The sequence below is a fragment of the Shinella sp. genome, from assembly GCF_052438155.1.
Lineage (GTDB): Bacteria > Pseudomonadota > Alphaproteobacteria > Rhizobiales > Rhizobiaceae > Shinella.
On sequence record NZ_JBQVPI010000001.1, the window covers coordinates 227,963 to 283,172 of the forward strand.

The following is a 55,210-nucleotide window of genomic DNA, read 5'->3' on the forward strand; positions in this document are numbered from 1 at the left end:
GGCGTCTTATGTCGTCAAGACGATGATTCCACGCAAAACGCCCCGGAGGATTATCCGGGGCGTTACGAATCAGGGAATTTCTGCGCCATTCAGGCGATGCGGAGCTTCTTTTCCGCGTGGCCATGGCTGGCGGCAGCGTTGTAGATGTGATCGAGCGAATCGAGGATGGTCAAAACGGCGTCCGATTTGCTCGAATAGTAGATCGTCTGGGCATCGCGACGGGTGGTCACGAGGTTTTGCGCGCGCAGTTTCGACAGGTGCTGCGACAGGGCCGACTGGCTGAGGCCGACCTGGTTTGCCAGCGCTCCGACGGCGATCTCGCCATCGATCAGCACCTTCAGAATGAGCAGGCGTTTCGGGTTTGCCATGGCGGAGAGAAAGTTCGATGCAACTTCGGCCTGCGCATGTTCTGCGTCTGAAATCTTGTCCATCTGAAACTCCTTCGGGCGCTTCCGCTTCAAATCATATGATTTTATGTTAATCCACTTGTTAGCATATAAACAAAACCCCCTTCATCAAGAGCCAGAAATGGGGGTATGCTGCACGCATAGCGGTAAAAACATGCCGCGATCGCGGAAAGCGTCCAGGCGGACGGTTGCGGAAACGCCGGTTATTCAGCCGGTCGCCCTTGTTTCTTTAAGTAAACGCGCAAGCTCGCTGCGAAGTTCCGCGGCCTGATCAAGTTCGCGTGAAAACTCCAATCGCTTCAATTTGTCACCGCTTGCGAGGTCGATACCGGCGGCATCGAGGCCGACAATGGTCCACTCGCCGTCTTTTGCACCGCAATAGTGGCGGGCATAGATGCCGGCGGCTTCCGCATGGTCGCTGTTCATGTGTTCGATGGCGCCGGTTTCCATGTCAGCGAGCGCGCCGCGGGCGGCCGAGTGAATCAGCAGGTCGTCGGCGGTGAGCACGAAAGCCTTGCCGAAGCCGCCGTTGAGATGGGCGCGCAGCGGCATGAGCCGGAAGAAGGCGAAATCGGGGAAATCGACATAGAGCTTTGCCTTGGGATGACGGCGGACGAATCGCTCGCGCAACGCCGTATGTGCGTCGCTGTCGCGCGCGACCTCTTCGGCCTCGCAGATGACCGTCAGGCGCGGATGGGCAAGTGGATCGCCCTTGCCGGGCTCGCCGGCGAGCAGCGAGGCGCGGGGATCGCGGCGCAACGCCTGGGTGTGGACGGAAAGCGCCGAGACGAGGATGAACGGTGTGCCGTCCGTATCGGTGCCGGTCAGCGTGCGGCTGGCGAAGGGCGCGCCGCTTTCTGGCTCGATGACTGCGAGTGCGCAGCTCCGGGCCGAGCGCAGCAGGGTGCGGGCGAGGCGACGCGCGTCGTCGTCGGTTTCGCGCAGAACGCTTGGTTTATCCTTCTCGGCCATCATGCTTGCTCCGGTCGTCTTTCCAAATGAAAAAGGCAGCGCCCGTTTTAGGCGCTGCCTTATCTAGTCCGATCAGAGCGGTCTGTCAGCCGCGACGACGGTGCCGCGTCAATCCGGTCACGACATCCTGTGCGCTGATTGTGCCGATCACCGTGCCGTTTTCGACGACACCGACATTGCCGGGCGTGCGCGACATGGCGTCCAGGATGTCGACGAGCGGGGTCTCCCGTGTCGCGGTTGCCGTTACGCCGCCATTGGCGGAGGCGCCCTGCTGCATGACGTCCTGCGCCGTCAGCATGGTGATCGGGTTCATGTTCTGCACGAAATCCGCGACATACTGGTTTGCCGGGTTTTTCACGATATCCTGCGGCGTGCCGCACTGGATGATCCGCCCGCCCTCCATGATGGCGATGCGGTTGCCGATGCGGAAGGCCTCGTCGAGATCGTGGCTGACGAAGAGGATGGTCTTTTTCAGCCGGCGCTGGAATTCCAGCAACTCGTCCTGCAGGCGCGTGCGGATCAGCGGGTCGAGGGCCGAGAACGGCTCGTCCATGAGCAGGATCGGCGCGCCCGTTGCAAAGGCGCGGGCGAGGCCGACGCGCTGCTGCATGCCGCCCGACAGCTCGTTCACCTTGCGGTCCGCCCACTTGGCGAGGTTGACGAGTTCGAGCTGTTCGGCAACGCGGGCTTTGCGCTCGGCATCCGGCACGCCGGCAAGCTCGAGGCCGAAGCCGACATTGTCGGCGACGGTGCGCCAGGGCAGCAGCGCGAACTGCTGGAACACCATGGAGACGGTGTGCATGCGGAAGTCGCGCAGCGCCTTGGGCGTCGATGCATAGGGGTTCACGCTGCCGCTGCCGGCCTTCACCTGCACATCGCCGCGCACCACGGGGGCAAGCCCGTTGACGGCGCGAAGAAGCGTCGACTTGCCGGAGCCGGACAGGCCCATCAGCACGAGGATCTCGCCCTCGGTGATCGACAGCGTGGCATCGGCGACGCCGAGCACGAGGCCGGTTTCCGCGCCGATCTCATCGCGCGATTTGCCCGCATCGGCCATCGCCAGTGCCTTCTGCGGGCTGTCGCCGAAGATGATGGAGACGTTCTTGAAGACGACGGATTCAGTCATCATGCGTCTCCATCGTCGGAGGAGCGGAAGAGGCGGTCGAGGATGATCGCCAGGATCACGATACAGAGACCGGCCTCGAAGCCCATGGAGATGTTCACGGTGTTGAGCGCGCGCACCACCGGAACGCCAAGACCCTTGGCGCCGACGAGGGCGGCGATGACCACCATCGACAGCGAGAGCATGATGGTCTGGGTGAGGCCGGCCATGATCTGCGGCGTGGCAAAGGGCAGTTCCACCTTGCGCAGCACCTGGCTTGGCGTTGCGCCGAAGGCCTGGGCCGCTTCGACCAGCGAAGGCGGCGTCGAAATGATGCCGAGGCGGGTGAGGCGGATCGGCGCCGGGATCGCGAAGATCACCGTTGCGATCAGGCCGGGCACCATGCCGAGGCCGAAGAGAATGAGCGCGGGGATCAGGTACACGAAGGTCGGGATCGTCTGCATGAGATCGAGGATCGGTCGCAGGATCGAGTAGAACCACGGCCGGCGCGCGGCGGCGATGCCGAGCGGCACGCCGACGACCATGCTGACGCCGGTCGCTGCCAGCACGAGCGCCAGCGTCTCCGTCGTTTCCTTCCAGTAGCCCTGGTTCACGATGAGCAGCAGGCCGAGGAAGGTGAAGACCGCGACGCCCACCGACCGGCGGAAATGCCAGCTAGCGGCCGTGACGAGCAGGATGAACGCTATCGCATACCCGAACTTGCCGCCGGCGCTGGAGAAGGGGCCTTGCAGCACGAAGAGCACGGCATCGATGCCGGCCTGCAGGAAGACCTTGAGGAAATCGAACAGTCCCTTGCCATTCGTCGTCAGCCAGCTGACGGCTTCCTTGGCGATCGGGCCGATCGGAATTTTTGAGACGGTAAGCCAATCCACGAGAGTATGTCCCTGGCTGGAGTTCGACGATGCACGACTAGGCTCTGCAATTTGCGGCAAGCGAAAGCGTTGCACACTTTTACTGGACTTGCAGTATCCGGAGGCAAGAAGGGCGGGAAAGTTTCCTCCCCGCCCTATTTTGGCCTATTAGAGACCGAGTGCCGTTTTCACGGCCGGCAGGGCCTCGCCGCTGCCGTCCTTGGTGGTTACGCCCGCAAGCCACGGTTCGATGGCTGCAGGGTTCGCCTTGATCCATTCGGTCGCTGCCGTTTCCGGATCCTTGCCGTCGTTCAGGATCTTGCCCATGACCTGGTTTTCCATCTCCAGCGAGAACTTGAGGTTCTGCAGGAATTTGCCGACGTTCGGGCATTCGGCGGTGTAGCCCTTGCGCACGTTGGTGTAGATCGTCGCGCCGCCGAAGTTCGGGCCGAACACGTCGTCGCCGCCGGTCAGGTAGGTGAGCTTGAAGTTGGCGTTCATCGGGTGCGGCTCCCAGCCGAGGAAGACGACCGGGGTGCCTTCCTGCTCGGCGCGGGCGACTTCCGCCAGCATGCCCTGTTCGGACGATTCGACGACTTCGAAGCCGGTGAGGCCGAACTTGTCGCCGGAAACCATGTCGATGATCAGGCGGTTGCCGTCATTGCCCGGCTCGATGCCGTAGATCTTGTTGCCGAGCGCTTCCTTCTGCTTGGCGATGTCGGCGAAGTCCTTGATGCCGAGTTCGGCGCCCTTGGCATTGGTCGCGAGCGTGTACTTCGCGCCCTCAAGGTTTTCGCGTACGGTCTCGACCGAGCCGTCCTCGCGGAATGGCTTGATGTCGGCTTCCATGGTCGGCATCCAGTTGCCGAGGAAGACGTCGATATCCTTGTTGCTGAGCGAGGTGTAGGTGACCGGAACGGAGAGCACGGTGATGTCCGTTTCGTAGCCGAGGTTCTTCAGGACGACGGTCGCGGTTGCGGTCGTGGCGGTAATGTCCGTCCAGCCGACATCCGAGAAACGAACCTTGCCACAGCTCTCCGCTTCGGCGGCCGAAACGTTGGCGGCGCCAAGTGCGAGGACGGATACGGCGGCGGCAAGAAAGGTCTTCAGTGGTGATGCAGTCTTCATTATATTGCTCCCCTTATAATTGGTTGTTTAGCCAATCATCAAAACGATATGCTTTCAAGCGTCTTGGCGTAGCCGGAAGCTGCTGAATCGTCCAATTAATTTCACGGCTGTTCGCAATTGTGCACGTGAATGTCGCAATGGATGGGCCGCGCTGTTTTCTGTGGTTTTCCGCTCTTTCCGGCTGGAAAATTGCGCCTTCCCGCGTCATGAGGCGGAGACGGAGAAAATCATGGCCAAGCTCTATTTCAGTTACGCGACGATGAATGCCGGCAAGTCCACATTGCTGTTGCAGGCGTCCTACAACTATCGTGAGCGCGGCATGCGCACGGCGATCTTCATCGCCTCCTTCGATGATCGCGCCGGCCAGGGCCGCATCTCCTCGCGCATCGGGCTGACGTCGGATGCCATCGCGTTCGACAACACGGACGATCTCTACCGCCACATCGAAGAACTGAAGGGCAACGGCGAGGGAGACATCGCCTGCGTCTTCGTCGACGAGGCGCAGTTCCTCTCCGAAGAGCAGGTCTGGCAGCTTGCCCGCGTCGCCGACCGGCTGCACATTCCCGTCATGGCCTATGGCCTGCGCACGGATTTTCAGGGCAAGCTCTTCCCCGGCTCGCAGGCGCTGCTCGCCATCGCCGATGAAATGCGCGAGGTGCGCACCATCTGCCATTGCGGCCGCAAGGCGACGATGGTCGTCAGGCTCGGCGCGGACGGCAAGGTGGTGAAAGAAGGCGCGCAGGTGGAAATCGGCGGCAACGACAAGTACGTTTCCTTTTGCCGTCGCCACTGGGACGACATCATGACCGCCGATTGACGGCGGTGTTGGGCGGCGAAAGGACGGACGATGAAACATCCTCTTGCACTGACGGCCGCCTTCCTCTGTCTTGCCGCCCCCGCGCTTGCGGAGGGTGATGCCATTGCGGGCAAGACGGTCTTCAAGAAATGTGCGCCCTGCCATTCGACGGAACAGGTCAACCGTGTCGGGCCGACGCTCGCCGGTATCATCGGCCGTCCGGTCGCGACCATCGAGGACTACAACTATTCTCCGGCGATGCGGGCCTTTACCGAAGGCGGCAGGGTGTGGAGCGAGGCGCAGATCGCGGAATATCTGATGGCGCCCAAGGCCATGGTGCCCGGCACCCGCATGACCTTCGCGGGGCTGCGGAAGATCGAGGATATCGCCAATCTTATCGCCTACCTGAAGAATCCGGCTTCGGAGTAGCTCCACCGGGAAAATTTCACGGGTGACCTTGCGAGTGGTCCGGTTCGTCCCACATGTTGTTCGGCAACGACGCCGGGCAGGTTCCTATCTGTCTGAAATCGTATAGTGTTGCTGCGATGGAATAAATCGGACGGCGCAGACGTCTGCCGTGGAGAGTTTTAAGGGGACAAGGCATGGCCACACTTCAGAACTTCGATGCGGAAATCGAGAAGACGCGCAGCGTCGTGAACCAGATGCGCAGCAAGATGGATCAGTCGAGCACCGTACTCGACCAGTTCGCCAAGGCGGACACCAAGCTCGGCGACGTCAATTTCGACATCGAGAACGCCCGTATCTCGGATGTCATCAACCAGCAGAAGGTGATGGAAGGCAACATCGCCGACCTCATCATCGGCCTCGAAGACGCGACCAACATTTTTGGTACCGAATTCGAGAGCATGAAGAGCTATACGGGTTACGAAAAGTTCATCGGCATCTTCTCCAAGCAGAAGATGCAGCGCATGCGCACCGACCGCGTGCGCAACATGTCGCTCGCCGGCAATCTCCAGGAACTGCTCTCCAAGTCCGACACGATCGTCGGCATCCTGAAAGAGCAGAAGTCGATCCTCGACCAGCGCTACAAGACCTCCGAGGCGAGCCTCATTCAGGTCATCGAGCGCCGCAAGGGCACGATGGTGAACCTTGAGGCGACGCAGAAGCGCATCGAGGAATTGAACCCGCTCCTCATGGACCTTGAAAACCGCATCGCCGCCTCGACCGACCAGAAGAGCCGCACGGACCTTGAGGGCGAGCGTTCGGCGCTGGCGACCGAATACAACATGATGCAGGCGAAGGAGCAGGAGCTTCTGGCCGAAAGCCAGACGCTGGAGCGCTACACCTCGATGTTCCAGACCTTCGTCGATTCGCTGAACAACCAGATCGCCGCGCAGAACACGCTGATCAACAAGCTGACGATCGATACCGAGCAGCGCATCGTGCTCTACAAGGCGCTGGAGGATTCGTTGAAGACGGCCGCCCAGCAGGACGTCGCGCACAAGATCAACACGCTCGGTTCGCAGGTCGATACCGCCGCGGAAGAAACCATGGCCGGCATCGGCTCGGCGGCGCAGCGCCATATCGGCGACCTTCTCGAAATGCACGAGAAGAACATGCTGTCGACCCAGGACATCCAGCGCCGCAAGAAGCTCGCCGACGACGCCTTTGCTCGGAGATTCCAGGCGGTCATGGACAAGCACAACACTGCGAACTATGTGAAGCAGTGATAGTCTGCATGCCGAGGTCGCGTATCGTGTCACCCCCCTCTGCCCTGCCGGGCATCTCCCCCACAAGGGGAGAGATCGGCAAGCGGTGCAGACACTGCATCCAGCGCGACGTCAATCATCGGCGAGGCGTTCGCCCCATCCAATCTCCCCCCGTGTGGGGGAGATGCCCGGCAGGGCAGAGGGGGGTATTGCCCGCATACACGGGTAATGGGGTATCTGCCCAATGAACGTCCCCGCCGACAGCGCCATCGCGCAGTATTTCTCGACCATCCGCTCCGCCCTCGGCGGTCTTGAAATCTTCCTGGCAGATCGCAATTCGCCGCTCTACCGCAACAGCGTGGTGGGTGAGGTCGTCGTGCCCTATCTGGCGCGGCTGAAGGCCTCGTTTGCCTGCTGGGAAAACCGCATCGGCTTCGTCCAGCAGTTCCGCGTCTCGCGGGCGGAAAGCGGATTTCCGGTGTTCCAGAACGTGCTGGAGCTGGAAAATGACCGGCAGAGCGCGGAAAAACGCCTCGCGGCCATTCCGAATGCCGATCAGCTTCGCGGCGAGATGGCGGATTTCATCCTGCGCCAGAAGGCCTTCCCGACCGATCTCCAGTCACGCATGGCCGAGCGGCTCTATCTCGAGCAGATCGGCAAGGGCGACATTTTTTCACCCTTCGTACTGCCGGAGACCATCCGGGTGGCGGTCAACCCGAAGACCATGCGGCCCTACTATGTCGTCTGCTGGGGTGCCTTCGATGGCACGGCGACGCTGCCGATGGTCTATATGGCGACGATCGAGGATTCGAGCGAGAGTGTCGTCAAGATGCTGGTCGGGCGGGACGGCAAGCTCAATCCGGAGGTGGATATTCCGCTGCCGGTCGGCGGCCTGCTCAACCCGGAGCTTGCCAGCCGCTTCGACGATTTCACGCTGAAGAACAGCGCCTATTCGCTGACGCCGGTGACGATCGCCACCAATCTCGACAAGGATTTCCCGACGTTGCATCCCAAGCAGTTGCGCCGCATTGTGCTCGGGCCGTTCTATTCGGCGGGCATCACCGAGAACAACGAGCGGGTCAACGAAATCCTCTCCAAGGTGCGCAAGCCGGAGAATGCCTGGCTGCTCACCTGGACGGTGCAGGAGGTGTTCTCCAAGGCCGAGCGTCCGGCGCAGAAGGGTTTCTGGAGTTCCACCCCGGCGCAGGAGGAATTCCACATCGAGACCGACGACCTCGAAGCCGCCCGCATGGGCGTCAGCGCGTATGAAAAACATGCGCTTGTGCCGCATGATGCCTATCAGGCGCTGTACGCGGCCGGCGAGACCGCCGGCATCTTCGGCGCCTACAAGGTGCATGTGATTTCCGGAAACCAGGTGATCAGCGAGGGCTAATTCATGAGCCTCAATGCCGGACTGACGACGATCCACGAAGACGATATCGCCAAGCATCAGGCCATGGCGCAGAGCCTCGTCACCAAGCTCGTCATCCTCGAAAGCGAGGACGGCAAGAGCGGTACGGCGCTCGCCGGCACCGGGCGACGCTTCGTCTCCACTGTCTCCACCGCTGGCACCCGGCGCACGCGCGAAGTGGAGCTGGCAAAGACCATCCAGTCGGTGCGTGCCGCCGATCCGCTGCTTTCGCCGCAGCAGCATGCCGTGCTTTTCCGCGCGCGGCGTGGCGTGCAGGTGGCGCTGGCGGTGACGGACGCGTTTTCCCGCCAGACCAATCTCGAAGGCCTGCAATCGCGCAACCTCGCTTCGCCGTTGGCTGGCGACGAGGCAAATCAGTTCAAGGCGCTGCTCGCCGCATCCGCCTACATCGCCGCCTTCACATTCGCCGCCTATCTCGGCGCGACGCTGCCGGGCGAGGGCGAACCGGTGGAGGATGGCGGTGAGCCGGACTATCTGTTCGACACGCCGCAGGATGCGCTGAAGAGCATGGTCGCCGGTCTCGACCGCACCATCGCCGGCGCGCCGGACGATGCGGCGCTCATCAGCCGGGCGCGCGCCTTTTCGCGGGTTGCCATCGAGGGCCTGATCGGCCGCAGGGCGCGCTTCACCGGCCTCGCCGGTTTCGAGAACGCCCATATCCGCATCGAGCAGGACGATTTTACGCTGTCCGGCTTCGACGTGGCGCCGGGGCAGAAGCGCAAGCCGCTCGTCATGACCTTCAAGAAGCCGGAAGAGATCATCGGCAACCATATCGCCAAATACCAGGCGATGAAGCTTGCAAAGATGCTCGTCGCCTACGATTTCGACCGGCAGCTCAACCCGTTCGTCGAACTTGGCGGCTTCCTCTTCACCTTCATCGGCGACGGTATGCCGGGCACCGGCAAGACGATCCTCATCCAGATGCTTGCCGGGCTCGTCAACGATTACTGCGAGATCGCCGGCTACGCCTTCCACTACGAGAATTTCGGCGTCGATCAGATTTCCTCCTATCAGGGCAAGTCCGGCCAGAACTGCAAGGAATTCGTCAACAACGTCATCAACCCTAAGGCGATCGGCTTCGGTACGATCGACGACGTGGACCAAGTGGCCGCCAAGCGCTCCGACGACCGGGCATCGGCCGGCCAGCACGAAGTGACGGCGGTGCTGATGGAGAGCTTCGCCGGCGCATCCACGGTCATCCGCGGCAACTGCACCTTCGGGATGTTCTCCAACTATCCGGAGAATGTCGACGATGCGCTGCGCCAGCGCGCCGGCGCCCGCTGGCTGGTGGACGGGCCGCAAACAGAAGACGATTACATCGACATTTTTGCCATGCTGGTCGGCAAGAACCATTCGATCCCGCTCGGCGAGCACAAGCTATTCGAAGGGCAGGAAATCAAGCGCGCTGTTTCCACCTCTTATGAGCAGCATGCCAGGCCGCAGGAAGACGGTCTTCTCGCCGTCTGGGAAGCGCATGAGAAGGAGCACGGCGCGGTCAAGTCGCTCGCCGATGTCGGCGCGTACCTCCACCGCATCAAGATCGCCGAGCCGCGCTTCACCGGCCGCGCCATCAAGAACATCACCGACGCGATCAAGATGCGCGCCATGGACGTGGACCTGCCGGACGACTGGTTCGCCACGCCGCAAGCCTTCATGCACAAGGGCTACGACGAGAAGAAGGCGATGATCGAGGAGCTGCGCGGGCCGATCTCGATGGAGATGGTTCTCCAGGAGATCAACCGCTACGCCGACTCGGAATTCCGCTACACCGACAAATCCGACGACGCTGCCGTCACCGACATCATCCGCCGCGAACGCCAGCGCGAAAAGGCGATCCGCGAGATGGAGACGATGAAAGCGGAGGGGCGGTGGTAAAAGGGAAGAATTAGCTGACAGCGAATTCTGTTGCCTGTTCCGGTGGCGAGGCTTAGTGTCTATGAAACAGGTTGTCTTCCATGCCCCTGCCTTGCGGACGCTCGCACGGATACCGAGAAACGAGGCCGATAGGATCAGACGGAAAATTTATCAGTATGCGACTGATCCAGAAACGTTGAAGGCCAACGTAAAGAAGCTCCAGGGACGGATTGGTTTCAGATTGCGAGTCGGAAACTGGCGCGTGATCTTTGACGAAAACGGCAACGTACTCGATGTACTCGAAGTCGACAGCCGTGGAAGCATTTACTGAGGGAGCGTGTGATGAACAAGGTAACCAAGTTTACCACGCCAAGCGGTGACGAGATGGTCGTGCTCGCGCGCGCCGAATATGACGCGCTCGTCGAAATGGCGGAAATGCTTGAAGACGTGGCCGCCTATGACGAAGCCAAGCGGCGCATTGCGGAAGGCGACGACCTTCGGGTTCCCTCCGAGTTCGTCGACCGACTGATCGACGGGGAAAGTCCGATCCGTGTCTGGCGCGACTTCCGCGGCATGACGAGCAAGGATCTGGCGAAGGCGATCGGAGTCAGCGCAGGCTATCTTTCCGAGATCGAGACCGGGAAGAAGGAAGGCAGCATTTCGGTTTTCAGGAGCATCGCCAAGACGCTTCGCGTCGATCTCGACGACCTCTTCTGGGGCGAAGACAGCAAACGGCCGGTAAACGAATGATCTACGACGCATGAAACGCCTCCTCGAAGCCGAATTGATTTATGGCCGGTTGCTGCCGGTCGATGAGCCGCATCTGGTCGAGCGCTACAACAAGGCGCTGGACGGGTTCGGCATGCGGCGCACCGCGCTCACCAGCTTCCGCATCGACATGACCGGGTTTTCGCCGGAAATCGCGGATGAACTGGGGGACCGGGATTATCTCGATCCGAACCGGGTCAACCGGCGCTTCGTCATCATGACGCCGGAGCAGGTGAACCTGCCGGTGGTGCATACGAGCTTTTCCAACACCGCCGCGCTGATGCACGAGTTCTTCTCGGCCAATGCGCGGGCGATCAATGCGATCACCATCCGCGATGCGCTCTATGGCGAGATCGAGGACTCGGTGTCTGTCGTCAACGACATCGACGACCTGCTGTCGATCAACGAGGTGCGCTTCAAGGTGCTGTCGGCCGAGGACATGCTTGGCAAGGCGGGTGAACTGCGCAGTCTGGTCGATCGGCTGAAGACGGTGCCGAATGCCTGGTCGGACGATGTGATGCTCAATCGCATGGTCGAGCTTGCCAAGCAGACCGGCGACATCCGGCAGAACGCATTGGTGCCCGACCAACTGGTTTTCCGGCACGAGGCCTACTGGGCGAACCATTTCGGTGGCGTCTATGTTTTCCTCGACGACAAGACGACGACGGTGATCTGCGATCCGACCGTGCCCGGTTTCCGGCGCTCGCGGCCGTGGCAGGTGAGCTATATCGCGCTCGACGATCACAAGCGCATCTTCGAATTCCTCGCCTCGACCAAGCGGCTCGAGCTGCCGCGTGCCTCCTGGGTGGATCAGTCCGGCCTGTTCCAGCACCGTGCGGAGATGACCATCCTCAACCTCGTCAATCAGGGTGACCCGACGACGGACCTCGAGAAGGCCGACCGCATCTGGCTGCAGACATGGATGCATCGCAACGCCGCGCTTGTTGCGCGCGACGGCACCTATCCTTTCCTGCAGGAAGCGATCCGCACGGTGGCCGCTACAGGCGAGATCAAAATCAACGAGGCAGCGCCGGAGCGGCGCTTTCAGCTTGTACGCGCCGCCCCCGACCATCCGGACCAGTGGCTGGTCAACCGGCTGATTTCACAGATGGTTCCCTATGACTTCGTTTCCCGCTTCGTCTTCGACAAGCAGGGTTTTTACGCGGCTTACGAGCAATACAGCGAAAAGTTCCGCGCCTATGTTGTTGCGACGTTGACGCGGACCTATCTGCAAGACAAGGCTGGCTTCCGCCGCAAACTTTACGGCATCAGAGAGGACGACACCAATGCTTGACCCGATCGTCGCGTTTTTCCAACGCATCTTCGCGGCCATTGGCCGAGGCATCGGTCTGGTGATCGCCTGGATTCTGTGGCCGTTCATCACGGTGGCGAACTGGTATCGCGCGCGCAGCTGGATCATCAAGGGGCCGATCGGTATCGGGCTTCTCGTCCTCTTCGGGCTTTACGCCTATTTCATCTGGCAGACCCAGATGTGGACCGGTTTCGACCCGGATTATGCGAACCGCTACAATCTCGCCCAGCGCAAGCAGGAAACAGCCTCCACCGACACTGCGACGACCACAACCACGACAACGCCCGCGACGGGCGAAGTCGTGGAGCCGGAGCCGAAAACCTGCGTTCGCTCGGCGATCGTCGATGTCACGGCGGATCTGATCAACTTCAACGTCAACCAGAATGCCTGGATTTCGTCGATGCTGCTCTACAAGCTCGGGCTGTTCGGACTGGATTGGGACAGCACGCCGTGGTTCGACAACAAGGCCTCGTTCCAGCGCGGCGTCAACCAGGCGATCCGGCGCACGTCCGTGGAACTCGTCGATTCGCTCGGCCGCGTGCGCGGCACGTCCGGCATCAATGCGGATCTCCAGCGCGCCCGCGGCAATATCCAGTTCGATGAGGAGACCTGGTATTTCGGCTCGGATTCGCTGCTACCGAAGACGCCGACGCCGAACTATTATCGCACGGCGATGGTGGACCTGCGCAAGTTCAACACCTCGCTCGAGTCCTGCGACGCGATCTTCGATAGCCGCTCGGACAACCTGATCGAGTTCCTCGACCGCATCGCCAACGATATCGGCTCCACCTCGGCGATCATCCGCGAGCGCTCGGAGTTCCACAATGGCGGCTGGTTCGACACGCGGGCAGACGATCGCTTCTGGTTCGCCTACGGCCAGCTCTACGGCTACTATGGCATTCTGTCGGCCGCCGGTACGGATTTCGATGCGGTGATCAAAGCACGCGGAATTGAGCCGCTCTGGGTGGAGACCATCAAGCAGCTCCGGTCTGCGTTGAACATCCAGCCGGCCATCATCTCGAACGGTCGCGAGGACGGCTGGATCATGCCGACGCATCTGGCCACGATGGGCTTCTATATCCTGCGCGTGCGCTCGAACCTCGTCGAGATGCGCGACGTGCTGGCGCGGTAATTCAGGAAAGGCTTTTAAACCGGCGCGCGTACACGAAACGCGCGCCGGTTTCATTTTGGACGCAAATTTGTATCCGCATGTCGTTTTTGATCTAGCAGGCGGCAAATTCCAGCGTGGCGCGGCGTCCGGCTTCACGTTGAAATGGCGTGCCAACACATAAGGCAAAGCACCGTATCCGGGAGAGGAGACCCGGCGCGGTAGCGATGTCAAAAGGGAGCGACACTGCATGGCCGACGTGAAATCCGATATCGAAATTGCCCGCGCTGCAAAGAAGAAACCGATCCTGGAGATCGGCGCGAAACTCGGCATTCCCGCCGAGCATCTGCTGCCCTACGGCCATGACAAGGCGAAAATCAGCGCCGAGTTCATTGCCGAGCAGAAGGGCAAGAAGAACGGCAAGCTGATCCTCGTCACGGCGATCAACCCGACGCCGGCCGGCGAGGGTAAGACAACGACGACCGTTGGGCTCGGCGATGGCCTGAACCGCATTGGCAAGAAGGCGGTGACGTGCATCCGCGAAGCCTCGCTTGGGCCGTGCTTCGGCGTGAAGGGCGGGGCGGCCGGCGGCGGTTATGCGCAGGTCGTGCCGATGGAGGACATGAACCTCCACTTCACCGGCGATTTCCACGCCATCACCTCGGCACACAACCTTCTGTCGGCGCTGATCGACAACCACATCTACTGGGGCAACGAGCAGAATATCGACATCCGCCGCATCGCCTGGCGGCGCGTGATGGACATGAACGACCGGGCGCTGCGCCATATCGTCGGTTCGCTCGGCGGTGTCGCCAACGGTTATCCGCGCGAGACGGGCTTCGACATTACCGTGGCCTCCGAGGTCATGGCGATCCTCTGTCTTTCGATGGACCTCAAGGACCTCGAAAAGCGCCTGGGCAACATCATCATCGGCTATCGCCGCGACAAGTCGCCGGTCTTTGCCCGCGACATCAAGGCGGACGGCGCGATGACGGTTCTGTTGAAGGACGCCATGCAGCCGAACCTCGTGCAGACGCTGGAGAACAACCCGGCCTTCGTGCATGGCGGGCCGTTTGCCAACATTGCGCATGGCTGCAACTCGGTGGTCGCCACCACCACGGCGCTGAAACTCGCCGATTACGTGGTGACGGAAGCCGGCTTCGGGGCCGATCTCGGTGCGGAGAAGTTCTTCGACATCAAGTGCCGCAAGGCCGGGCTGAAGCCGGATGCGGCGGTCATCGTCGCCACCGTGCGCGCCATGAAGATGAATGGTGGCATCAAGAAGGACGAACTCGGCAAGGAGAACATCGACGCGGTCAGGAAGGGCTGCGCCAATCTTGGCCGGCATGTGCAGAACGTCAAGAAATTCGGCGTACCCGTCGTTGTCGCCATCAACCATTTCATCTCGGATACCGACGCGGAAATCCAGGCGGTGAAGGACTATGTCGCGACGCTTGGCGCCGAGGCCATCCTTTGCAGGCATTGGGCTCAGGGTTCGGCCGGCATCGAGGAACTGGCGCACAAGATCGTCGAACTCGCCGAATCCGGCCTGTCGCAGTTTTCGCCGCTCTACCCGGACGAGATGCCGCTGTTCCAGAAGATCGAGACGATCGCCAAGGACATCTACCATGCCGGCGAGGTCATCGCCGACAAGTCGGTGCGTGACCAGTTGCGCGTCTGGGAAGAGCAGGGCTACGGCAACCTGCCGGTCTGCATGGCCAAGACGCAATATTCCTTCTCGACCGACCCGAACCTGCGCGGTGCGCCGTCCGGCCATACCGTGCCCGTGCGCGAGGTCAGGCTTTCGGCCGGTGCCGGCTTCGTCGTCGTCATCACCGGCGAGATCATGACCATGCCGGGCCTGCCGAAGGTGCCGTCGTCGGAGAAGATTTTCCTCAACGAGCAAGGCTATATCGAGGGACTGTTCTGAGAACGTAAAAAGGGGCGCTTCGGCGCCCCTTATCGTTTGGCTTACGTCCGGCCGAGGAAATCCAGCTTGCCGACGGGAACGCCGTTATGGCGCAGGATCGCGTAGGCGGTCGTCAGGTGGAAATAGAAGTTGGGCAGTGCGAAGGTCAGGAGATAGTCCTTACCCGTGAAGTGGACTTCCTGCCCGCGCGTCTTCAGGACGACCGCGCGCTCCGCAGCGCCCTCATAGGCGGCCTCCGGCACGGAGGCGAGGTAGGTGGTCGTCTTGTCGATGCGGGCGCGCAGGTCGGCAAGCGTCGTTTCGTCATCCGGGAAGCTCGGGGCCTCCGTGCCGGTGAGGCGGGAGGCGGCGCCCTTGGCGGTGTCGCTCAGACGCTGGATCTGGCCGGCGAGCGAGAGCATGTCGGGCGACAGGCGTGCGTTCACCAGAATTTCCGGCTTGATCTTCTTTTCTTCCGCAAAGGCCTCGGCTTTGTCGAGCAGTTTTGACAAAACGGCGAAGCCACGCTGGAAGGTGGGTATCGAGAGTTCGTAAGGGGAGATCGACATGGTGGGGGACCTTTGGAATGGAATGATTGGGCCGCAACGGGCCGCCTTACAGATAGGTGTCGCCGTGCCGCCTTTTGAGGCGTGGTTCGAAATAAACGGCGTCTACCAGCAGTAGCGGTAGCCGCCACGTCGTTCCTTGACGTCGAGATGCAGATGGTTCTGATGCGCCGCGTCGCTGCCGGGATCGAGCACGGTGGTGAAATAGAGGCAGGCGCTTTCGGTGATGGCGCGTTGGAAGGCGCCTTCGAGGCTTGAATCCTTGTCCGCTGGTCGAACGGTGATCGTCTTGCCGCTCTTCAGCGAGAAGCCGGCAATGTCGATGGCATTCCCGAAAGCGTGCTCGGAAATCCTGCCTTCCTCGGCGCCGTTGCGGTTCTTGCAGACATAGGCAGAGGCCTGCGCCACACCGGTGATCACGTCGCCCGGTATGGCAGCCTCAAGCGAGGGTTTCACCGCACCTTCCATCCAGCGCGCAAGCTGCAGCGCCGTATCGCAGCGGATGGTCGCTTGCGGTTCGAGCTTGATATCGCCTGCCAGCCCCTTGAGCAGAACCGGCCTGTCGATGCCGCAGGCCTTGCCGTCATTGACGGCGGCGGCTTCCTCGAAGGTTGCGCCGATGGCTTTCAGTTCCGTGCGGCAGGCGGCCTGTTCCTTGCCATCCTCGTGGGGGCGTTCCTTGGCCTTGGCTTCCTCTTCCTTTGCCTTGCGCTCGGCCTCGGCTTTCGCACTTTCAGCAGCGGATTTCGTGGTCTCCTCGGGCGATTTGCCGGCGTCCTCCTCGACCTGCTGCTCCGGCCGGGCGCCGGGAAGGGGGCCTTCTTTCGGAAGGTCGGCGGCACCCGCCAGAACGAGCATGGCGGCAAAGGGGGCTATGCGGCGGATCGTGGCGATGGGTTCGTCTCCCGACTGACAAAATCGGTGAGGAAACGCCGGGGAACGAATTTGGTTGCCGACGAGGCTTTAGATACCGGCGCCGGCGGTGATTTCCATGTCCGGGGGGCGTTGCGCCGTGGAGCCGTCGATGAGCGTGCGCACGCGCGCGATGAGATGGACGTTGTCACCGGCATCATTGCCTTCGATGATGTCGAGAAAGAAGCCGGCCATCATGCGTGCCTCTTCGGCATTTCTCGGGGCATGCCGGTATATGGCGTTGAAAACACTCGCGATCCGGCCGTCCAGTACTTTGAATTCCGGGGTGTCGTGTTGTTCAAGCTTCTCCGCGATCCGAAGCTGCATTTCGCGGAACTCTTCCACCATGAAGTCGACCATGGGTATTTGCCTTGATATCAATCGTTTACGAGGGCTGCCATTAGCACATGCTCAAAAAGCGGGCAAATATCCGGGCATGGCGAAAATTCGCGATCTTGACAGATTGTTTCGCCGCCCTATTGCTTAGCGAAGCAAGAGAGGCGATGGCCAGTGCCACCGCGCAACATTCGGAAAGCCGAGCCGCCGGTCTTGCGCGCGCTCGCACTTCACGCTAACACTCCGTTCCATGAAAAAGATGATCAACATTGCTGGCTGGTGGTGGGTTCGCTGAGGCGGCCTTGACCAGTCATGCGTGATTGAGACGACAAGCCGCCCGGAACCTTCGAGGCGGCTTTTTTGTGTTTGGCCGCCTTGTGGAGACCGGGCCTGAAACGGAGTTGGGGAATGGCCACGAGAATTCTGGAAGACGGCGGCGAAGCCTATGAGACGAGGGGCGGGGTGACCGTCATGCGTCGCCGCCGCGCGGCAGACTATGGAAACGCGATTTCCGCCTATATCGACAAGCTCGACGAGCGGCGCGGCGCAGTCTTTTCTTCGAACTATGAATATCCGGGCCGCTACACCCGCTGGGATACCGCCGTCGTCGATCCGCCACTCGGCATCTCCTCGTTCGGCCGCTCGGTCTGGATCGAAGCCTACAACGCGCGCGGCGAGGTGCTGTTGTCCTTGATCGCCGACCGCCTTGCCAACGTGCCGGAACTGGCGCTTGGCGCCCATACGGCCAATCGCCTCGATCTCGACGTGAAGCTGCCTGACCGGGTCTTCACCGAGGAAGAGCGCTCGAAAATGCCGACGGTCTTCACGGTGCTGCGCATCATCACGGACCTCTTTCATTCGGCCGAAGATGCAAATCTCGGCCTCTACGGCGCCTTCGGCTACGACCTCGCCTTCCAGTTCGACGCGATCGACCTGAAGCTGGTGCGGCCGGACGACCAGCGCGACATGGTGCTCTTCCTGCCGGACGAGATTCTCGTCGTCGACCACCATGCCGCCAAGGCCTGGATTGATCGCTACGATTTTGCGAAGGGCGGACTTTCGACGGAAGGCAAGGGCGAGGCGATTGCTCCCGAACCCTTCGAGACCATCGACGTCATTCCGCCGCACGGCGATCATCGTCCGGGCGAATATGCCGAACTCGTCGTCAAGGCGAAGGAGAGTTTTCGGCGCGGCGACCTCTTTGAGGTGGTTCCCGGCCAGAAATTCTTCGAGCGCTGCGAAAGCAAGCCCTCCGAAATCTCCCGCCGTCTCAAGGCGATCAATCCGTCGCCCTATTCGTTCTTCATCAATCTCGGCAACCAGGAATATCTCGTCGGCGCCTCGCCGGAAATGTTCGTGCGCGTATCGGGCCGCCGTATCGAGACCTGCCCGATCTCCGGCACGATCAAGCGCGGCGAGGATCCGATTGCCGACTCGGAACAGATCCTGAAGCTGCTCAATTCGAAGAAGGACGAGTCCGAACTCACCATGTGCTCGGACGTCGACCGCAACGACAAGAGCCGAGTCTGCGAGCCGGGTTCGGTCAAGGTCATCGGCCGCCGGCAGATCGAGATGTATTCGCGCCTCATCCATACGGTCGACCACATCGAAGGACGCCTGCGCGACGACATGGACGCCTTCGACGGCTTTCTGTCGCATGCCTGGGCGGTCACCGTCACCGGTGCGCCGAAGCTTTGGGCGATGCGCTTCATCGAGGCGCATGAGAAGAGCCCGCGCGCATGGTATGGTGGGGCGATCGGCATGGTCGGCTTCAACGGCGACATGAACACGGGCCTGACGCTGCGCACGATCCGCATCAAGGACGGTATCGCAGAAGTCCGCGCCGGCGCCACGCTGCTCTACGATTCGAACCCCGAAGAAGAAGAAGCCGAAACCGAACTGAAGGCATCTGCCATGATTGCAGCCATTCGTGACGCGAAGTCCGGCAACGCCGCCAAGGTGCAGCGCGATGTCGCGGCGGTGGGGGCAGGGGTGAACATCCTGCTCGTCGACCACGAGGACAGCTTTGTCCACACGCTCGCCAACTATTTCCGCCAGACGGGCGCGACTGTCACGACCGTGCGCACGCCGGTGCCGGAAGAGGTGTTCGACCGTATCAAGCCGGATCTCGTCGTGCTGTCGCCCGGCCCGGGCACGCCGAAGGATTTCGACTGCAAGGCGACGATCAAGAAGGCGCGCGCCCGCAACCTGCCGATCTTCGGCGTCTGCCTGGGGCTCCAGGCGCTGGCCGAAGCCTATGGTGGTGACCTGCGCCAGCTCGCCGTTCCCATGCACGGCAAGCCCTCGCGCATCCGCGTGCTGGAGCCGGGCATCGTCTTCTCCGGCCTTGGCCGCGAGGTGACGGTTGGCCGCTACCATTCGATCTTCGCCGATCCCTCGACCCTGCCGCGCGATTTCATCATCACGGCAGAAAGCGAGGACGGCACGATCATGGGCATCGAGCATGCCAGTGAGCCGGTGGCCGCCGTGCAGTTCCACCCGGAATCGATCATGACGCTCGGGCAGGACGCCGGCATGCGGATGATCGAGAACGTGGTGGCGCACCTTGCCAAGAAAGCCAAGATAAAAGCCGCCTGACGCTTTGACAAAGCGGCCGAACTGGCCGATAGGAACGCCAAGAGAAAACCGCGTGCACGTCCCCCGTGCGCGCGGTTTTGCGTTGATGGGCCAGGTTTTTGCAACTCGTTTGCATGCGCATGGAGAGCGGTATGGAAAATTCGGACAGCAACACGGTCAAGCGGCTCGCCTTGTGGGGCATTCCGCTGTCGCTGGGTGTGATGGGCCTCAAGCTCGTCGCCTGGTGGGTGACGGGGTCGGTGGCGCTGCTTTCGGACGGCATGGAATCGAGCGTCAACGTTGTTGCCGCAATCGTCGCCTTTGCGGCGATCAGTTACGCGGCAAAACCCGCCGACAAGACGCATCCCTTCGGCCACCATAAGGCGGAATATCTGTCGGCGGTTATCGAGGGCGTGCTGATCGTCGTGGCGGCGCTGCTGATCGTCAAGGAGGCGGTGCCGGCGGTGCTGGCGCCGACACCGATTGAAGCGCCGGTGCTCGGCCTTGCGATCAACTTCCTCGCCGGTGTAATCAATGCGATCTGGGCCTTCGTGCTCATCCGTGCCGGCCGGCGTTACCGCTCGCCCGCGCTTTCGGCGGACGGCCAGCATATTCTTTCCGACGTTGTCACCTCCATCGGCGTGCTTGTCGGCCTCGTGCTGGCGATTGCGACCGGTTATGCGGTGCTCGATCCGCTGCTCGCCGTGCTCGTTGCGCTCAACATTCTCTATCAGGGCTGGAAGGTCATCGCGCATTCGGTCGATGGGCTGATGGACCACGCGGTGGAGCCGGGGGAGGCGGACGCCATTCAGGCGGCGATCGCCGCCCATGGCACAGGCTCGCTCGGTGTACATGACCTCAAGACGCGGCGGGCCGGGTCGGCGACCTTCGTCGACTTCCATCTTGTCGTACCGGCATCCATGCCCGTCGGTCAGGCGCATGACATCTGCGACCGGCTGGAGGATGCGATCCGCACCGTGCAGCCCGGCGCGCAGATCGCCATCCATGTTGAGCCCGAGACGGAAAAGGCGCATGGCATCCGGGTCAAGATCGAGGAGGCGTGACGATGAGCAAAACTGACGTATCGGGACTGTCGCAACTGGGGCAGGCGGTCGATCTGCCCGTCAATCCGGAAACTGCCGTGCTGGAGAAGGTGCCGAGCAATCATGCGGGCACGGATTTCGTCGTGCGCTTCACGGCGCCGGAATTCACCTCGCTGTGCCCGATGACGGGCCAGCCGGACTTCGCGCATATCGTCATCGACTACATTCCGGACGGATGGCTGGTCGAATCGAAGTCGCTGAAGCTCTACCTGCATTCCTTCCGCAACCACGGCGCCTTCCACGAGGATTGCACCATCGACATCGCCAAGCGGCTGGTCGATCTGTTGCAGCCGAAGTGGCTGCGGATCGGCGCCTACTGGTATCCGCGCGGCGGCATTCCGATCGACGTGTTCTGGCAAACGGGCGAAGCGCCGCAGGGTGTGTGGATTCCGGACCAGGGCGTGCAGCCCTATCGCGGTCGCGGATAAAAGGAGGCGGGTGATGCCCGCCACCTTCAAGGCGCGGGATCTCAGCCGAAAGCGAGGACCAGGCCGGTAAGCGCGGTCAAACCGCCGATGATGCGCGCCGCGAGCGCGCCGCCGGAAAGCCGGGCAATGCCGAGACCGAGGCCGATGCCGGCGCCATGCAGGAGCGTCGTTGCAACGACGAAGCCGATGCCGAACTGCCAGGCCCCGGCCGCTCCGAGTTCGCCGCCATGCGCATGGCCGTGGAACAGGGCGAAGACGGCGACGATTGCGGCCGACATGACGGTGTCCAGCTTCACCGCCATGGCGACGAGCAGGCCAAGTGCCACGACCGAGGCAAGGATCGCCGGTTCGACGAAGGGCAGGGCGATGCCCGCAAGCGCGAGGCCGAAACCGATGGCCATGGTGGTGACGAAGGCAGCCGGCACGGCCCACAGCGCCCTGCCGCCGATCTGCGCAGCCCACAGGCCGACGGCGATCATCACCAGAATATGATCGAGGCCGAACAGCGGATGCGAGAAGCCGGCCATGAAGGAGCCATGCTCTTGCGGATTGAGATGGGCGAAGGCCGGCGAGGTCGTGGTGACAAGTGCGCCGAGCGCCAGCGTCATGCGTCTGATCATGGTATCCCCTGTTCCGCTGGCTCCGGGAGCGAACCAGCGTATTCCGTCAATGAGAACCGCATCCTACGGACGGGACTGCGGCCACGTCCATACGCAAATTGCGTATGGACAGGCTCTGGTTTCGCGCGGCAGTAAGTGCATTTACCCTGTTTTCCGGTGTCTGGGACAGGCTCTATCGCCCGGTATCGGTTTTGTTGCATTGTCTTGGCCAGTGAGTCGCATTATCTGACAGCGACAAGATTATTCTGACGAGCAATCGGAGACTTTGGATGAGCGACGAGGACGACAAGAAGACGGAACTGCCCCTGGGCAAGGAAACGGAGGCGAATCTTTTCAAGTCGCGTTCGATCTTCATCTACGGGCCGATCAATCAGGAGCTGGCGCAGAAGGTCTGCTCGCAGCTCGTGGCGCTTGCCGCCGCCGGCGACGAAGACATCCGCATCTACGTCAATTCGCCGGGCGGCCATGTCGAATCGGGCGATTCGATCCATGACATGATCAAGTTCATCAAGCCGAAGGTCTGGATGATCGGTACGGGCTGGGTCGCCTCCGCCGGTGCGCTGATCTATGTCGCCGCTCCCAAGGAGCGCCGCATCTGCCTGCCGAACACCCGCTTCCTGCTGCACCAACCGTCGGGCGGCACGCGCGGCATGGCATCGGACATCGAGATCCAGGCGCGTGAAATCATCAAGATGAACGAGCGCCTGAACAGGATCTTCGCCGAAGCCACCGGTCAGTCGATCGAGAAGATCGCCAAGGATACGGACCGCGATTACTGGCTTTCTGCCGAAGAAGCCAAGGGCTACGGCCTCGTCTCGCGCATCGTGACGTCGCAGGGCGATATCTAAGGCTTTTGCCTTTCTGAACAGGATGAAGCCCTTCCGTTGCGGAGGGCTTTTTCTTTGCGCACGGGCCATCTCGTGGGCAATTGCCGCAGTTTTGTGCCTCGGGTGCTTGCGCTTTCGCCACCCCGCCGGTATAGACGGCCTTATGTTGAAGACCAGCGCACAGATCATCGAACAAGTTTCCCGCGGCAGCGCAGCTGTTCGCGAGCGTTCGCGCGGCTTCTCCTCGCTTCTTCTTCTCGGCCTTATGCGCGGTTGCCGGGTTCGTTGAGGAGCGCCCGGCGGCCGACAAAGCCCGCCCGGCAATAGCTCCTCGTTTCACCCTACGCATTAATTCCGGTTTGGCCGCCCACGGCCAGCATTCGCCGTCGCAAAATGCGCCTGCTTGCGCTAAGACGCTTTCGCGAATGCCGGGACGACGAAGAGACGAAAACGATGATTTTGAAGACCCACACCCCCAAGCAGGGCATGCCCGACGCGGCCGTCAAGTACCAGGCCTATCCGACGATCAACATTCCCGACCGCACCTGGCCCGGCAAGACGATCACCGAAGCGCCGATCTGGTGTTCGGTGGACCTGCGCGACGGTAACCAGTCGCTGATCAACCCGATGGGCCACGACCGCAAGGCCCGCATGTTCCAGCTGTTGCTCGACATGGGTTTCAAGGAAATCGAGATCGGTTTCCCCTCCGCATCGCAGACCGACTTCGACTTCGCGCGCTGGTGCGTGGAAGAGGGCAACGTGCCGCGGGATGTCTCCTTGCAGGTTCTGGTGCAGTGCCGCCCGGAGTTGATCACCCGCACCTTCGAGGCGCTGGAAGGCGCCCATAACCCGATCATCCACTTCTACAATTCGACGAGCGAATTGCAGCGCCGCGTGGTGTTCGCCAAGGACGTTCACGGCATCAAGCAGATCGCCACCGATGCGGCCAAGATGATCACCGACATGGCCGCCAAGGCCGGCGGTGGCTACCGCTTCGAATATTCGCCGGAAAGCTTTACGGGCACCGAACTGGAAGTGGCGCTGGAAATCTGCAACGCGGTCGTCGAGATCGTGAAGCCGACGCCCGACAACAAGCTGATCCTCAACCTGCCTTCGACGGTCGAGATGGCGACGCCAAACATCTACGCCGACCAGATCGAGTGGATGTGCCGCAACATCGACAACCGCGAAAACGTCATCATCTCGCTGCATCCCCACAACGACCGCGGCACCGGCATCGCCGCGACGGAACTGGCCCTGATGGCCGGCGCCGACCGTGTCGAAGGTACGCTGTTCGGCAATGGCGAGCGCACCGGCAATGTCGACGTCGTGACGCTGGCGCTCAACATGTACACGCAGGGCATCGATCCCAAGCTGGACTGCTCGGATATCGAGCGCGTCAAGGCGGTCTACGAATACTCTAACGAGATGGCCATTCCGGAGCGCCATCCCTATGTCGGCGAGCTGGTCTATACGGCCTTCTCCGGCTCGCACCAGGATGCGATCAACAAGGGCATGAAGGCCATCAAGAAGGCCAACAAGCCGTTGTGGGAGGTGCCATACCTGCCGATCGACCCGCAGGATGTCGGCCGCTCGTACGAGGCGATCATCCGCATCAACTCGCAGTCCGGCAAGGGCGGCATCGCCTACATCCTGCAGGCAGATTACGGCATCAACCTGCCGCGCAACCTGCAGGTCGAATTCCGCGAGGAGATCCAGCGCATCACCGACGAGGAGGGCGTGGAGCTGCCCTCGAAGCGTATCCATGAGAGCTTCTTGGAGCGCTACGTCACGCAGCCGGGCACGCGGATCCGTTTCGTCGATCACCACACCTATCCCGATGACGCCGGGCAGAAGGGCACGCGCATCGTTGCGGCGGAAGTCACCGATGGCGGCGAGACCAAGCGCATCGAAGGCAAGGGAACCGGTCCGATCGACGGCTTCATCAACGCGCTGTCGATCTATCTCGGTATTCCGATGTCTGTTGCGGATTATTCCGAGCACTCGCTCCAGCACGGTTCCAACGCGGCCGCCATCGCCTATGTCGAGGTCGAGCATCCGGGCGGAAAGATCTTCGGCGTCGGCATCAACACGAACATCGTGACGGCCTCGCTCGAAGCGATCGTTTCTGCCGCCAATCGGGTGCTGGCTGCTCGCGGCTGATCGAGTACAGACTGAATGAAAAAGCCCGGCGATAATATTGCCGGGCTTTTTTGTTTCAGGGCGTGTCGGACTGGAGAGGGTTGGTTCGTCTTCTACACATTGAAGCGAAACCACAGTCGAAAGGATCACGTCATGGAAAAGAACACCATCTGCGTTTGGTACTATAAGGACGCCGAGGCCGCCGCCCGCTTTTACGCGGAAACCTTTCCCGACAGTTCCGTCGGTGCCGTCATCCGTACCCCCGGCGACTATCCGGAGGGCAAGCAGGGAGATGTCCTGGTCGTTGAATTCACCGTTGCAGGCATTCCATGCATCGGGCTGAATGGCGGCCCTACATTCAAGCAGTCGGAAGCTTTTTCCTTCCAGATCTCGACGGAAGACCAGGAGGAAACCGACCGTTACTGGAACGCGATCGTTGGAAACGGCGGGCAGGAAAGCGAATGCGGCTGGTGCAAGGACAAGTGGGGCGTATCCTGGCAGATCACGCCACGTGTCGCGATGGAAGCACTCAGGGCAGGCGGCAGCGAGGCGAAGCGCGCCTTCGACGCCCTGATGACGATGCAGAAGATCGACGTCGCCGCGATCGAGGCGGCGCGGCGCGGCTGAAATCTTTCCGGCGCGAATGGGCGCATGCGTCCGTTCGTAGCCTCCCGGCGGGCTAGATGCTTGCGGAAACCGTTTCCGCAATGCGCTCCAGGTTCGGATCTGCCGAAGGCCCGACCACGACGAAGGAGGCGTTGCCCCTCTGCCAGGAGACGAGGCCGATATCGTTGCGCATGCTCTCTGTCAGATCCGTCCTGCCCTCGACCGGGGTGCTATTCTGGAGGAAACAGATGGCGAAGATCTCGTTTTCGGCATCCCGGTAGAGCAGCTGCGCGGTCGGCTTGCCGCCGGCAACGAGCAGGCGGGCGCCTTCGAAGGTGAGGTTCTGGGCCGAAAGGTCTGGAAGCGCGAAGGTCACGCCGGTGCTGGCGGAGAGCCATTCGACGATATGGTCCTGTTCGCTTGCCGGTACCTCGACGAGATGGCGCGTCTGGCGCGAATAGATGCGGTGATAGTCGGCGATGTCGTCGAGCCAGGTGCGGGCGGCGGTGATCTGGAGCGGTGCTTCCGCGGCACCCTGTTGCTCGGAGACGAGATATCCGGCGGCGCCGCCGGCGATGAAGATCGCGATCGATGCGGCCAGTGCCTTTGGCCAGAACGCCGACGGACGGCGTGGCGCCGCGGCGGCGACCGGAATGGCGGCGAAACCCGATTTGGGCTGTTCGTCCTCGCTCTTGCCGACGTCCTTGATCGTGCGAACGAGATCCAGCGGGATAGGATCCTGCAGCATCCTGTCGAAGGCGCGCGCGCCGAATTCGCTGCCGAGCTTCAGCTTTTCGAAGACGACGCGCGCGTCGTCATCTTCGGCGAGGATGGCATCGATTTCGTCTACTTCCGTCTGTGGCAGCTGGCCATCCAGATAGGCGGACAATCGAATTTCGAGCGGAAGACCCTGTGTACTCTCCACCATCAGGCCCTCCTTTCGGTCTGTTCAGCGATCATGGCCGCGAGCCTGATGCGGGCCGCCGAAAGCCGGCTCATCACGGTGCCGATCGGTATCCCGAGGATATCCGCCGCCTCCCGGTAGCTGTGGCCTTCAACGTTCACCAGCAGGAAGACGCTCGAAAGCCCCTCCGGCATGGTCATGATCAACTTGTGCAACTGCTTGGCATAGACGGCCTTGTCGGCCGACGCTTCGATGTGCAGGCTATCCTGCTCGGCAACATCTACAGTGCCGGACCCTGTGCGGACCTTTCGCTTGCGGATTTCGTCCACCCAGAGATTGCGTGTCATGGCATAAACCCAGCTTTCCAGCCGGCCTTCCCCGTTCCAGAGATGGCTTCGCGTGATAGCCCTCTCGCATGCTTCCTGAACGAGGTCGTCCGCATCGCTGCCATTGCGCGTCAGCGTCATCGCAAAACGGCGCAACTTCGGCAGCAAATTGACCAAATCTCGCCGGAACTCATTCGATTCTGCCGTCGGACGCATTGCTTTTCCAAGGAAACGTTCGGGATCAAAACTCTATTCGCTCCCGGGCGGGTAGCGACCGTCTGATATGAAACATTCTTCCTAATGCCTGCAAGCATGAACGGCAACCCGGAGCGCAGTTTCCCGCGTTCCCTCAACGATTGTTCTTGTGTTGGCCGGCATCGTCCCGTTTTTGGACGATGCCGGCAGCGATGTCAGTAGGTTGTGCGCTCACCGCCGAGCGACTGGAGCAGAGCGCGGTAGGCCCAGGTGTTCTCGCCGCCGCGATCGCGGATTTCGACGAGCTGGACGCGGGCTCCCTCGATGTCGCCCTGTTCGATCAGGGCCTGGCCCATATAGGAGCGGGCGAGGATGTAGTTCTCATCCTTCTGCAGGGCCCGCTTGTAGAAGCTCATGCCGAGTTCCATGTTGCCGAGCTTGCGCGTGTTGTAGCCGAGATAGTTGAGGATGCGCGGGTCTTCCTGGTCGGAAGCGGCGTGCAGTGCCCGCAGCGCGTTCTCATACTGGCCGGCATAGGCGAATTCGCGGGCCGCCTCATAGAGCTTGTCGTCGATCTCGCGCTCGGTCTTCTTCTGCTCTTCCGTCTTGGCCTTGTCGTCTGCCGGTGTGCCTTCGACCGGCTTGCCCTCAGTCGGCGTCACTTCGGCCGGCTTCAGATCCTCAGGCGCGACGCATTCCTTCTTTTCCTCGTTCCAGATCTTGCCGTCGGTGCAGGTCGTCGTCGTTTCGGTCGCAACCGGCGGCGTCGTGGTATCGGAATCCGCGGCGCGGGCGGCTGAGAACGCCGTCAGCGAGACAGCGGCGCAGAATGAAAGCAGCATGGTGTGGCGGAGCATGGTCATGGGATTCCCTCTCGTCGGGTCGTCTGCGGGGCGCTGGCCGTCTCAGAGCGGACCCGCTGTTCAGGCATTCCCAAGGCAGGCCGCTCTGAGGACTAGTTACGGATGGCGAGAGGGATTTATTCGGCCGTTTTAGAAACGCGTCGTTTCCGCCAGTGTCAGCGCAAGCCCGTCCGGCGTCAGCGCGAAACGCTCGCGCATGACGTTCCAGTTGCCCGGTGCACCGGAAATCGAAAAGAGGTTGTAGCCGGCCGGCGGCTTGTGGCCACCCGGTCCCTGCGACGCCGAGGCGATGCCGACGACCGGGATCTGCTTTATCTGGCCAGGCAGCCAGTGCACGGTGTTGAGATGGGTGTGGCCGTGCAGCACGAGGTCCGCCCCGCCGGTCGAGACGGTGGCAGCGAAGCGGCGCATGCCGATCATGCGCTTGTGGAAGGACGCGGCACCCCGGATTGGCGGATGATGGATCATCACCACACGGAAAAGGCCGGCCTCGCCGGCGGCGCGTAGCATGTTGACCGTCTCGCGGGCCTGCCGGGAGCCGAAGTAACCGGAGGCCGAGAAGGGTGGCGTGGCGACGGCCGTCGAGCAGCCGATGATCGCCACCTGGCCGCGCACCCGCAGATAGGGGAAGACATGCATGTCCTCTTGCCATTCTGCCGGGGCCGCATCGCCGCGCATGTAGGGATACCAGGCGCGCGTGGATTTTTCGTAGGCGCCGCGCACATAGGCGTCGTGGTTGCCCGGCACGACCGAAACATGCTCCGGCGTGCCAGCTTCCGGCAGCCATTTCTTCACGGCCGCGATTTCCAGCGAAGAAGCGAGGTTCACGAGGTCGCCGGTAATCGCCAGATGGTCCGGGTCGCGCCGCTCGATATCCTCAAGCACGATGTCGAGTGTGTTGGTGAACAGGTGCCGGCGGCGGTTGCGATGCCAGTTGACGAAACCGGTGATGCGCTTCGAAAACAGTTCCAGGAAGGTGAGGGCAGGCAAGGGGCCGAGATGGACGTCCGATATATGGGCAAGTCTGAACATAGCTTTCCATAGAGCATATACCGGGCAAGGGAAACGCAAGGCGTGTATATTCCCAGGCCTTTGGCCCCCAAGGCTTGATTTGCGGGAAAGGTTCCGGCGAAGTGCCGCAATGAAACAGGACACGCCGACCACCCCGCCGCCGACCCGCAGCCTGCTGGCAAAGCTCGCCACACGCGTGGTGCACAGCTATTTCGCGCTTGCCCGCGGCATGACGATGGGCGTGCGCGCCGCCTGTTTCGACGAAGCCGGCCGCATCTTCCTCGTGCGCCACAGCTATGTGCCGGGCTGGCATATGCCGGGTGGCGGCATCGAGCGTGGGGAAACGGCGCTGGAGGCGCTCGCCAAGGAAATCCGGGAAGAGGGCAACCTCGTCGTCGGCACGCCGCCGACGCTCGTCCATGTCTACTTCAACCGCCAGACCAGCAAGCGCGACCATGTGCTGCTCTACCGGTGTGACGGTGTCGTGCAGACGGCGCCGCGCCTGAAGGATCGTGAGATCGTCGAGGCCGCCTTCTTCGCGCTCGACGCCCTGCCGGTCGCGACGACTGCGGCAACCCGGCGCCGGCTGGAGGAACTCGCCGGCCGGGCGCCTTTTGCTGATTTCTGGTAGTTCAGGCTGCTTTCAACCGATCCCGACCGTGCGCGGCGGTGAGATCGAGCGCCGGGCCGACAGGCACGATGCCCGTCGGGTTGATCGTCGTGTGGCTGCGATAATAGTGCTCCTTGATGTGGCGCATGTTCACCGTCTCGGCGATGCCCGGCACCTGATAGAGTTCGCGCAGGTAGCCCGAGAGATTCGGATAGTCGGCGATGCGACGGATGTTGCACTTGAAGTGGCCGACATAGACCGGGTCGAAGCGCACCAGCGTCGTGAAGAGCCGCCAGTCGGCCTCGGTGAGGCGGTCGCCCGTAAGGTAGCGCTTCGTCGACAGGCGGTCTTCCAGACTGTCGAGCATTTCGAAGAGTTTCGTGACGCTCTCCTCATAGGCCTCCTGCTCCGTCGCGAAGCCGGCCTTGTAGACGCCGTTGTTGACGGTGTCGTAGATCGCATCGTTCAGGGCATCGATCTCGGCACGCAGGATTTCCGGATAGTAATCGTCCCGCGAACCGGTGATGCCGTCGAAGGCAGAGTTGAACATGCGGATGATCTCGGCCGATTCGTTGGAGACCATGCGGCTCTGTTTCTTGTCCCAGAGCACCGGCACGGTGACGCGGCCGGAATAGGTGGGATCGGCCTTCTGGTAGACCTCGTAGAGGGCGGAAGCGCCGAACAGCTGATCGAGCGTGCCGCCGTTCTCGCCCTTGAACTCCCAGCCCTTCGCCAGCATCAGGGGATCGACGACGGAAACGGTGATCAGGTCTTCCAGTTTCTTCAGCTTGCGGAAGATCAGCGTGCGGTGCGCCCAGGGGCAGGCGTAGGAGACATAGAGATGGTAGCGTCCGGCTTCCGCGGCAAAGCCGCCTTCGCCCGAAGGACCCGGCGCGCCATCCGGCGTGATCCAGTTGCGGAACTGCGAGGCGGCGCGCTTGAAATGGCCCTTCGTCGCGCTCGTGTCGTACCAGACGTCGTGCCAGACGCCGTCAACAAGCATGCCCATGATGGTCTCCTTCTGCCGCACGTCGCGGCTCAAACGTGAGGTCTTAGATAGCCCATGGGCGGGATGTGGATAGGCGCATTTTGATGAACAGTGCGTTTTGCTCTTTGACAGAGGCAAAATTTCTGCTATCCGCGCAGATCAGGACCGGCGCTCAAGCCGGCGAGGAAGACGATAGGCATGTTCTACCCGGGAAGCCCACGACGACGCTGATGCCCCTGCTGCGCCCCTCGCGGTGGCGCGATAACCCGCATCCCCAGCTTCGTATCCGGTTCCCAGATCCATGAACATGCTCAAGCACGATATCGTCTACCTGACGGAAGACACCTCCCACGACGCCGCCATCGAACATATCAACGAAGAAGCCTTTGGCCCCGGCCGGCATGTCCGCGCGGCTGCGCGCATCCGTGAGCAGGGGCCGCACGACCTGTCGCTGTCCTTCGTCTGCACGGATGACGGCGAAACGGTGGCCTCCGTGCGCATGACGCCGGTGACGGCCGGCGGCGTGAAGGGCCATCTGCTCGGCCCGCTCGCCGTGCGCCCATCGCACAAGAACAAGGGCATCGGCCGCGAGCTGCTGCGCATCGCCTGCGCCGCCGCCAAACGCAAGGGCTCCGAAGCCGTCATCCTCGTCGGCGACCCGCCCTATTACGGCCCACTCGGCTTCGAAAAGGTCGCGTGGAATGCGCTGGCCTTCCCCGGTCCGGTCGATCCCGCGCGCGTGCTGGTGATGCCCTTTGTCGAGGACACGCACGAGCGGCTGAAGGGTGTTATTGCCTGGCGCAATGACGGCGTTTCTCCGTAGGCGGCAGCGCGACCGAGCTTCCAGCCGTGACAAGGTAAACCTGCCACGGGCCGGAGCCGGGGCATTTCAGAGGAACATGAAATCGTCGGCTACCAGCGATGCCTTGGTGGTGTTCTCGAGGATGATCGTACCGAGATCGTCGCCGCGGTCATTCAGCGTGATCACGACGTTCTTACCGCTTTGGACCGTTACCTTCATTATGTCGTGGAAAGAGTCGAACCCGGGGTTATCCAGGCGCAAGACGATCACATCGCCGAGGCCCTCGCCGGCCTTGAAATCCTTTATCCGGTCCACCCCGACGGCGTTGCGCCCGTATCCGAAGAAGACGAAAGTGTCGAAGCCCGCGCTGCCTCGCAGCGTGTCGTTGCCCGCGCCGCCCGCCAACACGTCGTCACCCTCACCGCCGTTGAGCGTGTCGTTGCCGGCATCGCCGGCGAGCACGTCGTTGCCTTCCATGCCGAAGAGAGTGTCATTGCCGGCGCCGCCGTTCATCAGGTCGAGGGCGGTGCCGCCGAACTTCTTGTCGTCGTTGGCGCTGCCATTGTAACTGAAGAAGGGCGATGCAAGGCTAAGATTAAAGGCCGCATCTCCGAACTCGATCGCCTCGATGGATTTCATCGACAGCTTGCCACCATATTCCTTGTGGGTCAGTTCGTAGCCGGTGGCGGTCTTCACGAGGCGGTAGTCGGTGACCGTTCTTTCGATCGTCACCGCGTCGTCACCAGTGCCGCCATTGACGACGGATTTACCGATGAAGACTTCCGCACTGAACCTGTCGTTGCCAGCCCCGCCTGTTGCAGTCGTCCCGTCGAGAAATCGGATACGGTCGTCGCCATTGCCGCCGTGAATCGTTCCCGGACCCCTGATATACAGGTCATCGTCGCCATCGCCGCCTTCAACCGTCACAAACTTAGTCTCGCCAACGCCGGCGATCGTGATTTTATCATCGCCGTTGCCACCCCTGAAGACGACCGGTCCGGTCGGATAACGCCAATCGATGATGTCGTTGCCATCGCCGCCATCGACGAGCTTGATCGAGCCTTCGCCGATCACATGATCGTGGCCGGCCTTCAGGGAAAGGGTCTGTGGTGCCAGGCCGGATGCGTTCTCCGTGACCACGTAGAAATCGTGCGTCGAGGTGCCTCGCGTGGCCAACGCATTGTTCTTCAGGATGGCAAAGTTGTAGATCGTGTCATCGCCGGAGCCGGGGCCGCCCAGGAACTTGATTTTCTCGACATCGGCCGCGATCATGACGGCGCTTTTGTCCAATTTATTGTCGAGACGCGCGCCCGTGAAGTCAATCCTGGTTCTGACAAGGCTTCCCTCGAACACCATATCGTTGGTGTACAGGTTGGAATGGCCTGAGAGGATGACGGTGTCGGTTCCCGCGCCACCCGTGAAGTAATCAAAGCCGCCTTTGCCATTCAGCGTATCGTTGCCGGCGGTGCCGATGATTTTTTCACTCAGCGCCGTTCCTGTCAGGCTTTCCGTCTGTCGCTTGTAACTGTTGGTGGCTTTCGTCCAGACGATGTCGCGGTCCAGATCGACGATCTGCTCTACGCCGGTGAACTCCGCCCATCGGCTCTTGAGGCCATTGTCGCTAATCGCCCAAATTTCCTTGCCTCCGGCAATCGTCCACCCCGCAACGCCCGCCATGTTGTCCGTGATGTAGAAGACATCCGTGCCGGTTCCGCCATCCACCTTGTAGTAATCGAAGGCGTTCCAATATTCCTTGTCGGCTTCGTAGTCGTGGTAGACGTGCAAGCTTATGAAAAGCCTATCGTTTCCTTCGCCGAGCGAGAAATCGTTTATTTGGCGGGTGTCCCGGTAGGCCGGGAGGAATTTAATATTTCCGATCATCCTGAAGCTGTCATCGATGACATCGTCGCCGGCACCAGTGTCAACGCGGTCGCCGCCATCGCCGCTGCTGATGAGGTCGTTTCCGGCTCCGGTATTGATGGTGTCGTTTCCATCCAGCCCTTTGATGAAATCGATGCCGGATCCGCCGTTAATGGCGTTGGCGGCGTCATTGCCATATTTGAACGTATAGGTCGCCGATCCGACCTGGACGACTTCGACGTCCCTGAGTGAAACTGTCTGGCCAGTGGCAAGATTGATGATCAGCGCCGACTCGTCGTAGTAGGTCGGCAGGCCAACGGCCCACGAGCCTGCCGAAACGGTGACCTTGTCCTGACCTTCCCCGCCATTGACCAAGGTGAAGCCGTTTCCGATCGTGAACGTGTCGTCCCCGAAGCCGCCGCTGAAATAGTCGGGGCCGGTCGAGCCCGTAAATGTGTCGTTTCCCAACAGCCCGAGGTAAAAATCCCCAAGCTTCGTGTCCTTCAGTACGTCTTTTCCGACGGTGCCAAACTTTATCGCCATCCCAGTCCCCATTGTCCTGCTTGTCATCTACAAAAAACAAGGAATAGTTGCAATGGGTGACGCCGAATACCGGCATTGGAAGACGCAACGAATTGAGGAAATCTCTGAACCCTGAGAAATGTGGAGAGGGACTTTCCCTCTCCATATACATGGGCGCTGGCTAGTCCTTCAGTTCCATGAAGCGGATGCGGTTCTGGAAGGGGTCGATGACCGTCACCTCCAGCCGCGAGCCTTCGTCCTCCAGGCCCGGCTTCATGTAGCGGTAGTTCTTGCCGATCAGCTCCTTCTGGAAGGCGCGGATGCCCTTCATGTAGACGACCATGTTGCCGCCCGGCGTGGCATCGCCGGCATGTTCTGACAGGTGCAGGCGCAGCCCGGCGCGGGAGACCTGCGTATAGAGCGGGAAGTTGTCGCCGTAGCGGTGTTCCCAGTCGACCGAAAACCCCAGGAAGCCGAGGTAGAATTCGTGTGCCTTCGCCACGTCGAAGATGCGCACGATCGGCACCGCCTGCTCGAACTCGATGCCGGCAGACGGCGGCTTTGCCTCGATCTTGGCGGACAGGATGTTCCAGGTCTCGACGCCGAACTGGCGGGCGACGATTTCCAGGGATTCGCTGTGGGTGATCTCGATATTGCGGGTGGCAAGCGTTTCCCGCATGGCTTTCGCCATGGCCTTTGCATCGCGATAGTCGCGCATGTCCGTTCCTCATCTCCGGCGAAGTCTTCGTCAGTGCCCGCATTGCCGACGCCTTCGCCCAACGATGAACGGTGGAGAAAGGTTTTTGGGGAGGCGTTCGCCATGCCTTCGGAAAGGCGCGGGTCTGCCGGCCGCCTCCGGCCGTAGGGCTAGACTAGCCGAACGGCGGAGGCGGCGCCAGATCGAAAACTATGGTCAGCGGCCTTCGCGGTACCACGTTGCGGAGAAGGCGAGCAACAGCAGGCCGACCCCGGCAAAGCCGGCAAACAGCGGCAGCGAGTTGATGCCCTTCAGCACCGTCTCGTCCGTCATGCGCAGCGAAAGGCGGTTCTCATCGACGGTGCGGACCTGGCCGGAGACCGGCAGCACCTGCGGCAGTGAGACTGTCTGGCCTTCCGCGTCGACGAGGCGGCGCACGGTGCCCTTCGTGGCGTCGGCAAGCGGTTTCAGCGTTTCCGTCGTCGAGATCGTCGCCTTGAACTCCGGCGCATCGACCGCGCCGACATGCACGAGTGCACTCAGGTCGTCGTTGGTGATTTCGTAGAGGCCGGTTTCCGTCGTCGGGATTTCGGCGCGGTAGAGGCCGGGTTCGGCTTCCGTGAGCGTCACCTGATGCGTTGCGCCGGAGGGCAGCTTGATCGTTGCTTCGCCGGGCGCATCGCCGATCGTCTGGCGGTTGATCTGCAGGGTGCGGCCGAAGGTGCGCGCGGTCAGCGCCTCTTCCTCCAGCGCCGGCTCCTGCATCAGCCAGTGCGCGGTGCGGCGATAGAGCGAGACATGCGGCCCGCCGCCCTCGAAGCCGCGCGCCCACAGCCAGCCCTGGTCGGAGAGCAGCATGGCGACGCGGCCCTTGCCGGCGCGGTTGAGCACGAGCAGCGGCTTGCCGTCATTGGCTTCCATCACGACATTGCCCTGCGGGCGCTGCACATCGACGGTGCGGAACCAGCGGCCCCAGCGTGGCGGTTCTTCACCGGCACCTTCGAGCCCGCGCGTGACGGGATGTTTTTTGCCCTGGTCCGAGAGGCGAGGGTAGAAGGCCGCCTCGTTCATCGCGCCGGTCGGTGTTGCCGGCAGCACGACAGAGAGCGGTGTGCTGGCGATCGAATCGTTGCCCGCATGCTCGGGACCGGCTGCAATGAGCAGCGCGCCGCCATTTTCGACATATTGCGCGATGTTGTCGTAGTAGAGGATCGGCAGCACGCCGCGGTGCTGGTAGCGGTCGAAGATGATCAGGTCGAACTCGTTGATCTTGTCGACGAAAAGCTCGCGGGTCGGGAAGGCGATCAGCGACAGCTCGTTGATCGGTGTGCCATCCTGCTTTTCCGGCGGGCGCAGAATGGTGAAGTGCACGAGGTCGATCGCGGTATCGGACTTCAGCAGGTTGCGCCAGGCGCGCTCCCCCGCATGCGGCTCGCCGGAGACGAGCAGCACGCGCAGGTTCTCGCGGATGCCTTCGATGACATGGACGGCGCGGTTGTTGGCGGTGGTGATCTCGCCTTGGACCGGGTCCACCTCGAATTCGAGGATGTTGTTGCCGCCGCGCGGCACGGTGAAGCCGAGCGGCTGTTCGGTGCCGGGCTGGGCGATCTCCGAGGCGATCTCGTTGCCGTTGAGGCGGACAGTGACGCGCGCCGCCGTCTCGGGGCCGGTGCCGTCGTCCACGACGCGGAATTTCAGCTCCTGCGGCTCGCCGACAATGCCGAAGCGCGGTGCGCTGACGACCTCGATGCGGCGGTCGAACTCATCCTGTCGGCCGGTGACCAGCCCGTGGATCGGGGCTTCGAAGCCGGAGAACGCAGCGGCGTCCGGGATATCGTGCACCTGGCCATCGGTGATGAGGATCGCGCCGCCGACACGCGAGCGCGGCACATCGGCGATCGCGGAATTCAGGGCATCGAAGAGGCGGGTGGACGGCGTGTCGGATGTGCCGTCGTCGCCGGCTTCCACGATGCGGGGCTCGATGCGCGGGTAGCGCGCCAAACGTTCCTTGATGCCTTCCAGTGCTGCATTGGTCTGGGCGGTGCGTTCCTCGTTGTCCTGGCTCTGGCTGCGGTCGACAATGACCGGCACGATGGTCGACAGCGCCTCGCGATCCTCTTGCAGGAAGACCGGATTGGCGAGCGCCAGCACCAGCAGGGCCAAGGCGAGCGCGCGGACGAACGACCCGCGCAGGCCCCGCCAGAAGCCAAGGGCTGCGAGTAGCAGGCCGACGAGACCGATCGCGCCGATGGCGATCCAGGGCAGGAAGGGGGAGAACTGGATGGTCATGTCATTGCCCCAGCCGTTCGAGGAGAGCGGGCACGTGCACCTGGTCCGCCTTGTAGTTGCCGGTGAGCATGTACATCATGATGTTGACGCCGGCGCGGAAGGCGTGGTCGCGCTGCACTTCGTCCGGCGGCACGGTCGGCAAGAGCGCCATGCCGTTCGCATCGACCGCCCAGGCGCCGGCAAAGTCGTTGCCGGTGATCATGATCGGCGAGACGCCATCGCCGGCGCGCGCGGGGCGCGACGGATCTTCCGCGCGGTCAAGCTCCGCCTCGACCCACAGCGGGCTTCCGGCATAGCGACCGGGGAAATTTGCGAGCAGATAGAACGCCTTGGTCAGCACGTGATCGGCCGGCACGGGTTCCAGCGGCGGAATGTCGAGACTGGCGAGGATCGCCTGAAGCCGCTCGGTGTTCGGGCTCGTCGCCGTGTCATTGAGCGAGACGAACTGGTCGCGCGTATCGAAGAGAACGGTGCCGCCGCTGCGCATATAGGCGTCGATGCGGCTGATCGCGGCGCTGGACGGCATGGCGGCGGTCGCGCTCACCGGCCAGTAGATGATCGGGTAGAGCGCGAGTTCGTCCTTGGAGATGTCGACGCCAACCGGCTGGCCGGGCTCCAGCGTGGTGCGATAGGTGAGGAACTCCGTCAGGCCGGCAAGGCCGCGCTCGGAGATATTGTCGACCTCGCTCTCGCCGGTGACGACATAGGCGATGTGCGTCGTGTCGAGCCGGGACAGGATCGTCTCGTCGCCGGGTTTTGCGTCGTCCGCGCGGCTTTCCGATGGCAGCGCCACAAGCGCGCCGGCGAAGAGCGCCAGCAGCACGGCGGCGGTCGCACCACGCTTCGGCATGCCGCGGGCGGCGGCGGCGAAGGCACCGCCGATGAACAGCACGATGGCGCAGTCGGCGATGAGCAGCAGGGCCGCCAGTGTGAAGAGATGCGGTTTCAGCGACCAGGTCTCCCTGCCGGCGAGCGGTTCACGTGAGATCGCGGCGCCCTCGGCCACTGCGAGCGGTCGGATTTCATGGCCCGGCGGGAAAAGGTTATGGGCGACATAGCCGTCTTCCGTTCCGTAGAGGCCGGGTGGGTTGTCGAAGCTGGCGATCTTGCGCGTGCCATCGCCGCTGGCGAGCGGCTTTGCCTCGCCGGTTGCGGCGGCGAGCGTGCCGTTCGCGGTCATCAGGCGGTAGGGCGGCAGGCCCTGGCTCTGTTCGCCATCGCTGGTGGAAACACCGCCGCCGCGCGAGAGCTGCACGGTGCGGCGGAGCATTTCCACGAAATCGCCTGAGAGTGGCAGGTTGGACCAGCCGGTTTCCGCGCTGATATGGAAGAGTACGATGCGGCCGGAGCCGAGCGGGCCGGTCGTCACCAGCGGCGTGCCGTCGGCAAGGCCGGCCCAGGTGCGCTCGGCGAGATCCGGCGTCGGCTCGGCAAGCACCTGGCGCTTGATGAGGATGTTTTCCGGCGCGCGCATGCCGAAGAACGGGCTGTTTTGCGGATAGGCCGCGAGCGGTTGCGGCTCGGACCAGGAAAGCGCGCCGCCAAGCGCGCGTTCGCCCTTGCGCAGGAGCACCGGCACGAGCGGATCATCGGCGGGTGCCGCGGCAAGGCGCGGGCCGGCAAAGCGGATCAGCATGCCGCCGGCTTCGACCCAGCGCTGAACCGCACTCTGCACGTCTTCCGGCAGGCGACCGATATCGGCCATGATCAGCACGGACGGATTCTGTTCGAGAAGTTCGGGCACGGCGACGGAAAGGTCGGCGACGCTCGGCTCGATCAGGTCGGCATAGGGCGCCAGTGCCCGGTTGATATAGTGCAGCGGCGAGAGCAGCGGCTGGCTCGCATCCACCACCTCGCCGGAGAGGAAGGCGACGCGGCGGCGGCGGAATCCGTCGTCGAGCAGGTAGGTGCCGCCGGCATTGGCGAGACCATCGATGGTGATGCGGGCGAAATCGTTGCGCAGTTCGAAGGGGGCGGTGATCGTGCCCGTCGTGGTCGTGCTACCGGCCGCAAAATCCGCCGTGCCGGATGCGATCGGCCGGCCGCGGGAATCGTGGGCGGTGAGCGGCAGGCTGCGTGCCGGGCCGCCATCGAGGCGGGTCAGCGTGACGGAGAGGGCGTCGGCGCCGTTCGTCGCATTGGTGATGGCGACGGCGGAGGCGCCGTCGCTCTGGATCATGCGGAACTCGGCGGGCGAGAGCGCTTGAAGCGCGCCGACCGTATCGTCGGTCTCGCCGCCCGCGATGCCATCGCTGATGAAGGCGATCGTGCCGGGTGCGGTGCCGTCCAGCGCGGTGCGCAGCGACGCGACGGCGGCCGCGCGGTCTGCCGGTAGGGGCCGGGCCTCGGCGGCGGCAAGGCGCGTGCGGGCGGTTGCGGCGTCGACCGGCACGGCATCATGCTGGCGGTCGGCGGTGAGCACGAGCGCAATCGGCACATCGCGGCTTTCGGCATCGTCGATCAGCGTGGAGGCCGTGTCGATGCGGCGCTGCCAGTCGGCGGCGGATGCCCAGCTGTTGTCGATGACAAGCGCCAGCGGACCGCTCGACGCCAGCGTGTTGGTGCGCGGGTTGAACACCGGATCGGCGATGGCGAAGATGACGGCGGCAGCCATCAGCATGCGCAGCAGGGTCAGCCACCAGGGGCTCTGCGCTGGTGTTTCCTCGCGCTTCATGATCGAGGCGAGGATGGCGAAGGGTGGGAAGACCTCGGTGAGTGGCTTCGGCGGCGTCAGGCGCAGCAGCCACCAGATGACCGGCAGCAGCACGAGCGTGGCCAGGACGGCGGGAAAGGCAAAGGCAAACGCGCTCATCGGCCACGGCCTTCCGTCTTCATCGCCGGCATGCCGGAAAGGTACATATGGACCGAAACGAGGGCTTCGGAGGCGAGCCTGTCGGTGCGGTGCGTCACGAAACTCCAGCCGAGATGGCGCAGGCTGTCGGCAAGGTTTTCGCGGCGCGCGATATAGGCGCGGGTATAGTCGTCCTTCAGTGTCTCGGCGCGGCCGGCGGTAAGCTTCAGGCCACTTTCCGGGTCGGTGAACTCGGTACGCCCGCTATAGGGGAAGGTTTCCTCCGCCGGATCGGCGACCTCGACGACGTGGCCGCGCAGGCCCCGACGGGCCAGCGGCCCGAGCCGGTCCATTACGTCTTCGACCGGATCGAGAAAATCGCCGATCAGCACGATATCGCTGTTGCCACGGATCATGCTGGTATCCGGCAGGCCGCCGGTGGTGCCATTGTGCATGAGGGCGGTGGCGAGGCGTTCGGCGGCGTTGCGCGCGGCGATCGGCTCCATGATGCCGGGGCAGCCGATGCGCTCGCCGGAGCGGGCGAGGATTTCGGCGAGCGCCAGCATGAGGACCAATGCGCGGCTTTCCTTCGAGACGGCGCCGAAGGTCGACTTGTACATCATCGAGGGCGAGAGATCGGCCCAGATCCAGACGGTGTGCGCGGCTTCCCATTCGCGATCGCGCACATAGGTGTGGTCGTCGCGGGCGGAGCGGCGCCAGTCGATGCGCGACAGGCTTTCGCCGTCGACATAGGGGCGGAACTGCCAGAAATTCTCGCCAATGCCGCGCTTGCGGCGGCCGTGCCAGCCGGCAATCACCGTGTTGGCGAGGCGCTGCGCCTCCACCATGCAGTCGGGAATGAGGGCCGCACGCGCCTGTGCCCGCGAGAGCACCTCGCGGGTCGAGGTCGGTTGGACGATCTGGCCGACGGACGCCATACGCTTTTCTCCGCTCAGCCGCCCGCCTGCCGGACGAGGCTTGCGATGACGTCACGCACCGACATGCCTTCCGCGCGGGCGCCGAAGGTGAGCGCCATGCGGTGTTGCAGAACGGGTTCGGCGAGCGCCAGCACATCATCGACGGAGGGTGCCAGACGGCCTTCATAGAGCGCACGGGCGCGGGTGCAGAGCATCAGCGCCTGGCCGGCGCGCGGGCCGGGGCCCCAGGCGACATGTTTGTCGGTGTCCTTGACACCATTGCCGGGGCGGGCGGAGCGCACGAGCGACAGGATCGCGTCGAGCACCTTTTCGCTCACCGGCATCTGGCGGATGAGGGTCTGGATTTCGACGAGGCGTTCGGCGGAAATCGCAGCACTTGCATGTGCCTCATGGACGCCGGTGGTTTCCAGCAGGATCTGCCGCTCGGCGGCAAGCTCCGGATAGTCGACATCGACCTGCAAAAGGAAGCGGTCGAGCTGGGCTTCCGGCAGCGGATAGGTACCTTCCTGCTCCAGCGGATTCTGGGTGGCAAGCACGTGGAACGGCTTCGGCAGGTCGTTGGTCTTGCCGGCGACCGTTACGTGATATTCCTGCATGGCCTGAAGGAGGGCGGACTGGGTGCGCGGCGAGGCGCGGTTGATCTCGTCGGCCATCAGGAGCTGGGTGAAGATCGGGCCGGGCACGAAGCGGAAGGAACGCTTGCCGTTTTCGTCCTGGTCCATCACCTCGGAGCCGAGAATATCGGAGGGCATGAGGTCGGGCGTGAACTGGATGCGGCTTGCGGATAGCCCAAGCACGGTGCCCAGCGTGGCGACCAGCTTGGTCTTGGCAAGGCCCGGCACGCCGACGAGCAGCGCATGGCCGCCGGAGAGCACGGCGAGCATGGTCTGCTCGACCACGCTTTCCTGACCGAAGATGACCTTGGCGACTTCGTTGCGGATGATGGCGATATCGGAGAGTGCGCGTTCGGCAGCCGCGATCACCGCTTTTTCGTCCAGGCCTGCCTCGGGGGAATTCTGAACGCCCATGGTCATCTCCAGTACCGGTTTAACTCTTGGCGAATCGTGGCCGTGCCGCATCCGCGCTCTACATAGAAAGCTTATTAGCTCACCCGTGGCTGACAAGCGGCCACGAAATGACTATCTCGTGAGAAAAGGCTGTATCCACCCTTTCTTCTTGAAAAGCAGGGCCTCATGAAAAAACAAAGGCCTCTCGCGGAGATAGGGTTCAACCGGGACGGAACAATGGCAACGGGCGAAATTCGCGAAAGCACCGATGCGGCGGGACTGGCCGCCTTGATATCGCGGGCAGCCGCTGAAACCGGCGGGCGCGGACTGCCGCCGGTCGAGCGCTGGAATCCGCCGTTCTGCGGCGATATCGACATGGAAATCCGCGCCGACGGCACCTGGTTCTATATGGGCACGCCGATCGGCCGCGCACCGCTGGTACGGCTGTTTTCGACGGTGCTGCGCAAGGACGAGGATGGCAAGACCTATCTGGTGACGCCGGTCGAGCGCGTCGGCATCCGCATCGTCGACGCGCCGTTCCTGGCGGTCGAGATGAATGCGAGCGGGGAAGGTAGTGCGCAGACGCTGACCTTCCGCACCAATGTCGGCGATGTGGTGGAGGCAGGGCCTGAGCATCCGCTGCGCTTCGTCATCGCGGGCGAAAACAACGAGCTGAAACCCTATCTTCTTGTGCGCGGCCGGCTGGAGGCGTTGGTTTCGCGGGCGATGATGTATGAACTGGTCGATCTTGGCGAAACCATCGAGATCAATGGTGTGGAGATGTTTGCGGTGCGCTCCGGCGGCATGGTTTTCCCGGTCATGCCGGCTGCCGAGCTGGATGCACTGTCCCGATGAGTTTTCCACCCTATAGTGCTGCAGAATTCCGTCGCCGGGCTATCGCACAGGCGCTGACGCTCGGCGACGAGGCCTGGCGCGAGCATGGCGACAGCCTGCTCAACCCTTCGGTCATTCCCCATATAGAAGGCATGACGCTTCGCGATGCGGCCGTGCTCATCCCGGTCGTCGATGATGGTGAGGAGGCGCGCGTGATCTTCACGCAGCGCACCGCGACCATGCGCAAGCATTCCGGCCAGATTGCCTTTCCGGGCGGGGCAGTGGATGACGAGGACGCGGACGTCGAGACGGCGGCGATGCGCGAGGCGGAGGAGGAGATCAGTCTCGACCGACGCTTCGTCGAGCCGGTCGGCCGTCTGCCGCAGTACAAGGCACTGTCCGGCTTTTCCATCACGCCCGTGCTCGCGGTGGTGCAGCCGGGTTTTGAACTGATCCCGAACCCGGTTGAGGTGGAGACGGTTTTCGACGTGCCGCTGTCCTTCCTCATGGACCCGCGCAATCACGAGCGGGGCAGCGGCGTCTGGCTCGGATCCGAGCGGCACTATTATCGCATGCCCTATGAGGGGCATAACATCTGGGGCATCACCGCCGGCATCGTGCGGGTGATCTATGAAAGGCTTTATGCATGACGTCTGTTTCGGGCGAGGCGTGGTTTTCCGATCCGGCGCTCGTGCGCGTGCTGGCGCTGCTGAACAGCGACGGCGGCGAGGGACGGGTCGCGGGCGGCGCCGTGCGCAACAGCCTGATGGGCCTGCCGGTCGCCGATGTGGATATCGCCACCACGCTCAGGCCCGAAACGGTCGTCGAGCGGGCGAAGGCCGCCGGCATCAAGGCCGTGCCGACGGGCATCGAGCACGGCACGGTGACGCTCGTCATCGATGGAAATCCCTTCGAAGTGACGACACTGCGCCGCGACGTCGCGACGGACGGCCGCCGGGCGGAGGTTGCCTTCGGCACCGACTGGCAGATGGACGCCGAGCGGCGGGATCTGACGATCAATGCGCTCTACGCCACGGCGGATGGCACCGTCATCGATCTCATTAACGGACTGCCGGATATCGAAAGCCGCACGGTGCGTTTCATCGGCGATGCCGGAACGCGCATTGCGGAGGATCATCTGCGCATCCTGCGCTTCTTCCGCTTCTTCGCGCTTTACGGCAGCGGCCGTCCGGATGCGGAAGGCTTGAAGGCCTGCGCGCGGGCGAAGGGCAGTCTCGGAAAACTTTCGGCGGAGCGGGTCTGGTCCGAGACGAGGAAGCTGCTGGCAGCTCCCGATCCGGGCCGGGCACTGCTCTGGATGCGGCAGGCCGGCGTGCTCACCGAAATCCTGCCGGAAACCGAAAAGTGGGGCATTGATGCGATCCCTGCTTTGGTCGACGCGGAAAAGGCGTTCGGCTGGAAGCCGGAAGCGTTGCTGCGGCTCGCCGCCATCGTGCCACCGGATCGCGAGCGGCTGAAGACGCTTGCCGAGCGGCTGCGGCTATCGAAGGCGGAGGCCGCCATCCTCGATTACTGGGCCTCCGCGCCGGAAATTGCGCCGAAACTCGCGGAAACAGCGTTCGAGCGCCTGCTCTATCGCAACGGTCCGGTGGGCCTGGCCATGCGGCTGAAACTGGCGCTTTCCTCGGCGAGAGCCAAAGGCCTTGGCGATACCGAGGCTCTTGCCTTCGCCGGCCTGTGCCAGCGCCTGCTTGCCAAGGTGGAGAAATGGCAGAAACCGTCGTTCCCGCTTACCGGCGCGGATGTGCTGGCCGCCGGTGTCGCCGCCGGGCCGAAGGTCGGTGCGATATTGGGTGCGATCGAAGACGCGTGGGTGGCGGGTAATTTCAATGACGGCCGGGCAAAGCTGCTTGCCCGGCTGGAAGCCCTCGCGAAAGTAGGCTGACGTTTCTAAAGCTGCGGCGTTCCCCCTCATCCGACCCTTCGGGCCACCATCTCCCCGAGGGGAGAAGGGGACGAGATGCGCGGGTGGTTTTACCCATAACCCCGGCGGGGAGAAGGTGCCGGCAGGCGGATGAGGGGGAGCCCCTAAATGATTGACATCAAGCGGCGTCGGCGGCCTTTTCGTCGATGATGCGTTCCTTGATGTGATCGACGGTGCTTTCCCGGATCATCGTTTCGCCGTGGGCGGTGCGCATGTGCTCGACGGCGCGGCGCACGACCTCGGCGTCGTCATTGGCCCGCGTATGCCAGTCGCATCCGGGGACGAGTGAACCGCATTCAAAAAGTCTCATGACCTATCTCCTGTCGTTTCAATGGGACCAGTGTAGCAGATCGGCCCCGATCGGCAAAACCGCGACCGGGCCTGCGGCTGAAAGAGCCGTCGTCGGAAACGGGTGGAGCGACCCGTGGTTCCACCAGGGGGTGGAGTATTCGAGCCGACCGGATGTGCCGTCAGGCGGCGTCTTCGCCTTTTGCCCAGGCGTCGAAGCAGGCGGACGACTGGAATTGTTCCGGTTTCGTGTGATGGTCGGCGAGGTGATAGACCGTGCCGCCGGCAAGCCGCCGCCGGGCTTCCTCGACGAAATAGGCATGCGGTAGGTCCATGCCGCTTTCGGCGCGCATGGTTTCTGCAAAACGATCGAGAAAATCGGCGGATTGCGGGTCGAGGCCCGCTGTCGCCGCATCCTGTGCCGCGAAATTCATGACTGCCTCCTTCGTGGAATCATGCAGGACCACTCTACCACGAAAGCGGTAGGGCCGATAATCACAAGGCGGAGAGTGAGAGAGCTAGCCCGGTCTCAGGGCCAGCGCACCACGGGGGGCAGCGAGGAGAGGATGGAATCGACATTGCCGCCGGTCTTCAGGCCGAAGATCGTGCCGCGATCGTAGAGCAGGTTGAATTCGACATAGCGGCCACGGCGCACGAGCTGTTCGTCGCGGTCCTCCTCCGTCCAGTCCTTGTTGAAGTTCGAGCGCACGATCCGCGGATAGACCATGGCGAAGGCGCGGCCGACGTCCTGTGTGAAGGCGAAGTCGGCGTCCCAGCCACCGAGTTCTTCCGGCGAATGCAGCCAGTCGTAAAAGATGCCGCCGGTGCCGCGTGGCTCGTTGCGGTGCTTCAGGAAGAAATACTCGTCGCACCAGTCCTTGTACCTGGCGTGGTCGGCGACCGGATGGCGGTTGCAGGTGATTTCCATCGCCTTGTGGAAAAGCGCGGTATCGGGATCATCCATCACGCGGCGACGGTCGAGCACCGGCGTCAGGTCCGCTCCGCCGCCGAACCAGTGGCTGGTGGTGACGACCATGCGGGTGTTCATGTGCACGGCCGGCACGTTGGGGTTCACCGGATGGGCGATCAGCGAGATGCCGGAGGCCCAGAAGCGCGGGTCTTCCTCCGCGCCGGGGATCTGACTGCGGAATTCCGGCGAGAACTCGCCATGGACGGTGGAGGTGTGCACGCCGACTTTTTCGAAGACGCGACCGTCCATCATCGACATGCGGCCGCCGCCACCTTCGCCATTGTCGCGCTGCCAGTCCCTGGCGGTGAAACGGCCGGGCTGCTGGTCGGAAAGCGGACCTTCCAGCTCGTCCTCAAGCGCCTCGAAGCTCGCGCAGATCGCATTGCGAAGTTGCTCGAACCAGGCGCGGGCGGCGTCCTTCTTGGCTTCGATGTTGTCGGGCAGGCCTTTCGGCAGGTCTGGTCGTTCCATGGTGCTTCCTGCTGGCGGCGCTGCGCCGCCGAATCGCATTTTCGTCACACTCCTTAACTTTGCGCCTTTTTGCAACCGCGAGGGGACGATCGGCTGGGGAAGGAGGGACTCGCAAAACGGGCTACTCCAGCTTATCTTTACCCCATAGAATGTGCTGCCAGGAGGAAATCTGCATGGCGCGTGTTCCCGGACTGCCCCCTCTTGAAGGGCTCCGGCGCCAGATCGAACGCCACCGCCGCGAAAACCCCGCGCGCGAAGGCCACTTCGTTCGCGAAACCTTCTGCCTCGAGCGGCAGGCGGCGCGGGATAAGGCGCGCGAATGGTTCGACCTCTGGCCCAAGGCTGCCTACTGGACCGAAGTGGAGAGCTGGCGTGCCATGGACGGCGATCGCATCGAGTTCACCATGCGCCGGCTGCCGAGCGCCGACTGACAGCTCATGCCGCCATGGCGATCCGGCGGCTTTCCTGCGTGCGACCGCCATAACCCCAGTTTTCCATCGCGATGTCCCGGATGACGACATAGGTCACCGGATTGAGTTGCGACCCGAGAATTTCTTCCAGCAAAGCGTATCCGGCCTGGATGAAGCGTTCTTTTTCGTCCGGCGTATTGGTTCCCTCGCTGATGAGAATTTCGAAATAGGCGGCCACCGGTAGCCGGCGTGCGCCGACGGTCCAGTTCGGAACCGGCGTTTCTTCGACGAAGACGGCGGTGGCCTCGGCGCGTTTGCCGAGCAGGGTGACGGCAAGACGCGTCGCCTCGTCCTGGATGTGCAGGCGTTCGCTGTCGGTGAGGTTTCGCCCGGCGATGCGGATGTGAAGGAAGGGCATGGTTGTCTCCTGTCTCTGTTGACGGGGTGAGCCTATTGCGCGACTATCATTTTTAAAATTGAGAATTGTTGCAGAAATAGTTTTGGAAAACTGAATGGTTTTGCCGCGAAACTTCGACATGGACGTGCTGCGTACTTTCGTCACCGGGGTGCGGTTCGGCAGCTTCGCCAAGGCGGCGGAGGCGCTGGGGCGCACGCCGCCGGCCGTCAGCCTGCAGCTGAAAAAGCTCGCGGATGTCAGCGGCCAGACGCTGTTCACCAAGCAGGGCAGGGGGCTGGCGCTCACCGATGCCGGCGAGGCGCTTTACGATTATGCGGTGCGCATCCTGGAACTCAACGACGAGGCGATGATGATGCTCGGCTCCAGCCGGGCGCTCGACGGCTGGCTCCGGATCGGCATCCCGCAGGATTTTGCCGAGACCTCGCTGCCGCCGGTGCTCGGCCGGTTTTCGCGTGCGCATCCGAAGCTCAGGGTGGAAGCGCGGGTGGATCGCGGCGCCAAACTGGTGGCGGCGGTGGAGCGCGGCGATCTCGACATGGCCGTCACCTGGGGCGGGCAGCGCAGCGCGCATTGCCAACATATCGCCACGCACCCGATCGTCTGGATTGCTGCTGCCGACTACGAGGTGCCGTCCGAGGAGCCGGTGCAGCTCATCGCTTTCGATCCGCCCTGTTCGTTCCGTGCGGCGGCGGTCGAGGCGCTGTCGTCCACCGGGCGCGAATGGCGGCAGGTTTTTGCCAGTCCTGGCCTTGCCGGGTTGTGGGCGGCGGTCACGGCAGGGCTTGGCGTGACGATCCGCACCACGGCCGGCATGCCGCCGCATTTGCGGTCGCTCGATCCCGAACGGGCCGGGCTGCCGGCGCTCGGCAGCGTCGACCTGATGATGCATACGGCGGAGGCCGTGCCTGCGGCGCCGGTTTCCCGGTTGCGCGATATTCTGCTCGAAATGCTTGTGACGCCATCCTGATACGACCGTGATTGGCAAGTTCGATTGACGCCGGCCCTCAGCACCCCTATCCTACAGCGATCATTATCAACAGAAAGGTGCCGTTGCGGTTCTAAAGCACGGCTCAGAGTCCTTGTTCGAACTCGCGATTGCCGTCTTCCTTATCCTCCTCAACGGGGTGTTTGCCCTTTCCGAACTTTCCATCGTTTCAGCGCGTAAAGCCCGGCTCAAGACCATGGCGGCCCAGGGCTCGCGTGGTGCTGCGTCGGCGCTGAAACTCGCGGAGCATCCCGGAAAGTTCCTCTCCACCGTCCAGATCGGCATCACGCTCATCGGCGTTCTCGCCGGTGCGTTCTCCGGCGCGGCGCTTGGTAGCCGCCTGCGTGACATCCTTTTTGCCGAGGGTGTGCCGGACTGGCTGGCCGATCCGCTCGGCTACGGTATCGTCATCTTCCTCATCACCTATCTGTCGGTCGTCGTGGGCGAGCTGGTGCCGAAGCAGATCGCGCTGCGCAACCCGGAGCGTTTTGCAGCACTCGTGGCGCCGGCCATGTCGCTGCTGTCGAAAGTCGGCGCGCCGGCCGTCTGGATCCTCGATGCCTCGACGCGGCTGATCTTCCGCCTGCTCGGCCAGCATCAGATTGCCGAAAGCGTCGTCACCGACGAAGAGATCAAGACGATCGTCGCCGAGGCTGAAGCTGCCGGCGTGATCGAGGGCGGCGAAAAGCTGATGATCGCGGGCGTCATGCGCTTCAGCGACCGTGCGGCACGTGGCCTCATGACACCGCGCAACGATGTCGACTGGATCGACCTTGGCGATACGGTCGAGGAAATCCACCAATACCTCGTCGAGAGCCAGCATTCCCGTCTGCCGGTTGCCGACGGCGGCCCGGAAACCATTGTCGGCATCGTTCAGAAGCGCGAGCTGCTGTCGGCCCTGCTGTCAGGCCAACCGCTCGATATCCGCTCCTTCGTTCGCGCAGCGCCGATCGTGCCGGATTCGATGGACGCGATGCGCGTGCTCGACAAGCTGCGCAATTCCGAAGTGCCGATGATGCTGGTCCATGACGAATACGGCCACTTCGAAGGCGTCATTACGCCGGCCGACGTGCTGGAAGCGATTGCCGGCGTCTTCCGTGCCGATATCGACGAAGGCGACGACGACCATGCCGTTCAGCGCGAGGATGGCTCCTGGCTGATCGCCGGCGCCATGCCGATCGACGAAATGGCCGATCGCCTTGGACTTTCCCTTCCCGCGCGCCGCAACTACCAGACCGCTGCGGGCCTGGTCATCGAATCGCTGCAGAAATTGCCGAAGACCGGAGAAGTCACGGAAACCCAGGGCTGGCGCTTCGAGGTCGTGGACATGGACGGTCGCCGCGTCGACAAGCTGCTCGCCACGCGTCTGGACTAACAATAAGGATCAGGGCTCGAGCAGTCTCGGGCCCGGTCCTTGTTCGGCAAGCGCATCCCACGGATTGCGCAACGGACATTCTTGCATCGACAGGCAACCGCAGCCGATGCAGCCGTCGAGCTGGTTGCGCAACTTGGTGAGCCGGGCGATTCGCTCGTCGAGCTGGCCGCGCCAGGTTTCCGAGAGTTTTTGCCAGTCCTTCACCGTCAAAGGCCGGTCGTGCGGCAGCACCGAGAGTGCGTCTGCGATTTCCGACAGCGGGATACCGGTGCGCTGCGCCACCTTGATCACCGCCACACGCCGCAGGATGCTGCGCGGATAACGCCGCTGGTTGCCGCGGTTGCGCTGGCTGTGGATCAGCCCTTTCGTCTCATAAAAATGTAGGGTGGACACCGCCACACCGCTACGCTCGGCGACCTCGCCGACGGTGAGTTCCCTGGGCATTGTATTGCTCGGACATTTTTCCATCATGGCTGTTGACCTCAACTTTGGTTGAGGTTTTATACCAGCGGCTCCCTAGTTTTCCAATATGGAGCAAACCGCATGACTGACAGACTGACCATCGCCCTCATCTATGGCAGCGGCCGCGAAGGGCGTTTTGCCGATACGATTGCGGGATGGCTGGAGCCGGAACTTGCCAGGTTTGGCCAGTACACCGTCATCCGCATCGACCCGGCCGAGCTGACCTTCACGCCCGGCGGCCTGGACGAGGCCTCGGCAGAACTCGTCGAAAGCCGGATCTCGCAGGCGGACGCCTTCCTCATCGTGACGCCGGAATACAATCATGCCTACCCAGCCGCGCTGAAGGCGATCATCGATTCGTGCTTCCGGCCGTGGCACGCCAAGCCCATTGCCTTCATCTCCTATGGCGGCGTTTCCGGTGGTTTGCGCGCCGTCGAACAGTTGCGGCTGGTGTTTGCCGAGTTGCATGCGGTGGTGATTCGCGAGACAGTGAGCCTTGCCCACGCCTGGACCCAGTTCGATCCTGTCGGCAATCCCTTCCGCCCCGGCCAGCTCAACGGACAGCTTGTCGTTCTCCTGAACCGCCTCGACTGGTGGGCCAATGCGCTGAAGTCGGCACGCATCACAACACGATACGACGAGGTCGCGGCATGAAGCCAGAATACTATGCGGGGGCGGAAGTCGCCCGCTCTCCGCACGAGGTCCGGCGCAATGCCACGATGCTCTTCATCAGCACGCTCACTATCATGTCCGGGGCGACGATTTCCGCCTCGCTGCCGGGCATTGCCGTGCGGTTTGCCGATGTCGAGAACGTTGCGCTGCTCAGCCGGCTGGTGCTGACGCTGCCTGCGCTGTTCATCGCGCTGTTTTCGCCGGCCGCCGGGTTCCTTGTCGATCGCTTCGGCCGCAAGCCCCTGCTCGTCGCCTCGCTTGCGCTGTTTGCCGTGGCAGGCGCGTCCGGTCTCTTCCTCGATACATTGCCTGGCCTGCTGATCGGTCGCGCGGTGCTCGGCCTTGCTGTCGGCGGCATCATGACGGCGACGACGGCGCTGGTCGGAGACTTCTTCCAGGGGCCGGCGCGGGATCGCTACATGGGCCTGCAACAGGCCTTCGTGGGGATCGGTGGCACGGTCTTTCTGACGGGCGGCGGTTTTTTGGCGGAAATCCACTGGCGCGGGCCGTTCCTCATCTACACCGTGGCGATCCTGCTTCTGCCGGCAGCGCTTGTTTTCCTGCCGGAGCCGCGCCGTACCCGCCCGGCCGAGGTGGTCCAGGGGGAGGGCGGGCTCAGTGGCCGCACGGTGGCGCTGTTGGCCGCGCTGTTCCTCGCCGCCGCGATCAACATGATGGCCTTCTACATGATCCCGACGCAGCTTCCGTTCTATCTCGAATCGCTCGGCTTTGCCGCACCGAGCCTTGCGGGTGTGGCGATCGGGGTGGGCCAGTTCGTCGGGGTGCTGAGTTCGCTCGTCTTCGCGCCCGTGCGCCGGAAGCTTGGCACGATGGGTGTCTTCGGCCTTGGATTCGTCTCCATAGGGCTGTCCTTCCTGCTGCTCTCCGGCGCCACAAGCTATGCCGGCGTGCTGACGGCGCTGGCCGTTTCAGGCATCTGCATGGGCACGATCATGCCGAATTTCACGGCCGCCGCGATGCTGCTGACGCCGCCGAACCTGCGCGGCCGTATCTCGGGCCTGCTTGTGTCGAGCATCTTCACCGGGCAATTCCTGTCACCGATCGTCTCGCAGCCGCTCATCACGGCGTCCGGATTTGGCGGTGCCTATGCGATTGTCGGTGCGGTTGTGCTGGTGCTCGGCATTGCGGCCACGACCATCCGCCTCGCCCGGCCGGGCCATGGCTAGGTCAGGCAAAACCCGTCTGGCGCAACGCCTCGCCGCAGATCATCGCGGCGGAGAGCGCAACGTTGATGGAGCGCTGGCCTTCGACCATGGGAATGAGCACCCGGCCGCCCGCTGTGTCGTGCACGTGGTCTGGCACGCCGGCGCTTTCGCGGCCGAACAGCAGGATGTCGTCCGCCCGGTAGGCGAAGTCGGTGTAATGCTCCGCCGCCTTGGTGGAAGCGAGCACGAGGCGGCGGCCGCTTGCCGACCGCCAGTTTTCGAAGTGCTCCCAGCTCACATGTCGCGTCAGTGCGACAGTGGCGAGGTAGTCCATTCCGGCGCGCTTCAGGTTGCGGTCGGATATGTCGAAGCCCGCCGGCTCGATGATGTCGACCGAGAGGCCAAGGCAGGCGGCGAAACGCAGGATCGTGCCGGTATTGCCGGCAATATCGGGCTGGTAGAGGGCGATGCGGAGGTCGGACATATCGTTTCGCCTAGCCGGGATGTGGCGCTATGGCAACAGAATTGGTCTGAGAGGCGAAATTGCGACAAAGCATCTGGCAAATTGCGTCGTTTCGAGCTAACCAAGGCGCATCTACAACGCGAGAAAAGGGAGGTTCCTGATGCAATTATCGAATCGGCTGCGCCTCCCGGCTGGAATCAAGCCTCGTCTCGCTTAGGCACCTCGCCGCTCAAAATCCCATCGCATCCTGACTTTAAATCGCCGTGTGACGTTTTTTCTCGCCGCGCGGCAATCCTACCGGAATTCCGTTCCTGACAGCGCCCGTTTTGCGCCGTCCGTCCCGGGTCCGTTTTTTCATTACGGAGAAAGCCATGCTCGGCTGGTTCGAAAGACGTTTGAATCCCTATCCCCCCGAGGCGCCTTCGCTGCCGCCGAAGGGTCTTTTTGCCTTCCTATGGCACTATACGAAGCCGGCTGCACCCTGGCTCTTCGTGCTCGGCTTCTGCTCCATGGTGCTCGGCATCGCGGAAGTCCTGCTGTTCCAGTTCCTCGGCAACATCATCGACTGGCTGTCGAACAGCGATCCGAACACGTTCCTTGCCAAGGAAGGCGGTACGCTGATCTGGATGGCGGCGCTGCTGCTCATCGTCATTCCCGTTGTCGGCGGGTTGCACACGATGACCATGCACCAGGCGCTTGCGGGCAATTTCCCGATGATCGCCCGCTGGCAGATGCACCGTTACCTCATCCGCCAGAGCATGACCTTCTTCTCGAACGAGTTCGCCGGACGCGTCTCGACGAAGGTCATGCAGACGTCGCTTGCCGTGCGCGAGACGGTGATGAAGATCATCGACGTGTTCATCTATGTGGTGAGCTATTTCGTCTCGATGATCGCGATCATCGCTTCGGCGGACCTGCGTCTCGTCGTGCCGCTGCTCGTGTGGTTCGCCATCTATGTCTGCATTCTGCGCTACTTCGTGCCGAAGCTCATGGTGATCTCGCGCGAGCAGGCGGATGCGCGCTCGATGATGACGGGCCGTATCGTCGACAGCTACACCAACATCGCGACGGTAAAACTGTTCTCGCATGCTGGCCGGGAAGAAACCTATGCCCGCGACGGCATGGACGAGTTCCTGCAGACCGTGCACCGGCAGATGCGCAAGATCACGCTGTTCAACATCGCGATCGACATCAACAATGTCATCACGATGTTTTCCACGGCGGCGCTCGGCATCTATTTCTGGATGACCGGCGACGTTTCGGTCGGTGCCGTGGCGGTGGCCGTTGGCCTTGCCATGCGCATCAACGGCATGTCGCAATGGGTGATGTGGGAAGTGACCGCGCTGTTTGAGAATATCGGCACGGTCTATGACGGCATGGGCATGATGACCAAGCCGCATGACATCAAGGATGGCCCGCAGGCGCCCGCTCTGTCGGCGGAAAAGGGCGCGATCAGCTTCGATCACGTCCGCTTCCACTACGGCAAGAACAAGGGCGTGATCGAGGACCTGTCGCTGTCGATCGGTGCTGGCGAAAAGGTCGGCCTCGTCGGCCGCTCCGGCGCCGGCAAGACGACGCTGATGAACGTGCTTTTGCGGTTCTACGACCTCGAATCCGGCAAGATCACGATCGATGGTAAGGACATCGCGACGGTCACACAGGACAGCCTGCGCTCGCAGATCGGCGTAGTGACGCAGGATACCTCGCTGCTGCACCGCTCGATCCGCGACAACATCGCCTACGGTAACCCGGACGCGACGGATGCCGAGATCATCGAGGCGGCGAAGCGGGCGAATGCCTGGGATTTCGTCGAAGGCCTGACCGACCAGCAGGGTCGCGCCGGTCTCGATGCCCAGGTCGGTGAACGCGGCGTAAAACTGTCCGGCGGCCAGCGCCAGCGTATCGCGATCGCCCGCGTCTTCCTGAAGGACGCGCCGATCCTGGTGCTGGACGAGGCAACCTCGGCGCTCGACTCGGAAGTCGAGGCAGCGATCCAGGAAAACCTCTTCGCCCTGATGCAGGGCAAGACGGTGATCGCGATCGCCCACCGCCTCTCGACGCTGACGGAGATGGACCGCATCGTCGTGCTCGACAAGGGTCACCTGCACGAGACCGGCACCCACGCCGAACTCGTCGCCAAGGGCGGCATCTACGCCGACCTCTGGACCCGCCAGTCCGGCGGCTTCATTGCCGACGACGCCAACGCGGAAGTGGCGGCGGAGTAAACAGGAGGGCCGGTCTCCAGGACATGGAGACCGGCCTTCACCTTTCCAATCTTTAAGTTGTCCGCCGCCCAAAACCGCCTATATCGGAGGCATGACCTTCCGCACGCTCTTCTCCTGGTTCGAGAACTGGATTCAGCCTTTTGCGCGGCGGGATGATCTGCGGCCGCCGCAGGGACTGTTAGCTTTCATCTGGTTCTATGTCGGGCAGGCCAAGGCGCCGTTTGCGGCGATGCTGGTGCTGGGCGGCATCACGGCGGGCATCGAGGCGGCGACGTTCTGGTTTGTCGGGCGGCTGGTCGATATTCTGGCGACGGTCAAGCCCGGCGACGGATGGAGCGGGCTTGTCGCGACCCACGGGCCGGAACTGCTCGTGATGCTGGGCCTGATCGGTCTGGTGCGCTTCATCGTCACCTTCCTGACGGCGCTGGTCGACCAGCAGGTCATTACGCCCGGCTTCTACAATCTGGTGCGCTGGCAGTCCTATGTGCATGTCGCGCGCCAGTCGCTCTCCTTCTTCCAGAACGATTTTTCCGGCCGCATCGTCACAAAAGTCTGGTCGGCGGGGCAGGCGACGGGCGACGTCATCACGTCCTTCATGGAAAGCATCTGGTTCGTCACGATTTACACGGCCTCGACGCTGGTGCTGCTCGGCCAACTCGACTGGCGGCTTGCGGCGGTGCTTGCCGTCTGGCTTGCGGTTTTTTCCGTGCTGGCGCGCTACTTCGTGCCGCGCATCCGCGAGCATTCGCGCCAGACCGCCGAGGCCGCGTCCATGCTCAGCGGCCGCATGGTCGATGCCTATTCCAACATCCAGACGCTGAAACTCTTCGGGCGCGACGACGCGAACGACCGCTATATGCGGAATGGCTTTGATACCTTCCAAACCACGACGCTCAACTTCACGCGGTTCCTGACCGGCGTGCGTGCTTCCATGGCGTTTGTCTCCGGCCTGATGATCGTGGCCATGGCGGTGCTCTCCATCCATCTCTGGCTCGGCGGTATCGCCAGCTCCGGCGCCGTCGCCTTCACCATGGCGCTGGTGCTCAGGCTCAACTTCCTGCTCAACCGTCTGATGACGCAGCTGAACAGCATCATGCGCAACATCGGCACGATCCAGAATTCTGCCGATCTCATTTCCCAGCCGATCGGCCTCGTCGACAGGCCGGATGCGACCGAAATGAAGGTCGTGCGCCCGGAAATCCGCTTCGAGAATGTCCGCTTCCACTACGGCCGTGCCTCCGGCGTTATCGACAACCTGTCGCTGCCGATCCGGCCG

At 62.7% G+C, this 55,210-nt stretch carries 54 protein-coding genes (1 of these 54 only partly in view); 28 read left to right on the forward strand and 26 right to left on the reverse strand.

Going from position 1 to position 55,210, the window contains the following annotated elements:
- Window positions 1-89 precede the first annotated feature (89 nt).
- The 5 genes from ACT6VE_RS01040 to ACT6VE_RS01060 all read right to left on the reverse strand — a co-directional run bounded on the left by ACT6VE_RS01040 (window position 90) and on the right by ACT6VE_RS01060 (window position 4,481).
- Entirely contained in the window at window positions 90-431 is a 342-nt protein-coding gene (locus tag ACT6VE_RS01040; protein ID WP_444796774.1) for an ArsR/SmtB family transcription factor, read from the reverse strand.
- 183 nt (window positions 432-614) lie between these two features.
- Window positions 615-1,379, reverse strand: coding sequence for a HugZ family pyridoxamine 5'-phosphate oxidase (locus ACT6VE_RS01045; RefSeq protein WP_444796775.1), 765 nt, complete (start codon window positions 1,377-1,379; stop codon window positions 615-617).
- An 85-nt stretch (window positions 1,380-1,464) separates the two neighbouring features.
- Complete coding sequence (gene choV, locus ACT6VE_RS01050; protein ID WP_069058022.1) at window positions 1,465-2,505, reverse strand: choline ABC transporter ATP-binding protein; 1,041 nt, start codon at window positions 2,503-2,505, stop codon at window positions 1,465-1,467.
- Window positions 2,505-3,374, reverse strand: coding sequence for a choline ABC transporter permease subunit (choW, locus tag ACT6VE_RS01055; protein ID WP_444796776.1), 870 nt, complete (start codon window positions 3,372-3,374; stop codon window positions 2,505-2,507). The genes choV and choW overlap by 1 nt, the downstream gene beginning before the upstream one ends.
- Before the next feature lie 147 nt (window positions 3,375-3,521).
- Window positions 3,522-4,481: a choline ABC transporter substrate-binding protein gene (locus ACT6VE_RS01060; RefSeq protein ID WP_444796777.1), complete on the reverse strand. Its 960-nt coding sequence runs from the start codon at window positions 4,479-4,481 to the stop codon at window positions 3,522-3,524.
- Between the two features lie 229 nt (window positions 4,482-4,710).
- Here ACT6VE_RS01060 and ACT6VE_RS01065 point away from each other — a divergent pair, with 229 nt between their 5' ends.
- The 10 genes from ACT6VE_RS01065 to ACT6VE_RS01110 all read left to right on the forward strand — a co-directional run bounded on the left by ACT6VE_RS01065 (window position 4,711) and on the right by ACT6VE_RS01110 (window position 15,351).
- Entirely contained in the window at window positions 4,711-5,298 is a 588-nt protein-coding gene (locus ACT6VE_RS01065) for a thymidine kinase (protein WP_444796778.1), read from the forward strand.
- A gap of 30 nt (window positions 5,299-5,328) precedes the next feature.
- Window positions 5,329-5,706 (forward strand): c-type cytochrome, encoded by a 378-nt coding sequence (locus ACT6VE_RS01070; protein ID WP_444796779.1) that lies wholly within the window; start codon window positions 5,329-5,331, stop codon window positions 5,704-5,706.
- Window positions 5,707-5,879: 173 nt separating this feature from the next.
- Window positions 5,880-6,968 (forward strand): hypothetical protein, encoded by a 1,089-nt coding sequence (locus ACT6VE_RS01075; RefSeq protein ID WP_444796780.1) that lies wholly within the window; start codon window positions 5,880-5,882, stop codon window positions 6,966-6,968.
- 223 nt (window positions 6,969-7,191) lie between these two features.
- A complete protein-coding gene (locus ACT6VE_RS01080) occupies window positions 7,192-8,340 on the forward strand; it encodes a hypothetical protein (RefSeq protein WP_444796781.1) in 1,149 nt (382 codons plus the stop codon).
- Window positions 8,341-8,343: 3 nt separating this feature from the next.
- Window positions 8,344-10,254: an AAA family ATPase gene (locus ACT6VE_RS01085; protein ID WP_444796782.1), complete on the forward strand. Its 1,911-nt coding sequence runs from the start codon at window positions 8,344-8,346 to the stop codon at window positions 10,252-10,254.
- A gap of 61 nt (window positions 10,255-10,315) precedes the next feature.
- Window positions 10,316-10,564, forward strand: coding sequence for a type II toxin-antitoxin system RelE family toxin (locus ACT6VE_RS01090; RefSeq protein WP_069058030.1), 249 nt, complete (start codon window positions 10,316-10,318; stop codon window positions 10,562-10,564).
- An 11-nt stretch (window positions 10,565-10,575) separates the two neighbouring features.
- Window positions 10,576-10,983, forward strand: coding sequence for a helix-turn-helix transcriptional regulator (locus ACT6VE_RS01095; protein ID WP_444796783.1), 408 nt, complete (start codon window positions 10,576-10,578; stop codon window positions 10,981-10,983).
- Between the two features lie 10 nt (window positions 10,984-10,993).
- Entirely contained in the window at window positions 10,994-12,295 is a 1,302-nt protein-coding gene (locus tag ACT6VE_RS01100; protein ID WP_069058032.1) for a DUF6638 family protein, read from the forward strand.
- Complete coding sequence (locus tag ACT6VE_RS01105) at window positions 12,288-13,445, forward strand: DUF2333 family protein (protein WP_444796784.1); 1,158 nt, start codon at window positions 12,288-12,290, stop codon at window positions 13,443-13,445. The genes ACT6VE_RS01100 and ACT6VE_RS01105 overlap by 8 nt, the downstream gene beginning before the upstream one ends.
- A 226-nt stretch (window positions 13,446-13,671) precedes the next feature.
- On the forward strand, window positions 13,672-15,351 hold the full coding sequence (locus ACT6VE_RS01110) for a formate--tetrahydrofolate ligase (RefSeq protein ID WP_444796785.1): 1,680 nt from the start codon (window positions 13,672-13,674) through the stop codon (window positions 15,349-15,351).
- A 41-nt stretch (window positions 15,352-15,392) separates the two neighbouring features.
- On the opposite strand, the gene ACT6VE_RS01115 is transcribed toward ACT6VE_RS01110, so the two are convergent.
- The 3 genes from ACT6VE_RS01115 to ACT6VE_RS01125 form a co-directional block, all read right to left on the reverse strand.
- Complete coding sequence (locus ACT6VE_RS01115; protein ID WP_444796786.1) at window positions 15,393-15,899, reverse strand: DUF1993 domain-containing protein; 507 nt, start codon at window positions 15,897-15,899, stop codon at window positions 15,393-15,395.
- Window positions 15,900-16,001: 102 nt separating this feature from the next.
- On the reverse strand, window positions 16,002-16,754 hold the full coding sequence (locus tag ACT6VE_RS01120; protein WP_444796787.1) for an extensin-like domain-containing protein: 753 nt from the start codon (window positions 16,752-16,754) through the stop codon (window positions 16,002-16,004).
- A 105-nt stretch (window positions 16,755-16,859) separates the two neighbouring features.
- Window positions 16,860-17,168 carry a hypothetical protein gene (locus tag ACT6VE_RS01125; protein WP_444796788.1) on the reverse strand — a complete coding sequence of 103 codons (309 nt, stop codon included), beginning with the start codon at window positions 17,166-17,168 and terminating at the stop codon, window positions 16,860-16,862.
- 384 nt (window positions 17,169-17,552) lie between these two features.
- Here ACT6VE_RS01125 and ACT6VE_RS01130 point away from each other — a divergent pair, with 384 nt between their 5' ends.
- The 3 genes from ACT6VE_RS01130 to queF all read left to right on the forward strand — a co-directional run bounded on the left by ACT6VE_RS01130 (window position 17,553) and on the right by queF (window position 21,252).
- Window positions 17,553-19,742 carry an anthranilate synthase gene (locus tag ACT6VE_RS01130; protein WP_444796789.1) on the forward strand — a complete coding sequence of 730 codons (2,190 nt, stop codon included), beginning with the start codon at window positions 17,553-17,555 and terminating at the stop codon, window positions 19,740-19,742.
- Window positions 19,743-19,873: 131 nt separating this feature from the next.
- On the forward strand, window positions 19,874-20,785 hold the full coding sequence (locus tag ACT6VE_RS01135; protein ID WP_444796790.1) for a cation diffusion facilitator family transporter: 912 nt from the start codon (window positions 19,874-19,876) through the stop codon (window positions 20,783-20,785).
- A gap of 2 nt (window positions 20,786-20,787) precedes the next feature.
- The gene (queF, locus tag ACT6VE_RS01140) at window positions 20,788-21,252 is read left to right on the forward strand and encodes a preQ(1) synthase (protein WP_069058040.1); all 465 of its coding nucleotides are present in this window, start codon (window positions 20,788-20,790) and stop codon (window positions 21,250-21,252) included.
- A gap of 41 nt (window positions 21,253-21,293) precedes the next feature.
- On the opposite strand, the gene ACT6VE_RS01145 is transcribed toward queF, so the two are convergent.
- A complete protein-coding gene (locus ACT6VE_RS01145; RefSeq protein ID WP_444796791.1) occupies window positions 21,294-21,872 on the reverse strand; it encodes a HupE/UreJ family protein in 579 nt (192 codons plus the stop codon).
- Window positions 21,873-22,141: 269 nt separating this feature from the next.
- Here ACT6VE_RS01145 and ACT6VE_RS01150 point away from each other — a divergent pair, with 269 nt between their 5' ends.
- The 3 genes from ACT6VE_RS01150 (at window position 22,142) to ACT6VE_RS01160 (ending at window position 25,468) form a co-directional block, all read left to right on the forward strand.
- Window positions 22,142-22,720: an ATP-dependent Clp protease proteolytic subunit gene (locus ACT6VE_RS01150; protein ID WP_444796792.1), complete on the forward strand. Its 579-nt coding sequence runs from the start codon at window positions 22,142-22,144 to the stop codon at window positions 22,718-22,720.
- Between the two features lie 432 nt (window positions 22,721-23,152).
- On the forward strand, window positions 23,153-24,862 hold the full coding sequence (gene leuA / locus ACT6VE_RS01155) for a 2-isopropylmalate synthase (protein ID WP_444796793.1): 1,710 nt from the start codon (window positions 23,153-23,155) through the stop codon (window positions 24,860-24,862).
- A 132-nt stretch (window positions 24,863-24,994) separates the two neighbouring features.
- Window positions 24,995-25,468 carry a VOC family protein gene (locus ACT6VE_RS01160; RefSeq protein ID WP_444796794.1) on the forward strand — a complete coding sequence of 158 codons (474 nt, stop codon included), beginning with the start codon at window positions 24,995-24,997 and terminating at the stop codon, window positions 25,466-25,468.
- 52 nt (window positions 25,469-25,520) lie between these two features.
- On the opposite strand, the gene ACT6VE_RS01165 is transcribed toward ACT6VE_RS01160, so the two are convergent.
- From ACT6VE_RS01165 to ACT6VE_RS01180, 4 genes are all read right to left on the reverse strand, one after another.
- A complete protein-coding gene (locus ACT6VE_RS01165) occupies window positions 25,521-26,375 on the reverse strand; it encodes an anti-sigma factor family protein (protein WP_444796795.1) in 855 nt (284 codons plus the stop codon).
- Entirely contained in the window at window positions 26,375-26,893 is a 519-nt protein-coding gene (locus ACT6VE_RS01170; protein ID WP_444796796.1) for an RNA polymerase sigma factor, read from the reverse strand. The genes ACT6VE_RS01165 and ACT6VE_RS01170 overlap by 1 nt, the downstream gene beginning before the upstream one ends.
- Before the next feature lie 194 nt (window positions 26,894-27,087).
- A complete protein-coding gene (locus tag ACT6VE_RS01175; protein WP_444796797.1) occupies window positions 27,088-27,735 on the reverse strand; it encodes a tetratricopeptide repeat protein in 648 nt (215 codons plus the stop codon).
- 129 nt (window positions 27,736-27,864) lie between these two features.
- Window positions 27,865-28,767, reverse strand: coding sequence for a metallophosphoesterase family protein (locus ACT6VE_RS01180; protein ID WP_444796798.1), 903 nt, complete (start codon window positions 28,765-28,767; stop codon window positions 27,865-27,867).
- 109 nt (window positions 28,768-28,876) lie between these two features.
- Between ACT6VE_RS01180 and ACT6VE_RS01185 the strand changes: the two genes are divergently transcribed.
- Complete coding sequence (locus tag ACT6VE_RS01185; RefSeq protein WP_444796799.1) at window positions 28,877-29,377, forward strand: NUDIX domain-containing protein; 501 nt, start codon at window positions 28,877-28,879, stop codon at window positions 29,375-29,377.
- 1 nt (window position 29,378) lies between these two features.
- Here ACT6VE_RS01185 and ACT6VE_RS01190 read toward each other — a convergent pair whose 3' ends face one another.
- Window positions 29,379-30,365 carry a glutathione S-transferase family protein gene (locus tag ACT6VE_RS01190; protein WP_444796800.1) on the reverse strand — a complete coding sequence of 329 codons (987 nt, stop codon included), beginning with the start codon at window positions 30,363-30,365 and terminating at the stop codon, window positions 29,379-29,381.
- A gap of 280 nt (window positions 30,366-30,645) precedes the next feature.
- On the opposite strand from ACT6VE_RS01190, the gene ACT6VE_RS01195 reads away from it, so the two are divergent.
- Complete coding sequence (locus tag ACT6VE_RS01195) at window positions 30,646-31,167, forward strand: GNAT family N-acetyltransferase (RefSeq protein WP_444796801.1); 522 nt, start codon at window positions 30,646-30,648, stop codon at window positions 31,165-31,167.
- Window positions 31,168-31,233: 66 nt separating this feature from the next.
- On the opposite strand, the gene ACT6VE_RS01200 is transcribed toward ACT6VE_RS01195, so the two are convergent.
- From ACT6VE_RS01200 to ACT6VE_RS01225, 6 genes are all read right to left on the reverse strand, one after another.
- Window positions 31,234-33,549, reverse strand: a complete 2,316-nt coding sequence (locus ACT6VE_RS01200) for a calcium-binding protein (RefSeq protein ID WP_444796802.1) — start codon at window positions 33,547-33,549, stop codon at window positions 31,234-31,236.
- Window positions 33,550-33,709: 160 nt separating this feature from the next.
- On the reverse strand, window positions 33,710-34,246 hold the full coding sequence (locus ACT6VE_RS01205; protein WP_444796803.1) for a glyoxalase superfamily protein: 537 nt from the start codon (window positions 34,244-34,246) through the stop codon (window positions 33,710-33,712).
- 195 nt (window positions 34,247-34,441) lie between these two features.
- On the reverse strand, window positions 34,442-36,514 hold the full coding sequence (locus ACT6VE_RS01210; RefSeq protein WP_444796804.1) for a hypothetical protein: 2,073 nt from the start codon (window positions 36,512-36,514) through the stop codon (window positions 34,442-34,444).
- A 1-nt stretch (window position 36,515) separates the two neighbouring features.
- Window positions 36,516-39,326, reverse strand: coding sequence for a DUF4159 domain-containing protein (locus tag ACT6VE_RS01215; RefSeq protein WP_444796805.1), 2,811 nt, complete (start codon window positions 39,324-39,326; stop codon window positions 36,516-36,518).
- Complete coding sequence (locus ACT6VE_RS01220; protein ID WP_444796806.1) at window positions 39,323-40,243, reverse strand: DUF58 domain-containing protein; 921 nt, start codon at window positions 40,241-40,243, stop codon at window positions 39,323-39,325. Before ACT6VE_RS01220 ends, ACT6VE_RS01215 begins: the two co-directional genes overlap by 4 nt.
- A gap of 14 nt (window positions 40,244-40,257) precedes the next feature.
- The gene (locus ACT6VE_RS01225) at window positions 40,258-41,271 is read right to left on the reverse strand and encodes an AAA family ATPase (RefSeq protein WP_444796807.1); all 1,014 of its coding nucleotides are present in this window, start codon (window positions 41,269-41,271) and stop codon (window positions 40,258-40,260) included.
- A 216-nt stretch (window positions 41,272-41,487) separates the two neighbouring features.
- Between ACT6VE_RS01225 and ACT6VE_RS01230 the strand changes: the two genes are divergently transcribed.
- Genes ACT6VE_RS01230 through ACT6VE_RS01240 form a run of 3 tightly spaced genes read left to right on the forward strand, consistent with a single transcriptional unit; the run spans window position 41,488 to window position 43,990 of the window.
- The gene (locus ACT6VE_RS01230) at window positions 41,488-42,105 is read left to right on the forward strand and encodes a DUF1285 domain-containing protein (protein WP_444796808.1); all 618 of its coding nucleotides are present in this window, start codon (window positions 41,488-41,490) and stop codon (window positions 42,103-42,105) included.
- A complete protein-coding gene (locus ACT6VE_RS01235; protein ID WP_444796809.1) occupies window positions 42,102-42,734 on the forward strand; it encodes a CoA pyrophosphatase in 633 nt (210 codons plus the stop codon). The genes ACT6VE_RS01230 and ACT6VE_RS01235 overlap by 4 nt, the downstream gene beginning before the upstream one ends.
- Complete coding sequence (locus ACT6VE_RS01240; protein WP_444796810.1) at window positions 42,731-43,990, forward strand: CCA tRNA nucleotidyltransferase; 1,260 nt, start codon at window positions 42,731-42,733, stop codon at window positions 43,988-43,990. Before ACT6VE_RS01235 ends, ACT6VE_RS01240 begins: the two co-directional genes overlap by 4 nt.
- Window positions 43,991-44,147: 157 nt before the next feature.
- On the opposite strand, the gene ACT6VE_RS01245 is transcribed toward ACT6VE_RS01240, so the two are convergent.
- From ACT6VE_RS01245 to hemF, 3 genes are all read right to left on the reverse strand, one after another.
- Entirely contained in the window at window positions 44,148-44,339 is a 192-nt protein-coding gene (locus tag ACT6VE_RS01245) for a DUF1059 domain-containing protein (protein WP_444796811.1), read from the reverse strand.
- A 160-nt stretch (window positions 44,340-44,499) separates the two neighbouring features.
- Window positions 44,500-44,751, reverse strand: a complete 252-nt coding sequence (locus tag ACT6VE_RS01250; protein ID WP_444796812.1) for a hypothetical protein — start codon at window positions 44,749-44,751, stop codon at window positions 44,500-44,502.
- Window positions 44,752-44,846: 95 nt separating this feature from the next.
- On the reverse strand, window positions 44,847-45,758 hold the full coding sequence (gene hemF, locus ACT6VE_RS01255; protein WP_444796813.1) for an oxygen-dependent coproporphyrinogen oxidase: 912 nt from the start codon (window positions 45,756-45,758) through the stop codon (window positions 44,847-44,849).
- Between the two features lie 173 nt (window positions 45,759-45,931).
- On the opposite strand from hemF, the gene ACT6VE_RS01260 reads away from it, so the two are divergent.
- Complete coding sequence (locus tag ACT6VE_RS01260) at window positions 45,932-46,189, forward strand: hypothetical protein (RefSeq protein WP_444796814.1); 258 nt, start codon at window positions 45,932-45,934, stop codon at window positions 46,187-46,189.
- Window positions 46,190-46,193: 4 nt separating this feature from the next.
- Here the strand turns inward: ACT6VE_RS01260 and ACT6VE_RS01265 are convergent, their stop codons facing one another.
- Complete coding sequence (locus tag ACT6VE_RS01265) at window positions 46,194-46,586, reverse strand: tautomerase family protein (protein WP_444796815.1); 393 nt, start codon at window positions 46,584-46,586, stop codon at window positions 46,194-46,196.
- Between the two features lie 94 nt (window positions 46,587-46,680).
- On the opposite strand from ACT6VE_RS01265, the gene ACT6VE_RS01270 reads away from it, so the two are divergent.
- The gene (locus tag ACT6VE_RS01270) at window positions 46,681-47,553 is read left to right on the forward strand and encodes a LysR substrate-binding domain-containing protein (protein WP_444796816.1); all 873 of its coding nucleotides are present in this window, start codon (window positions 46,681-46,683) and stop codon (window positions 47,551-47,553) included.
- 112 nt (window positions 47,554-47,665) lie between these two features.
- On the forward strand, window positions 47,666-48,946 hold the full coding sequence (locus tag ACT6VE_RS01275) for a hemolysin family protein (RefSeq protein WP_444796817.1): 1,281 nt from the start codon (window positions 47,666-47,668) through the stop codon (window positions 48,944-48,946).
- 9 nt (window positions 48,947-48,955) lie between these two features.
- Here ACT6VE_RS01275 and soxR read toward each other — a convergent pair whose 3' ends face one another.
- The gene (gene soxR, locus ACT6VE_RS01280) at window positions 48,956-49,414 is read right to left on the reverse strand and encodes a redox-sensitive transcriptional activator SoxR (RefSeq protein ID WP_444797430.1); all 459 of its coding nucleotides are present in this window, start codon (window positions 49,412-49,414) and stop codon (window positions 48,956-48,958) included.
- A gap of 75 nt (window positions 49,415-49,489) precedes the next feature.
- Between soxR and ACT6VE_RS01285 the strand changes: the two genes are divergently transcribed.
- Both ACT6VE_RS01285 and ACT6VE_RS01290 read left to right on the forward strand, forming a co-directional pair.
- A complete protein-coding gene (locus tag ACT6VE_RS01285) occupies window positions 49,490-50,062 on the forward strand; it encodes an NADPH-dependent FMN reductase (RefSeq protein WP_444796818.1) in 573 nt (190 codons plus the stop codon).
- Window positions 50,059-51,267 (forward strand): MFS transporter, encoded by a 1,209-nt coding sequence (locus tag ACT6VE_RS01290; protein ID WP_444796819.1) that lies wholly within the window; start codon window positions 50,059-50,061, stop codon window positions 51,265-51,267. Before ACT6VE_RS01285 ends, ACT6VE_RS01290 begins: the two co-directional genes overlap by 4 nt.
- 1 nt (window position 51,268) lies before the next feature.
- On the opposite strand, the gene ACT6VE_RS01295 is transcribed toward ACT6VE_RS01290, so the two are convergent.
- Window positions 51,269-51,730 carry a tRNA (cytidine(34)-2'-O)-methyltransferase gene (locus ACT6VE_RS01295; RefSeq protein WP_444796820.1) on the reverse strand — a complete coding sequence of 154 codons (462 nt, stop codon included), beginning with the start codon at window positions 51,728-51,730 and terminating at the stop codon, window positions 51,269-51,271.
- A 350-nt stretch (window positions 51,731-52,080) separates the two neighbouring features.
- Between ACT6VE_RS01295 and ACT6VE_RS01300 the strand changes: the two genes are divergently transcribed.
- A complete protein-coding gene (locus ACT6VE_RS01300; RefSeq protein WP_444796821.1) occupies window positions 52,081-53,934 on the forward strand; it encodes an ABC transporter ATP-binding protein in 1,854 nt (617 codons plus the stop codon).
- A 91-nt stretch (window positions 53,935-54,025) separates the two neighbouring features.
- Window positions 54,026-55,210 carry the 5' portion of an ABC transporter ATP-binding protein gene (locus ACT6VE_RS01305; RefSeq protein ID WP_444796822.1) on the forward strand. The gene runs 684 nt beyond the window's last position, so the window shows 1,185 of its 1,869 coding nt (coding positions 1-1,185); its start codon is at window positions 54,026-54,028; the stop codon falls past the right edge of the window.

Excerpts from the sequence above, each read along its gene's own strand:
- ACT6VE_RS01185 (WP_444796799.1), top strand. The coding sequence starts at position 28,877 with ATGAAACAGGACACGCCGACCACCCCGCCGCCGACCCGCAGCCTGCTG.
- ACT6VE_RS01065 (WP_444796778.1), top strand. The coding sequence starts at position 4,711 with ATGGCCAAGCTCTATTTCAGTTACGCGACGATGAATGCCGGCAAGTCC.
- ACT6VE_RS01115 (WP_444796786.1), bottom strand. The coding sequence starts at position 15,899 with ATGTCGATCTCCCCTTACGAACTCTCGATACCCACCTTCCAGCGTGGC.
- ACT6VE_RS01085 (WP_444796782.1), top strand. The coding sequence starts at position 8,344 with ATGAGCCTCAATGCCGGACTGACGACGATCCACGAAGACGATATCGCC.
- ACT6VE_RS01110 (WP_444796785.1), top strand. The coding sequence starts at position 13,672 with ATGGCCGACGTGAAATCCGATATCGAAATTGCCCGCGCTGCAAAGAAG.
- ACT6VE_RS01095 (WP_444796783.1), top strand. The coding sequence starts at position 10,576 with ATGAACAAGGTAACCAAGTTTACCACGCCAAGCGGTGACGAGATGGTC.
- ACT6VE_RS01205 (WP_444796803.1), bottom strand. The coding sequence starts at position 34,246 with ATGCGCGACTATCGCGATGCAAAGGCCATGGCGAAAGCCATGCGGGAA.
- ACT6VE_RS01080 (WP_444796781.1), top strand. The coding sequence starts at position 7,192 with ATGAACGTCCCCGCCGACAGCGCCATCGCGCAGTATTTCTCGACCATC.
- ACT6VE_RS01160 (WP_444796794.1), top strand. The coding sequence starts at position 24,995 with ATGGAAAAGAACACCATCTGCGTTTGGTACTATAAGGACGCCGAGGCC.
- ACT6VE_RS01285 (WP_444796818.1), top strand. The coding sequence starts at position 49,490 with ATGACTGACAGACTGACCATCGCCCTCATCTATGGCAGCGGCCGCGAA.
- ACT6VE_RS01190 (WP_444796800.1), bottom strand. The coding sequence starts at position 30,365 with ATGGGCATGCTTGTTGACGGCGTCTGGCACGACGTCTGGTACGACACG.
- ACT6VE_RS01265 (WP_444796815.1), bottom strand. The coding sequence starts at position 46,586 with ATGCCCTTCCTTCACATCCGCATCGCCGGGCGAAACCTCACCGACAGC.
- ACT6VE_RS01180 (WP_444796798.1), bottom strand. The coding sequence starts at position 28,767 with ATGTTCAGACTTGCCCATATATCGGACGTCCATCTCGGCCCCTTGCCT.
- ACT6VE_RS01145 (WP_444796791.1), bottom strand. The coding sequence starts at position 21,872 with ATGATCAGACGCATGACGCTGGCGCTCGGCGCACTTGTCACCACGACC.
- ACT6VE_RS01100 (WP_069058032.1), top strand. The coding sequence starts at position 10,994 with ATGAAACGCCTCCTCGAAGCCGAATTGATTTATGGCCGGTTGCTGCCG.
- ACT6VE_RS01060 (WP_444796777.1), bottom strand. The coding sequence starts at position 4,481 with ATGAAGACTGCATCACCACTGAAGACCTTTCTTGCCGCCGCCGTATCC.
- ACT6VE_RS01070 (WP_444796779.1), top strand. The coding sequence starts at position 5,329 with ATGAAACATCCTCTTGCACTGACGGCCGCCTTCCTCTGTCTTGCCGCC.
- ACT6VE_RS01235 (WP_444796809.1), top strand. The coding sequence starts at position 42,102 with ATGAGTTTTCCACCCTATAGTGCTGCAGAATTCCGTCGCCGGGCTATC.
- ACT6VE_RS01240 (WP_444796810.1), top strand. The coding sequence starts at position 42,731 with ATGACGTCTGTTTCGGGCGAGGCGTGGTTTTCCGATCCGGCGCTCGTG.
- ACT6VE_RS01220 (WP_444796806.1), bottom strand. The coding sequence starts at position 40,243 with ATGGCGTCCGTCGGCCAGATCGTCCAACCGACCTCGACCCGCGAGGTG.
- ACT6VE_RS01165 (WP_444796795.1), bottom strand. The coding sequence starts at position 26,375 with ATGGTGGAGAGTACACAGGGTCTTCCGCTCGAAATTCGATTGTCCGCC.
- ACT6VE_RS01125 (WP_444796788.1), bottom strand. The coding sequence starts at position 17,168 with ATGGTCGACTTCATGGTGGAAGAGTTCCGCGAAATGCAGCTTCGGATC.
- ACT6VE_RS01120 (WP_444796787.1), bottom strand. The coding sequence starts at position 16,754 with ATGCTCGTTCTGGCGGGTGCCGCCGACCTTCCGAAAGAAGGCCCCCTT.
- leuA (WP_444796793.1), top strand. The coding sequence starts at position 23,153 with ATGATTTTGAAGACCCACACCCCCAAGCAGGGCATGCCCGACGCGGCC.
- ACT6VE_RS01200 (WP_444796802.1), bottom strand. The coding sequence starts at position 33,549 with ATGGCGATAAAGTTTGGCACCGTCGGAAAAGACGTACTGAAGGACACG.
- ACT6VE_RS01290 (WP_444796819.1), top strand. The coding sequence starts at position 50,059 with ATGAAGCCAGAATACTATGCGGGGGCGGAAGTCGCCCGCTCTCCGCAC.
- ACT6VE_RS01075 (WP_444796780.1), top strand. The coding sequence starts at position 5,880 with ATGGCCACACTTCAGAACTTCGATGCGGAAATCGAGAAGACGCGCAGC.
- ACT6VE_RS01170 (WP_444796796.1), bottom strand. The coding sequence starts at position 26,893 with ATGCGTCCGACGGCAGAATCGAATGAGTTCCGGCGAGATTTGGTCAAT.
- ACT6VE_RS01130 (WP_444796789.1), top strand. The coding sequence starts at position 17,553 with ATGGCCACGAGAATTCTGGAAGACGGCGGCGAAGCCTATGAGACGAGG.
- ACT6VE_RS01300 (WP_444796821.1), top strand. The coding sequence starts at position 52,081 with ATGCTCGGCTGGTTCGAAAGACGTTTGAATCCCTATCCCCCCGAGGCG.
- ACT6VE_RS01150 (WP_444796792.1), top strand. The coding sequence starts at position 22,142 with ATGAGCGACGAGGACGACAAGAAGACGGAACTGCCCCTGGGCAAGGAA.
- ACT6VE_RS01210 (WP_444796804.1), bottom strand. The coding sequence starts at position 36,514 with ATGACCATCCAGTTCTCCCCCTTCCTGCCCTGGATCGCCATCGGCGCG.
- ACT6VE_RS01135 (WP_444796790.1), top strand. The coding sequence starts at position 19,874 with ATGGAAAATTCGGACAGCAACACGGTCAAGCGGCTCGCCTTGTGGGGC.
- ACT6VE_RS01045 (WP_444796775.1), bottom strand. The coding sequence starts at position 1,379 with ATGGCCGAGAAGGATAAACCAAGCGTTCTGCGCGAAACCGACGACGAC.
- ACT6VE_RS01250 (WP_444796812.1), bottom strand. The coding sequence starts at position 44,751 with ATGAATTTCGCGGCACAGGATGCGGCGACAGCGGGCCTCGACCCGCAA.
- ACT6VE_RS01175 (WP_444796797.1), bottom strand. The coding sequence starts at position 27,735 with ATGACCATGCTCCGCCACACCATGCTGCTTTCATTCTGCGCCGCTGTC.
- ACT6VE_RS01260 (WP_444796814.1), top strand. The coding sequence starts at position 45,932 with ATGGCGCGTGTTCCCGGACTGCCCCCTCTTGAAGGGCTCCGGCGCCAG.
- choV (WP_069058022.1), bottom strand. The coding sequence starts at position 2,505 with ATGACTGAATCCGTCGTCTTCAAGAACGTCTCCATCATCTTCGGCGAC.
- ACT6VE_RS01230 (WP_444796808.1), top strand. The coding sequence starts at position 41,488 with ATGGCAACGGGCGAAATTCGCGAAAGCACCGATGCGGCGGGACTGGCC.
- ACT6VE_RS01195 (WP_444796801.1), top strand. The coding sequence starts at position 30,646 with ATGAACATGCTCAAGCACGATATCGTCTACCTGACGGAAGACACCTCC.
- ACT6VE_RS01295 (WP_444796820.1), bottom strand. The coding sequence starts at position 51,730 with ATGTCCGACCTCCGCATCGCCCTCTACCAGCCCGATATTGCCGGCAAT.
- ACT6VE_RS01105 (WP_444796784.1), top strand. The coding sequence starts at position 12,288 with ATGCTTGACCCGATCGTCGCGTTTTTCCAACGCATCTTCGCGGCCATT.
- ACT6VE_RS01225 (WP_444796807.1), bottom strand. The coding sequence starts at position 41,271 with ATGGGCGTTCAGAATTCCCCCGAGGCAGGCCTGGACGAAAAAGCGGTG.
- ACT6VE_RS01040 (WP_444796774.1), bottom strand. The coding sequence starts at position 431 with ATGGACAAGATTTCAGACGCAGAACATGCGCAGGCCGAAGTTGCATCG.
- ACT6VE_RS01245 (WP_444796811.1), bottom strand. The coding sequence starts at position 44,339 with ATGAGACTTTTTGAATGCGGTTCACTCGTCCCCGGATGCGACTGGCAT.
- ACT6VE_RS01215 (WP_444796805.1), bottom strand. The coding sequence starts at position 39,326 with ATGAGCGCGTTTGCCTTTGCCTTTCCCGCCGTCCTGGCCACGCTCGTG.
- soxR (WP_444797430.1), bottom strand. The coding sequence starts at position 49,414 with ATGGAAAAATGTCCGAGCAATACAATGCCCAGGGAACTCACCGTCGGC.
- ACT6VE_RS01090 (WP_069058030.1), top strand. The coding sequence starts at position 10,316 with ATGAAACAGGTTGTCTTCCATGCCCCTGCCTTGCGGACGCTCGCACGG.
- ACT6VE_RS01270 (WP_444796816.1), top strand. The coding sequence starts at position 46,681 with ATGGTTTTGCCGCGAAACTTCGACATGGACGTGCTGCGTACTTTCGTC.
- queF (WP_069058040.1), top strand. The coding sequence starts at position 20,788 with ATGAGCAAAACTGACGTATCGGGACTGTCGCAACTGGGGCAGGCGGTC.
- hemF (WP_444796813.1), bottom strand. The coding sequence starts at position 45,758 with ATGGAACGACCAGACCTGCCGAAAGGCCTGCCCGACAACATCGAAGCC.